Source organism: Flavobacterium sp. N502536 (assembly GCF_025947345.1).
Lineage (GTDB): Bacteria > Bacteroidota > Bacteroidia > Flavobacteriales > Flavobacteriaceae > Flavobacterium.
Window position 1 is genome coordinate 3,690,973 of sequence record NZ_CP110011.1, and the last position, 57,671, is coordinate 3,748,643.

Sequence of the window (57,671 nt, forward strand, 5' to 3'; positions counted from 1 at the left end):
TTCAGGAAAATCTGGTAAAATCGCATGCTTGCGGAACCGGAGAAGAAGTTCCTGCTGAAATTGTAAAGCTGATGTTGTTGCTTAAAATTCAGTCTTTGAGCTACGGACATTCCGGAATTCAATTGCAGACCGTAGAGCGTTTAGTCGATTTTTACAATAATGATATTCTTCCTGTAATCTATACTCAGGGATCCTTGGGAGCTTCAGGAGATTTAGCGCCTTTAGCACATTTATCTTTGCCTTTATTAGGGGAAGGAGAGGTTTTATTTGAAGGAAAAAAAACAGCTGCTGCTGAAGTTTTAAAACATTTTGGATGGGAACCTATCGTTTTACAGTCCAAAGAAGGTTTGGCTTTGCTAAACGGAACTCAGTTTATGAGCGCTTATGGAGCACATATTTTATTAAAAGCCTATAAATATTCGTATTTGGCAGATTTAATCGGAACTATTTCATTAGAAGGTTTTGATGGAAGAATTGAGCCTTTTAACGAGTTAATTCATTTTATCCGTCCTCACAAAGGGCAAATTGTAACGGCACAACGCATTACGGAGTTTTTAGAAGGAAGCCAGATCATTGCTCAGGAGAAAAAACATGTACAGGATCCGTATTCTTTCCGTTGTATGCCACAAGTTCATGGTGCTTCAAAAGATGCCATTGATTATGTTAGAAAAGTATTTAAAACCGAGATCAATTCGGTTACAGACAATCCAAATATTTTTATAGAAGCCGATCAGATCATTTCAGGAGGAAATTTCCACGGACAACCTTTGGCTTTGGCATTGGATTTCATGGCAATTGCTTTGGCTGAATTGGGAAGTATTTCTGAAAGAAGAACGTATCAGTTGATTTCAGGACTGCGTAATCTTCCTGCGTTTTTAGTAGATAATCCGGGATTGAATTCAGGATTTATGATTCCGCAATATACTGCTGCCAGTATCGCAAGTCAGAACAAACAATTGGCAACTCCGTCAAGTATCGACAGTATCGTTTCAAGTAACGGACAGGAAGATCATGTGAGTATGGGAGCCAACGGAGCTACAAAAGCATTGCGTGTTATGGATAATCTGGAACGTATTTTGGCAATCGAATTGTTGAATGCTTCTCAGGCGATTGCTTACAGAGCACCTTTAAAATCAAGCGATTTCATCGAAATGTTTTTGAACAGTTACAGAGAGGTCGTGCCGTTGGTTAAAGAAGACAGAATTCTGCATTATGATATTAAAAAAACAGTTGAATTCCTTGACAGTTTCCAAATTGAAAACGATTTGTTAACAATGGCTTAACATGGCAAAATAATATTGAAGTAATTTTGCACTATCAAAAATATAAAAATGTCAATAAACAGTATTTTCCAATTTTTAGTGCCGAAAGACAAGAAATTCTTTCCACTTTTTGAAGAAGCTTCAAGCAATCTAATTGAGTTAGCTTCTAATTTACACGAAGCTGTAAACCTTCCATTAAAAGAAAGAGAAGTTCTTTTTCAAAAAATTGATGAGTTAGAGCAAAAAGGAGAAGACATTACACGTCAAACCAATCTTGAATTGAGTAGAAATTTTATCACTCCATTTGACAGAGAGGATATTCATACATTAATTACTTCAATTGATAACGTTGCCGATTACCTTCATGGTGCAGCAAGCAGAATGAAATTGTATCAGGTAGATAAGATTACAAAATCGATCAGAAAAATGACCGAAATCAACCTTGAAGCTTGTCAGAATATTGACAGCGCTGTAAAAGAGTTGAGTAACTTAAAAAACATGAACATTATTAAAGAAGCTTGTGCCAGAATTAATAAACTGGAGAATAAGTCGGATAATGTTTATAACAAAGCAGTTTTTGAAATTTTTGAAAACGAAACAGACGCTAAAAATATTATTAAATATAAAGAAGTGTTATCTGTTTTAGAATCAGCAACAGACAAATGTAAGAGTGTTGCGAACATACTGGAATCTATTTCTGTAAAACATTCTTAATTCAATTTATTTCATTCTGAAGTTATAATTTTATGACGCTACTTATAATTATTATAGTATTAGCTTTAATTTTTGATTACATCAATGGTTTTCATGATGCAGCAAATGCTATAGCTACCGTTGTTGCGACAAAGGTTTTGACGCCCTTTCAGGCCGTTCTTTGGGCAGCATTTTTTAACTTTCTGGCCTATTGGGTTTTTGGATTTGGTGTTGCCGATACTGTTGCTAAAACAGCGCACACCATGGAGATTAACCTGGTTGTAATTCTTGCCGGTGTTATTGCGGCTATTTGTTGGAACTTATTGACCTGGTGGTTAGGAATTCCTTCAAGTTCTTCGCATACTTTGATCGGTGGTTTTGCCGGAGCAGCAATTGCGCATGCGATTGCAGTGCACGGATTCTCAGGATATGTTGGTGAAGACGGAACAACGCACTACTGGTACGAAATCGTAAGCTGGTACAAAGCTGGTAAAGACGGTGGAATGCCTTCGGGAGTTCTTATTATTATTGCTTTTATTGTCTTAGCACCATTATTGGGGGCTTTGGCTTCTTACTTAATTTCGATTTGGTTGTTAAATGCTTCTCGTAAAAGTATTGGTCCAAAAATATTTACAGTGGCCTTAATGATAGCAACAATCTGGATGGTGAGCAGTTTAATGGTTCCTTATGAGGAGATTGTTAAGCATGGAAAACCACGTTTCGAATCTCATTTTTGGAGTGTAGCTTTTGATCCGCATAATATTAAATGGTTTTTAGTTGCTTTTATCATCTTAACGGTAAGTTTGTTTTGTTTGATATTCAGTAGTTTGAATCTTCATCAGGCAGACGCAGCGTTGAAAAAAATGCAATTGTTATCTTCTGCGGCTTTTAGTTTGGGTCACGGAGGGAATGATTCTCAAAAAGTAATGGGTATTATTGCAGCTGCAGTAGCAGTTTATATCAACACCAATCCGGGTGTGCATATGGATTCCTGGTTAGATGTTGTTTTACCAAACGATGATTTAGGTGTAAAAGGAGTAATGCCGGGATGGATTCCTTTGGCTTGTTATTCTGCAATTGCAGCCGGAACTTTAAGTGGTGGATGGAAAATTGTGAAAACAATGGGTTCTAAAATCACAAAAGTAAGCTCGTTTGAAGGAGTTGCAGCTGAAACTGCGGGAGCTTTGACACTTTATTTTACAGAGCACTTAAAAATTCCGGTAAGTACAACACATACCATTACAGGTTCTATTATTGGAGTTGGATTAACAAAACGTGTTTCCGCTGTTCGTTGGGGAGTTACCGTAAGTTTAATCTGGGCCTGGATACTAACGATTCCTATTTCGGCTATATTAGCTGGTTTGGTTTACTTTGTATTGAGCGTATTTATGTAATAAATGATTATTGTGAAATGTGAGAGGTAAATCACATTTTATCGAAATATTTTAAAGCCGATTTCAAATTGAAATCGGCTTTTTTGTTTGTTAAAACGGGTTATTTTGAAGTATAATGTATTTATATTTACTTAAAAATAAAGAAAGAAATACAGATTGAAAACAGACCTATTGAATCAGATAGAAAGAATAAAAAGAAAGTTGCTCCTGGCGAAAAATGCAGACAAAGGCTTAAAGGTTTTTGGGGCTGACAGCCATAAATATACCATTGGAAAAACGGTTAATGCCGATCAGATTATCCGTTTTGAAACCGAATACAATCTCGAGCTTCCGGACGATTATAAAGCCTTTTTACTGCATATTGGCAATGGTGGAATATCTTATCAGGATTCAGCTGCAGGGCCGTCTTATGGAATATTTCCTTTTGGGAAAAATCTGGAGGAATTTGTCTATAGTAATCCCGAAAATTGCTTAAAGCAGGATTGTAGAGTTTATCCAAAAATGAGTGATGAATTCTGGGTAGAACTGACACAAAATATTGAAGAGAATGAGGGTATTTCTCAAGAAGATTTTGATGCGGAACTTGGTAAATTGTTTGGCGGAATACTGCCAATCGCTAGTCAGGGCTGTTCGTATTATTACGGACTTGTTTTAAATGGAGAATTTAAAGGACGGGTTGTAAATATTGATATCGACAGACAGAAACCTTATTTTGCTTTTGAGTCTAATTTTTTAGATTGGTACGAAAGATGGCTTGATGAAATTATCCCAGAAAATACCATGACAGAGGAACCTCATTTATTTCGATATACCTTAGGCGGATTGTCAGCTTACATTTTAGAAGTATATTTTTCTACAGAGGATGATGAAATTAAGGAAGAATGTCTCAACGGAATCTTAAAAAAAGAGATATTAGATGTTGAAACTCTAAGTATTTTAGAAGAGCAGTATAAAATAAGTTCAGGGGAAATTCAAAAAACAATACTGCAGCTGCTCACGAAGTTCGATTATGAACGCGCAAAACCGTATTTAATGGACTTTGCAAAAGAGAGTCTGCTGACGGTATTTCAATTCGTATTTTGGTATGCAAAAAACAAAAGTACAGATTGGCTAGAGGTTATAAAAGCAAATGCTGATGCGATTGAAGAGGAGGAAACCTTCAGATTTTGTACGTACTTGTTAAAAGAAATGAAGCTGGATTATGGGGCTATTATCATTCCGTTTACGTCTAATAAAAGTGAGTCAATAAGAGTTAGTGCTTATTATTCGCTTGGGCAAATGAAGGATAAAAACAAGTACACCGCTGTTTTTATAGAAGGTCTTCATGATAGTTCAAACAGAGTTATTCATACCACTTTGCAAGCATTGGATGGGGTAGAGGATAAAAGGCTTTTAAAGCATTATAAAAGGATTGCTGAAAAATTCCCCGTAGAAAAAGATTATATTCTGGTAAATCTCAATCATAGACTGAAAGCATATGGTTTGACCAATAAAACGATTAAGAAAGTGAATACAGATTTTGAAACCGATAATCAGGGTGTGAAATGGTATCAATTTTGGAAATAAAAAAAGCTGGTTTCAATTGCGAAACCAGCTTTTTTGTTTGTATTGGTGTGCGGTAAATTTTATTCTTTTGTAAATAAATAGTCTTTCCCGCCTTGTTTTAGTGTCATTTCTTTTTTCTCGGAGTTGAACTCCAGAACAATTCCTGCAGCATCAAATTTAAAGGCATTTGTGGCTGTAGCTTCTAAAGGAAAAGAAGGCTGGCCTGTGGCCTGAGCAATTAGAATATTATTCTTTTGAGAAATGCTTATTTTTAACGGAATCTGTAAACTGCCATAAGTTCCGGAATAGGAATCCAGAATTGCAGGTGTAACCGCAACATTACTAAAGACCGGCATTACAAAAGGCTTGTTGAAATACGAATTCAAAGCACATAACATGATGTTATTGTTGTCGTAGCCCATTCCGTTTGAAGTTAGAGCCAACGCTAATTTTTCATTTGGGAAATAGCCTGCAACAGATCTGAAACCGTCAATTCCGCCAGTATGTCCGTAGCTTTTTCTTTCGTAATACGGAAATTCTAAAAGTCCCATTCCGAATTTGTCCTTAATGGTTTTCATCTGGTTTAAATGTTCTGTAGAAACTACTTTTCCGGCAAAAAGATTTTCATAGAAAAGATTTAAATCAGTCGGATTAGAAACTACAGCTCCGGCTCCAAGTGGAATTGATGCATCCGTTTCGCTTTCTTTATTCCATTTCCCTTCAAGCGTATAAGAATAACATTCGTTGTTGTTCAGATTGATTTTACCGCCCAGATACGTGTTTTTTAGGTGTAAAGGTTTTGTGATCTTCAGACTTAAAATTTCGCCATAAGACTTCTTGTAAAGGTCTTCCAGTATATACGACAAGAGTATGTAATTAGAATTGCTGTACTGGCCTTTTGTGTCAGGTTCAAAAACGATAGTACCGGCAGAAATGCGTTCAATCATTTTGGCTCTGGACTGGTACTGAGTGTTCCATTTTAAGTAATCGTCGTCATTGGTAAAGTCGTGTATACCGCTTCTGTGGTTCAATAAGTTGCCAATGGTGATTGTTTTGGCGTTTTTTACCGTTGGAAAATACTTGTCGATCGTTTGGTTTAAGTTGATTTTATTTTCTTCTACCGCTTTAAGAATTAAGGATGCCGTAAATGTTTTAGAGATCGAGCCAATTCTGTATTTGGTATTGAGGCTTGATTTTTTTGCGCTTGTAAGGTCATCAAAACCAATAGATTTGGTGTAAATTGTTTTCCCGTTTTCAGATATGGCAATACTTCCCATGTATTTGCTGTTTTTTTCTAAAAGCGCAAACAGGCTGTCGAGTTTTTTTGAATTGAAAGTTTGAGAAAAAGCGCTCGTCGTGATAAGAGCAATGCAGTAGCTGATGATGATTTTTTTCATGATGATGATTTTTGATTGATTGATTTTTTAAGTTTTAATAATAGGGTTATAAGTAAATAGGATAATACGGTTGATACTAGCATGACAGGAATAAACCAATTACCAAGAGCCTCGTAAGTGTGGTATTTAATTTGATCCTCGGGATTCATTATTCCTAATGTGAAAACAGAAATAGAATCTTTATTGATATGAAGACCTACCTGAGAAGGATTCAGGATTTTTGCAAAAATCAGGAATACAAAACCAAACAGGAAAAGGTATAAAATAGAGAAAAAGATGTACGAAATGCCATTGGTAATGTTTAATGCCAAAGCTTTGAAAACATGAACAGGGTTGAATGTTTTGGTGGCTTGTTCTAGTTTTTTATCGGCAATAAGGGGTTTCAGAACCTCTTCCGGAGAGCCTAGTTTTTCGATGCTGTCTAAAAGAGAATCGAGTTCGTTTGTTCCATTTCTATGTTGAATGGCTTCAAAAATATGGCTGTTAAATTCCATATAAATGTCGTCCTGATCTATTTTTGGTAGTGAAGCGGTTGTCTTTTTGATGCGCTTCATGTAGCTGTTGTAAACGCGTTGTGAAGCTTTTTGTTCGAATTTGATATCTTCTATTCTCATTGAATGATTTTTTTAATTGATTTTTCCAGATTTTCCCAGTAAATATTCATTTGGCTCAAAGTGGCGATGCCGGCTTCGGTTAAGGAATAGTATTTCCTTGGGATTCCGGTTTCCTGTTCGACCCATTTTGAATCTACCAGTTCTTCTGTTTTTAATCGGTTCATTAATGGGTATAGTGTTCCCTCTGCGATTTCTATTTCGGTATGTTTTCTTATTTGTTCGATAAGTTCATAACCATAGTACTCTTGATTTTTGAGTACATTAAGGATAATGAAAGTTAAAGTGCCTTTCTTTACCTGAGATTTCCAGTTTGTTACAAATGTTTCGTTCATTTGGCTAATGTATAACAAAATACATAGTATAACAAAGTATATAGCTAAGTTTTTTATTTTAAATATTTAATATATTGATTATTAAGTATTTAGGTATGTTGTTTTATTTTTGCAGATTCTTGCGATTGTGTTTTCGCTTGTAGTGTGTTTGTTTGAGATTCTGCTTTTCTTTTGAAATAATGCTTATAGTGCCGTCAATTTCCAGCATAGCAAGCTTAATATCGGTCAAATGTTCGAGGCCGTGCTCACGTGCCGCTTCTTTTAATTCTTCGTGTGAAATGTCTAGTCTGCTTAAAGCTTTAAAGTCCAGTTCGCCGTCATGAATCAGGATTTCGGGCTTGTCCAGTAGTAAATTGCTGAGACCTTTGTATTTGTGAGTCAGTTTCTTGATGATGTAATTGATGATGAACAATGCCAAAGCAGCAACCAAACCTCCCCAAAGACTGGTATCCGGACCAACCATTGCATTTTGAACGGAGTTGCTAATCAGTAAAATCAGAATAATATCGGCAGTGTTTAGCTGTGAAAGTTCTTTTTTGCCGAAAATTCTCAAGGCAATGGTCATGAAAAAATAAACGGAAAGACTTCTTAAAATAATATCTAAATAGGGGGATAGCATCATTTCTTTTAGTGTTTGGATTAAAAAAAAACTTTGTCAAAGCAAGACTTCAACAAAGTTCCTAAATTAATGTTTAGACATGAGGTCTAAATGAATATTTTTACTGAAAAAGAAGCGATTATAATTTAAAGTTCTTCTCGATGGCTTTAATCATTTCACCTGCAACATCTTTGTTGGTAGCGCCTTCAATTCCTTCAAGACCCGGAGAAGAGTTTACTTCAAGCAGCAAAGGTCCTTTTGACGAGCGGATAATGTCAACACCGGCTACTTTTAAATCCATAGCTTTTGCGGCTTTTATGGCGATTTTTTTCTCCTCGGCAGTCACTTTTATAACAGATGCTGTTCCACCTAAGTGAATATTGGCCCTGAATTCACCCGGCATCGCTTCACGTTGTATTGCAGCTACCACTTTACCGTCGATCACAAAACAGCGAATGTCTTTTCCGTTGGCTTCCTTAATAAATTCCTGAACAAGGATGTTAGCATTTAAGCTTTTAAAAGCATTGATTACACTCTCTGCGGCTTTTTTGGTTTCTGCTAAAACAACACCTTTTCCCTGAGTTCCTTCCAATAACTTCACGATCAAAGGCGAACCTCCAACCATTTTAATTAAATTGTCGGTATCCAGTGGTGAATTGGCAAACCCTGTAGTAGGAATGTCGATTCCGCTGTTTAAAAGCAGTTGTAACGAATAGAGTTTGTCACGCGATTGAGTGATGGCTGTTGCTGAATTTAGTACAAAAACCTTCAATGCTTCAAACTGACGCGTTAAAGCACAACCGTAAAAAGTAATGCTTGGTCGGATTCTAGGAATAATAGCATCAAACTGGTTTAGTATTTTTCCGCCGCGATAGTGAATCTCGGGAGTTTTGGCATCCAGTTTCATATAACATTCTTTGATGTTTAAAAAATGCATTTCATGTCCGCGCATTTCACCCGCTTCCATGATTCTTTTATTGCTGTACAATTCGGGATTACTGGCCAAAAGCCCAATTCTTAATCCTGAGCTTGCTTTTTCAGAGTTTTGGTACAATTCTTTTAAGGCTTCAGGGCTCGGCTGTCCTAAAAGGTATTTTTCTTCGGGATCAACCAATACACGTCCGCTCATGGCTTCACGGCCTAAAAGCATTCGGAAACCCATAGAATCCCTGTTGGTCAGGGTCATTTCGATAGGCCATTTGATGTCGCCAATTTTTAAATGGGTCTGAATCACGTAGCGGTGTTCTCTGAAACCACTTGAGCTTTTTACAATTCTTTTGTCAACCAGCGGCGCTTCACAATGAATGATGGTTTTAATATTATTCTGAATAGGATTAATATCGAATTTCACCCAATTGGCATCATTTTTTATAAAAGGAGCTATGTTTATAGCGTGCATTGCCGAAGTTTTGGCACCAGAATCCACACGAGCCTTGATTGTCGGGATTCCTAGTTCTGGAAATGAGCACCATTCTTCGCTACCTAAAATGACTTTGTTTTGAAGCATACGTTGTTTTTTATTATAGAATTTAATAGCCAAAAATAGCTATTTGCTTTTATTAAAGATAGCAAATTTTCCAAAAAAAATGCCCGTTATGTTATGAAAACGTAACGGGCATGTTATTCTTGTTATAAATTAAAACTAATTTATTGATTAGTCGGCTCTTCGGCTTTGTGGATTTCTACAGATAGTTCCTGAGAATCATCTTTCAGATCCATTAAGATTTCATCACCTGAATGTATTTTTGAAGTGATGATTTCTTCTGCTAACAAATCTTCGACATATTTCTGAATCGCTCTTTTTAGAGGTCTTGCACCAAATTGTCTGTCAAATCCTTTTTCGGCAATAAATGCTTTCGCTTTATCGGTAAGACTTAAAGTGTATCCTAATTCTGAGATTCGGCTGTACAATTTTTTAAGTTCAATTTCGATAATCAAATCAATATCAGCTTTTTCTAAGGCATTGAATACGATTACGTCATCAATTCTGTTTAAGAACTCAGGAGCAAAGGTTTTCTTCAATGCATTTTCGATAATGCTTTTTGAGTTTTCATCGGCCTGAGCTACTTTTGCAGCAGTTCCGAATCCTACGCCTTGTCCAAAATCTTTTAACTGACGCGCTCCAACATTAGAAGTCATGATGATAATCGTGTTTTTAAAGTCGATTTTGCGGCCTAAACTATCCGTTAAGTATCCATCATCTAAAACCTGAAGCATCATGTTGAATACATCCGGATGCGCTTTTTCGATCTCGTCTAACAGCACAACACAATAGGGTTTTCTGCGAACTTTTTCAGTCAGCTGTCCACCTTCTTCGTATCCTACATATCCCGGAGGCGCTCCAACTAAACGAGAGATCGCAAATTTCTCCATGTATTCACTCATGTCGATACGGATTAACGCATCTTCAGAATCGAATAATTCTTTTGCTAAAACTTTTGCCAATTGTGTTTTACCAACCCCAGTCTGACCCAGGAAGATAAACGAACCAATTGGTTTGTTTGGATCCTTAAGTCCGGCTCTGTTACGTTGAATAGAACGTGCAATTTTTAAAACAGCTTCATTTTGTCCGATTACTTTATTCTGAATCAATTCAGGTAATTGGGCCAATTTATTGCTTTCTGTTTGTGCAATACGGTTAACAGGAATTCCGGTCATCATCGAAACAACATCGGCTACGTTATCTTCTGTAACTTCAATTCTGTTGTTTTTAGAGTCTTCTTCCCATTGTTCCTGAGCGACAGCCAGGTCTTTTTCGATACGTTTTTCATCGTCGCGAAGTTTGGCAGCCTCTTCGTATTTTTGTTTCTTAACTACCATGTTTTTCATTTCGCGAACTTCTTCTAACTGACGTTCCAAGTCTAAAATTTGTTTCGGAACATCAATGTTAGTGATGTGTACGCGTGATCCTGCTTCGTCCAGTGCATCGATAGCTTTGTCCGGTAAGAAACGCTCAGACATATATCTGTTTGTTAATTTAACGCAGGCTTCAATAGCTTCCTGTGTGTAAGTAACATTGTGGTGATCTTCGTATTTGTCTTTTACATTGTTTAAGATGGCAATTGTTTCTTCAACAGAAGTTGGTTCCACAATTACTTTTTGAAAACGTCTTTCAAGAGCACCGTCTTTTTCAATATATTGTCTGTACTCGTCAAGAGTAGTAGCTCCAATACATTGAATTTCACCTCTTGCCAAAGCAGGTTTGAACATGTTCGAAGCATCAAGTGAACCTGTTGCTCCACCAGCGCCTACGATGGTGTGAATTTCGTCAATGAAAAGAATGATATCATCGTTTTTCTCCAGCTCGTTCATTACGGCTTTCATTCTTTCTTCAAACTGACCGCGGTATTTTGTTCCGGCTACTAAACTGGCCAGATCAAGTGTAACCACACGTTTGTGGAAAAGAATACGGGATACTTTTTTCTGAATAATGCGCAGAGCCAGTCCTTCCGCAATAGCAGATTTACCAACTCCAGGCTCTCCAATAAGAAGCGGGTTGTTCTTTTTTCTACGGCTTAGAATTTGAGAAACGCGTTCGATTTCTTTCTCGCGTCCTACAACCGGATCCAGTTTTCCTTCCTCTGCCATTTCTGTTAAATCTCTCCCAAAATTGTCCAGAACCGGAGTCTTGGATTTTTTGTTTGACTTATTGGCGGGATTGTTAAAACTACTTTCTTTAAGACTGTCATCTTGTCCTGAATCGTCATTATACGATTCGTTTCTTGGCAAGTTTTCTAAGAATTCTTCTTCGTTTGGAGTCATATTTAAATATTGTTCTTTAGCTATGTCATAATCTATTTTTAGTTTATTCAATAGCTTGGTTGTTGGATCGTTTTCGTTTCGTAAGATGCATAGAAGCAGGTGCGCCGTGCTAATCGACGAGCTTTGAAATACTTTTGCTTCCAGAAAGGTGGTCTTCAGGGCTCTTTCCGCCTGACGCGTGAGATGAAGGTTTTTCTTTTCGGCATTTACTTCAACGCTTTGATTGGCTGGACTAAGTATTTCTACCTTCCTGCGTAAATGATCTAAATCGACTGCAAGGTTATTAAGTATATGAATAGCTTTTCCGTTTCCATCTCTTAAAATGCCTAGCATTAGATGTTCAGTACCAATAAAGTCGTGGCCCAAACGTAAGGCTTCCTCTTTACTGTAGGTAATAACATCTTTTACTCTTGGTGAAAAATTATCATCCATAATATATAATTGGTATTGTAAATTTAGTGAATTACTGTTTGAAAAACAAAAACCGTACCCATCAGCATCTCCTGACAGCTAAGTGACAAAAAAAATAACAATAAAAGCGTTAAAATACGCTTAATTTATTAACTAAAACCTAAAATAAAGTTGTTAATAAATCATTGAAATAAGTGTAAGCAAATAGCTGAAAAAATTTCAAAAAAACGTATCTTGGCACGCTTTGAAACTAATATAATTATTTAATATAACAACTTATGTCTGAAGGAGAAAAGTTAATTCCTATTAACATAGAAGATGAAATGAAATCAGCTTACATCGATTATTCGATGTCAGTAATCGTATCGAGAGCACTTCCAGATGTTAGAGATGGCTTGAAACCAGTGCATCGAAGAGTTCTTTACGGAATGTATGACTTAGGAGTAACATCAAGATCTGCCCACAAAAAATCTGCAAGAATCGTAGGAGAGGTTCTGGGTAAGTATCACCCGCACGGAGATACCTCGGTATATGATGCGATGGTACGTATGGCTCAGGAATGGAGTATGCGATATTTATTAGTGGATGGTCAGGGTAACTTTGGTTCTGTTGATGGTGATAGCCCGGCAGCAATGCGTTATACTGAGGCCAGAATGCGTAAGATTTCTGAAGATATCATGGCAGATATCGAAAAAGAAACGGTTGACTTTCAGTTGAACTTTGACGATACTTTATATGAGCCAAAAGTAATGCCAACAAGAGTTCCTACTTTATTAGTAAACGGAGCTACAGGTATTGCCGTTGGTATGGCAACCAATATGCCACCACACAATTTAACCGAAGTAATCAACGGTACCTTGGCGTATCTTGATAATAACGATATTGAAGTTGACGAATTAATGACGCATATTAAAGCTCCGGATTTTCCAACCGGTGGTGTAATATACGGTTATGAAGGAGTTCGTGAAGCTTTTAAAACCGGTAGAGGACGTATTGTAATGCGTGCTAAAGTAGGTTTTGAAGAAGTGGATGGAAGAGAATGTATCATTGTTACCGAGATTCCATATCAGGTAAACAAAGCCGAAATGATCAAGCGTACGGCTGATTTGGTTAACGATAAAAAAATTGAAGGTATTGCGAATATTCGTGACGAGTCGGATAGAAACGGTATGCGTATCGTTTACATTCTGAAACGTGATGCTACGCCAAACGTAGTATTGAATACCTTATATAAATATACTTCATTACAATCTTCTTTTAGTGTAAACAATATTGCACTGGTAAAAGGTCGCCCACAAATGTTGAATCTGAAAGATATGATTCATTATTTTATTGAGCACCGTCACGATGTAGTAGTAAGAAGAACGCGTTTTGAATTGCGTAAAGCTGAAGAAAGAGCGCATATTTTAGAAGGTTTAATTATTGCTTCGGATAATATCGACGAAGTAATTGCGATCATCAGGGGGTCTAAAAATACCGAAGAAGCCCGTGAGAAATTAATCGAAAGATTCAATTTGTCAGACATTCAGGCCAGAGCAATTGTTGAGATGCGTTTGCGTCAGTTAACAGGTCTGGAGCAGGATAAGTTAAGAGCTGAGTTTGACGAATTAATGAAGTTAATCGAACATTTGAAAGCCTTATTGGCAGATGTCGATTTAAGAACCAATTTAATTAAAGAAGAACTGGAAGAAATCCGTGAAAAATACGGGGATGAGCGTCGTTCTACTATCGAATACTCAGGCGGAGATGTTAGTATCGAAGATTTAATTGCCGATGAAAATGTGGTGATTACAATTTCACATGCCGGTTATATCAAACGTACCAACCTTACCGAATATAAAACTCAAAACAGAGGAGGAGTTGGACAAAAAAGTGCAGGAACAAGAGATCAGGATTTCCTTGAGCATATGTTCGTGGCAACCAACCACCAATATATGATGTTCTTTACGCAAAAAGGAAAATGTTTCTGGATGCGTGTTTATGAAATTCCGGAAGGAAGTAAAACGGCAAAAGGTAGAGCAATCCAAAACCTGGTAAACATTGAAAGCGATGATAAGGTAAAAGCTTTCATTTGTACACAAGACTTAAAAGACAAAGATTATATCAACAGTCACAATCTTGTAATGGTAACCAAACAAGGACAGGTTAAGAAAACATCTTTAGAGAAATATTCTAAACCAAGGGTAAATGGTGTTGCTGCTATTACGATTAAAGAAGGTGATGAGTTATTGGAAGCTAAATTAACCAACGGAGAGAGCCAAATTATTCTGGCAGTTAAATCAGGTAAACTGGTTCGTTTTGAGGAAACTAAAACGCGTCCGATGGGAAGAACAGCTTCAGGAGTTCGTGGAATTACTTTAAAAGACGATACCGATGAAGTAATTGGAATGGTAACCATTGATAAAGAGAATGTTAACGATTCTCAGATTTTGGTGGTAACAGAAAACGGATACGGAAAACGTACTAAATTAGTTGACGACGATGGTGAGGATGTTTACAGAATTACAAATCGTGGAGGAAAAGGAGTTAAAACCCTTAATATTACCGAGAAAACAGGAAAATTAATCTCTATCAATGCGGTAACTGATGCTGATGATTTAATGATTATCAACAAGTCTGGATTAACGATTAGAATGGCTATTGAAGATTTACGTGTAATGGGTCGTGCTACTCAGGGAGTTCGATTGATTAACTTAAAAGGTAAAGATTCTATTGCTGCGGTAACAAAAGTAATGAAAGATGATGTTGCCGAAGTTGTTGTAGACGAAGACGGTAACGTGATTGAATCGGTTATTGAGAGAGTGAAACCGGACTTAGAAGTTCTTGAAGATGATGGTGTTGTTGAAGACGATGACGACGATGATGATTCAGAAGAAGAATTAGAGGATGAAGATGATTCTGAAGAAGAGGAATCTGAAGAATAGTAGAAAATAAACCACTTATAATTAAATACACAAATTGAATATTATGAAAAGTAAATATGTAATACTTGCGTCAGCATTATTGATTTCAGTAGCTACTTTTGCTCAGAAGGATCAGATTAAGAGTGCTGAAAAGGCATTAAAAAGCGGAGATGCTCAGGGAGCACTTACGATATTAAAAGATGCTGAAAATATGGTAGTAAATGCCAAAGATGTTGAACAAGCACAATACTATTTTGTAAAAGGTAATGCTTATTTAGATTTGGCAAATAAAAAAGTAGAAGAAGGGAAAAACCTTTCTCTTGCTGCTGAGACTTACAAAAAACTAATTGATGTTGAAAAAGCATCTGGAAAAGTTAAATACTCTACTCAGGCTGCAGCTTCTATTACTGAAATAAAAGGAAAATTGATTAACGCTGCAATTGCAGATTCTCAGGCAACCAAACATGCTGATGGAGCAAAAAAATTGTATGATGCTTATTTGTTAGACAAAAAAGATACAATCAATTTATACTATGCAGCTTCTACAGCAGTAAATGCTCAGGATTTTGATCTTGCTTTACCAATGTACGAAGAGTTAAAAAAATTAAACTATTCAGGAAAAGGAACAAGCTTCACGGCTGTTAATAAAATTTCTGGTAACGAAGATGGTTTTAACAATGGTAAAGAAAGAGATTTAGCGGTAAAATTAGGAACTCACGAAAAACCTAAAACAGAAGCTATTCCTTCTAAAAGAGGTGAAATTTACAAAAACCTGGCTTTAATCCTGGTTCAAAAAGGACGTAGTGAAGATGCTAAGAAAGCTATTGCAGATGCAAGAAAAGCAAATCCGGAAGATTCTTCTTTGATTTTGACAGAAGCGAATTTGTATTTAGAATCTAAAGATTACGAAACATACAAAAAGTTAGTAGGTGAGGCTTTGCAAAAAGATCCAAACAATGCTGATTTAGTTTTCAACTTAGGAGTTATCAGTGCTAATGCAAAAAATACTGCTGATGCTGAGAAATATTACCTAAAAGCCATCGAAATCAATCCAAACTATGCTAATGCTTACCTTAACCTTGCAGCATTAAAATTAGAAGCTGAAAAACCAATCATTGATGAAATGAACAAATTGGGAACTTCTGCTAAGGATATGAAACGTTACGATGTATTGAAAGCACAAAGAGAAGGTGTTTTCAAAGGAGTTATTCCTTTCCTTAAAAAAGCAAACGAGTTAGATCCTAAAAACGAGGATGTTGCTAAAACTTTATTAGGAGTTTACAAAGCGTTAGAAATGACTGCTGAAGCAAAAGCGTTGAAAGCTACAATGAATTAATAAGAGTTCATAAAACTCAATAGTTTTAAATTCCAAATCCAAATTCCAATGATACCAAGTATTGTTGGAATTTGGATTTTTTTATTGCTATGTTGAAATCTCAATAATTTAAAATTCCAAATTCCAAATCCCAAAATCCAATGATGTCAAATATTATTGGATTTTGGAATTTTAAAGTTTGGAATTTTTCTATTGGATAAAAGCTCAATACTTAAAGAAAACAAATTCCAAATCCCCAAAACCCAATGATACCAATTATTGTTGGAATTTGGGATTTTAGAGTTTGGAATTTGGATTTTAAGATTTGGAATTTATTTAAGTTTTAATCTTAAGCGACTAGTGTAACAGTTAGTGTGATAGTCGTATTCAAAAGTTTGGAAATCGGACAAATTTCTTTTGCTTTTGCTGCTGTTTTTTCGAATTCCTCTGTTGAAATACCAGGTACTTTTCCTTTTAAATCTAAATGAATCAAAGTGATGGAGCCGTCTTCAAATGTTACTGCGGCTTCTGTAGTTAAATCATCTGCTGTGTAACCGCCTTCGTTTAGTAAAAAGCTCAATTGCATCGTAAAACATCCGGAATGAGCTGCAGCAACAAGTTCCTCGGGATTTGTTCCAACGCCGTCTGCAAATCTTGTTTTAAACGATAGCTGTGCGTTGTCTAAAGTGGTGCTTTGCGTACTGATTGTTCCTTTTCCTTCCATGCCTGTTCCTTTCCAGTTGGCATTTGCTTTTCTTGTAAATTTCATTGTAATGTAATTTGAATTAATAATTAATTTGATATTTTATGGATTGTCACTGGATAATGTGACTTTCAAATATAGTTAATTTTCTTACATAATTGCATTTCGAAGTTGAATAAAACGTTAAATTTTTGTTTTATAGGCGGAAGGGATTGAAGGTTTTACCGCAAAGTGCGCAAAGATTTTTTATCAGTTACGCCTGTATAACGCAAAGTTCGCAAAGCTTTCTGTTGCTATAACTTGGTGTGTTTTGCCTGCTTTGGTGTCAATAATGCGGATGTAGTTGTGAAGTCCCTACGGGACAGTTTTATATTAGGGAGAGCTGTGTGGTTACCAATGTGCAATCTCTACGAGATTTTTTTAGGCTTCTATTGTAGTAAAGTAAAGCGTTTAGTTTCAGCCAAAGTGCTCCTTTAGGAGTTTAATGTTTAAAGCGCTCCTTTAGGAGCTTAATATTGTTAGTTTAGTTATTATGGTATTTTTCAGATACAATGCTCCTTTAGGAGCTAAATATTTATAGCGCTCCATTAGGAGCATAATATAGCTAAGCAGTCATCCCTAATAGGGAAATGTCCCGTAGGGACTACATATCGGTGGCCGGAATAATTTACGTTAAGCCGCTTTCAAAGACAGAGTAAAGTTCTGATGAAGATTTTAAAGCATAAAAAAAACTGCAGCGAATTTCTTCACTGCAGTCTTTGTATTTAAATGGTTTCAACTTTGATCGATCTGATAATTATTCCTGATTTAAGTTGCGCAATTGTTTTAGCTTTTCTTTCCAAACGTCAAGGCTTTCTTTGTGAATGGCAATGTTTTTGCGAACTTCAAGTACAATCGAATTTTCTTTTTTGGCATTTTTTGTATTGGCGAAGAACTGAATGTTGTTTTCCAATTGGAAAATTTCATTTTGAACTTCTTCAATTTTGCGCATTAAGAAAATCTTTTCATTGTCTAATTTACGTGTATCGTTACTGTCAGACAAAGAATCAATTCGGTTGGAGAAACGCATCATTTCAGTTTCCTTTTTACTCAAACTTAGTTTTTCAAAAAGAGCATCTAAAATTTTATTGAATTTCCCTTCTATATGACGTCTTGCAAAAGGCACTTTTCCGTATCCTTTCCAGATTTCGATGTGCGCTTTAATCGCATCCAGATCTGTTTTGTGATCACCCGTTAGCTGGTAAGCTCTCAGGATGTCTAAATATGCTTTTTTGTTGTCGAAAGCAGCTACTTCATCAACGTTTTCTTCTGATTTGTGCTCTTTTAATTTATCAAAATAGTGATTGCAGGCATCTTTAAATTCTTTCCAGATTTTATCAGAGTATTTTTTAGGAACGTGGCCAATTTGTTTCCACTCTTCCTGAATTTGTTTCATGATAGGGGTAGTGGCAGTAAAATCGGTGCTTTCCTGTAGTTCTTTGGCTTTTGCTACCAACGCCATCTTTTTGTTTAAATTGTCGTTTTGGTCTTTTTTAATGTCTTTGTAAAATGAATTTTTAAAAGAATTAAAGTTTCTAACGGCAGTTTTAAAAGCGGCCCAGGTTTCTTCATTTACTTCTGAAGGGACTTTTCCGGCAGCGAAAAACTCATTTCTAAGGCCTTCTACTTTTTGAATTTGTACCAGCCATTGTGAGTGAGAGTTTACTTTTTCGGTTCCTAAAACCTCAATTTTTGCAATGATCTCTTTTTTAACGTCAAGGTTATTTTGTTCGTTTGCTCTTTGGCTTTCAAACAAAACTTCTCTTTTGTCGTGAATTTTTTTAGTAAGCTCACTAAATCTGTTCCAGATCGTATCGCGGTGTTCTTTAGAAACCGGTCCGATATCTTCCTTCCAGATGCGGTGTAAGTCCTGTAGTTCACGGAATGATTTGCTAATGTCGGTTTCGTTAACCAATTCTTCAACACGAGCAATTATCTTTTGTTTTTGTTCCAGATTGTGTTTAAAATCTAAATCTCTGGCTTCACGATCTAAATGCAGATAATCATAAAAATTTTCTACATGAAAATGATAGTTGTTCCAAACATGATTGTATTTGTCTTTCGGAATTGCACCGGCATTCTTCCATCTTTCTCTTAAATCATTAAAATGTTTAAGCGTGTCTTTGATGTTTTCCTGCGGGTTGATTAGTTCTTTTAACTCTTCAACGATGGCAAGTCTGTTTTCTAAATTTGATTTCAGGTTGGTTTGTAAATGTTTAAAATGAGCATTTCTTTTCTCTCTGAAAACATTATAGTACTCGTCAAATTTAGATTTTAAAGGAGAGTGGTATTCGAATTCTTCATTCGGATCTTGTTTAGAAGCGTTGAATTCTTCTTTTTTCTCTTCTATAAGGTGGTTGTATTGTAATAAAAACGACTTCTTGATTTCTTCGATATGATCTTTTACCGACATTACTTTGTCAGTATTGATCAGTTTTTTCAATTCATCAACAAGCGCATCCAAAGAAAAAGTGTCATAATCCTGCATAGGAATTTCGTGGCGCTCTTTAAGCGTCTCGTCTTCACTTTCTTCGGCATTCGAATTTGTTATGGCATCTAATGCAGTTTGATGATTGACTTCAATAGCTTCAGCAGGGATTTCTGATTCAATTTCAGGGTCTGAAATTGTATTTTCAGTTACTGCATCGGCATCAGCCGTTTCAATTGCACTATTTTGAGTAGAATCGTTAGTGTCGATTTCTAATTTTCCGTCTGCTTCTTGCAGGTTATCATTCTTTTCTTCTAACATTTTAAATGTATAAGGTTTTTATTTTAAACAGAGCGAAAGATAGTAAAGGTGTTTCTAACTACAAAATAATTCGTTTGTTTATACGTTATTTTACGATGAAATTCTTACTAATTGGTTTAATTTAAAGATATCATGCGGGTTTTTTTGTTGATTTTTTGAAGTTAATTTAAATTATAAATTACCGGAATTTTTAGAAATGAAAAAGAAAATGATAGTATTGAGACATCTTAGTTCGTTTTATTTCGATTAGGGATAAGGAAATCGGGAAGGAATAACTGTTTTATAATATTAGGTATAAAAACAACAAACCCGACAAGTTTTTGAAAACTGTCGGGTTGAGATATTTGAAATACTGTTGTGTCTTAAACTTTTATTTGTTCCAGATTTTCCATGCTTTTTCTGCCTGAAAAATAAGCATATCGTAGCCGTTTTTTATGATGGCACCCTTTTTCTTAGCTCTTTTTAAAAACTCGGTTTCTGCCGGATTATAAATTAAGTCATAAGCGATATGTTTGTCTGTAAAAAACTCGTACGGAATATCAGGGCAAGCGTCAGTGTCAGGAATTGTTCCTACAGGCGTACAGTTGATGATGATCTGGAAATTATCAAAAGTAGTCGCATTGATTAAGTTATAATCGATGATGTTTTCTTTGGCTTCTCTCGAAACAAAAGTATAGAGTATACCTAACTCATCCAGCGCAAAAGCGACCCCTTTTGAGGCTCCACCTGTTCCCAGAATCAATGCTTTTTTATGATGCGGTTCTAATAAAGGTTCTAATGACTTTTTGAAGCCGTAATAATCGGTGTTGTATCCTTTTAATTTCCCGCTTTTGGTAAACTTAATAGTGTTGACAGCACCAATTAAGGCTGCTTTTTTGGATAGCTTGTCTAAGAATGGAATGACTTGTTCTTTATAAGGAATTGTAACATTTAAACCTTTTAAATCGGGATTGTTTTTCACTAATTCGGTGAAATAATTGATTTCAGAAATGTCGAAATTTTCGTAGCTGTTGCCGGCAAAAACTTCATCGCTAAATTTTTCTGTAAAATATCCTTTTGAAAAAGAGTAACTAATATTACGGCCTAGCAAGCCAAAACGTCTTCTTAAAATATCAATCATTATTATTTTCTGTGTTTTTCAATGTAATTTTGAACCGTTTTTTTCGACCATACTACCGGAAATAAATCTTCGATTAAAATGTAATTATCAAAGTTTAAACGCAAACCATTACTCAAATGAAATTTAGCTTTGGTAGTGTCCTGAATCATGAAATACAATCCTGCCAATCGGTATTCGATTTCGTTTTCTTCCGGGAAATATTCAGTGGCCTGCAGCAGGGTCTGAATGGCACTTTCAAATTCACCCAGAAACTGCAAAATGTCAACCCAGAATAACCAGGTGTCCAAAGCGTAATCTCCAAATTCAACCGCTTTTCGGTATCCAAATTCAGCTTCTTCAAAAAAGTTCATTTGTTTGTTGATCGTTGCATAACGTTTCCAGTACAAACGATTTTGATTGTCGATTGCAAGTGCTTTGTTGACAAAAAACAGGGCTTTTTGAAAATTTTTCTGGCGTACATGAAAGTCTGTAATGGCGATCCATCCTTTGTCTAAAAGCGGATCCTCATGTACTGTTTGATTGTAGTATTGTAACGCTTTTGCCGAATTTCCGAGTTTTTCATAGCATTTTCCAATACGCAATAAAGCATAGGAAGTGGCATCGTCAAGTTCGATAGTACGGTTGTAGCTTTCGATAGCTTCGTTGTATTTTTTTAAACGTTCGTAAGCTTTTGCTTTTTCCATGAAAGCGCCCAAAAACTCATCGTCAATCAGCGTTGCATAATCAAAAGCGCGAATGGCGTTTTCGTATTCTTTTACACCATAATGCAAACGTCCAAGCTGGTGCCAGGCAATTTCGCTATACGGGTTTTTGTTGATATAATTGTTAAGATACACAATGGCTTCCTGGTTTTGATCTAAAAATTCAAAACAATACACCACGTTGTAAAGAGCAGACTGATCTTCTAAGTCTTCTTCAAGACATTTGATGAAGCTGTCTTTTGCCATCTCGAGGTTATCCATAAAAAGATACTCCATTCCAATCAGGTTGTACACGTCGGCGTAATCATCTGTAAATTGCAGGGCAATCTTAAGCAATTCTACCGCTTTCTCGTGTTGATCTCTCTTAGAACAGATATTGGCTTTCTGGATGTAAATTTCCTCGTTATTCGGTTCAATTGCATACAACTCATTTAAGAGTTTTTCGGCGATTTCCAGTTTATCGTCGTAAACCAGCATTTCTACTTGTACTAATTTTAAGCCTGTAGATTTTGGGTGTTGGTCTAATGCAAGTTTTAAGGCCTTCTTTGCTAAATTAGCCTTACCTATGTCTAAATAATGAAGAATAATTTCTTCGAATTCTTCAGAATCAAAAAAGAGTACTTTGTTAGTTTTTAACATCGACTCAAATTTGGATAGGGATAGGTTATAATCTTCTTCTTCGTTGCTTAATTGCATACTCTCTTTATTTGAAATTAGCCTGTTATAAATTTAGGCAACCATATTATTGCTGTGGGGAAAGGAAATTAATTGTTTTGAACAATTTAATTAACAATATGGACAGAATTCCGATTCTGTTTTTAGTCATAATCTTCTGATTTATAAAAAGATTATTTGTTATTATTTTTAGATACCGATGGGAAACAAATCCCGGTTATCATGCGTTTTATTAAACTTGTTGTTTCTTTTTCAGGATTTCATCCATAACCTCTAAAATTATGGCACAGCCTTCTTTGATTTCTTCTTCAGAAATGGTTAATGGAGGTGTTATTCTTATGGCGCATCCTTCAAAAAGCAACCAGAATAATATAAGCCCTTTGTCCTGACAGTTTAAAATAACTTCATTGGTTATTTCGGCAGTTTCGGTCATCGCGGCAAGCATTAGTCCTTTTCCTCTAACTTCCTTTATCAAAGGATGTACCAAAAGCGATCTGAAGAGTTTTTCTTTTTCTAAAGCCTCCTGCATTATGTTTGTTTCAGTTAATTCCTGCAAAGTAGCCAGGCAGGCTGACGCAATGACAGGGTGGCCTCCAAAAGTGGTAATATGTCCCAGTTTCGGATTTTCGGTCAAAAGATCCATTTTTTCTGCCGAAGCTGTAAAAGCACCTACGGGCATTCCGCCTCCCATTCCTTTTCCCATCACTACAATATCCGGAACGACATCGTAATTCTGAAAGCCAAATAGTTTTCCCGTTCGGCCAAAACCAGGCTGGATTTCGTCAACGATCATCAGGGCACCAACTTCATCACAACGCTTTCTGACTTTTTGAAGAAAATTGTTGTGAGGTTCAATAAATCCGGCACCTCCCTGAATGGTTTCTAATAATATTGCAGCAGTTCTGGTCGTTATTTTTTGTAAATCTTCTTCGTTATTGAAGGTAATAAAATCAACATCCGGCAGCAGGGGTCTGAAGGCCTGTTTGCGCTCTTCAAAGCCCATAACACTCATAGATCCCATAGTATTGCCATGATAGGCATTGTGGCAGGAAATGAGCTGGCTGCGGCCTGTTGTTCGTTTGGCTAGTTTTAATGCGCCTTCAATCGCTTCTGTTCCTGAGTTAACCAAATACGTTTTGCTTAAAGATTCAGGCAGGAGCGAAGCCATTAGTTTGCAATATTGTACCGCCGGACTTTGAGAATATTCGCCATAAACCATCACATGCGAATACTTGTCGAGCTGATCCTTAATGGCCTGATTGACTCTCGGGTGCTGATGCCCAAGTGTACAGGCAGAAACACCTGCTACAAAATCTAAATATTTTTTATCGTTAGTGTCGTAAATGTACGAGCCAATGGCGTGTGAAACCTCCATTCCCAATGGGTATGGTGAAGTTTGTGCCTGGTATTTTATAAAATCTGGATTCATTTTTTTTTAAGTTTCTAAGTTGCTTAGGTTCTAAGAATCTAAGTTTTTTTAGTTTTATATGCAGGAAAAACGAATGCTTTAATCGTTCTTAATTTTTTCAAGTGTTTCAATATCCAATACATCGCTAAGTCGGTTTAGACTTTGTTTAGATAATTTTCTGAATGTAAATTCAATAAATATATATCGAATCATTAAACATTCAAGCATCGCTATTAAGATAAAAAGGATTAAAAATTTGTTGTCTTGAGAAATTGCTTGCAAAATTAGTCCTGCCAGAGGAAGACAAATGAAGAAGCTTAATAAAATTTTAAACGCTTTATTTATTTCTACATTAATAACCCCATTGTTGTCAACAATTTCGCCGCTTAATACACAAAATGCGCCTTTACCTATTTCAGATGAAATTATTGTAAATGCATTATTGTTGATTGTTCCAATAAATGATTTATCCGTTATTTTTGAAGCCAAACTTTCACTGCTTTCTGTTCTTCTTTTTAAGCGATCGAGAGATTCTGATTGTTCTCCAATGATTTTGAAAGTATAATTACTTGCTGGAAATAAGTTCATTTTTTTAAGTTTCTAGGTGACATTAGCCTCAGTTTTCAGTTAGTGAAAACTGCGACTGAAAACTGAAAACTGAAAACTATTTTTTACTCTTAGCATTAGTAGTTTTCTTCACCGCGGGTTTCTTTTTGTCGTAATCCAGCGTTTCTTTTCTGACTTTTATTGGAGTATCTTTATCTTTAGCCTCTTCGTCTTTTCCTTCCTGGACTAATTTATCGTTCATTTCATTGTCTTCAGCGGTAAAAATATCGTCTTTCGACTTTATTCGTTCGTCGCCTCGCCAACGTAAGCCTTTTAGTTTACGGGCATTTTCAGGTAAATCGGCTTCAGGATATACGTCACCGTCTACTTTGTTGAAAAAAGTAATGGTTTCAATATCATTGTTTTCTATGATCAGATTGATTTTACTGCTTACATTTTTGTTGATTCCGATTAACTCATTGTCGTCATTGCGCATGTAATAGATCACCTCAGTGTTTTTGATCACGTCGACATCGTGTAGTTTTCCTTCCTTGAATTTTCCAAACAAATTGAGTCCCTTGACCTGATTGTAGCCGGTTCCGAGGGTATCCCGTGAGACAATAAAGGTGTTGTTGAGGACTTTTAAAGAGTCCAGTTTTTGGGTATTTTTATCGCCAATAAGGTGCATTACATCTCCGGTAATCTGACTTTCTCCGTTCCAAAGAATTGGATTTCCAATCAGTTTTGTCAAAGCGGTTTTAGAATTCGAATGAATAGAATCACATTTTCCACTCATGTCTATTTTGTAAAAACGCACGTTGTTGTAAGCTCGTAAAATACGCTCGCCTTCTTTTCCGGTCACCATCAGTTTTTTTCCATGAATATAAACCGAATCTTTTTCGACCAGATTTATGGCTACCGCTCTTTTGGTCACGAACATTGAATCTTTAAGTTTGTAAATTTCGGCATAATGGCCTTTTACAATCCCCCGATTGATGGAGTCTGTGATTTTTACATTTCGGGTCGCAGAGGCAAATTCGATATTTCGATTGTAGTACAAACTATCGCCTTCTATGAGACGGTCATCGTATTTGATATAGGATTTCCGCAGAAAATGCGCCAAATTTTTCTTGGTATCATAAAAGCCTCTTTCGGTATAAATGTAATTGGCTTTACTGGTAATGGTGGAAGGACCAAGTAAATAAGAGTGTCCTGAATTGCTATAATAATCCAAATGGTTCGATTTTATAACATATTTTGGGTTGGTAATGGTAACGGCAGTTAAGAATTGAAATTTTTTCTCGGCAACATAATACCTTCCCGATTTACTAACCAGTGTATTGTCTTTGTTGATGATAGTACCTTTTGTGTTGTAGAATACCTGTTGAATATTTCGGTCAAAGTTTATGGTATCGGTGCTTAAAGTGGCATCGGGAGAACTCATTACGGCATCCCCGGTTGCAAAGGCTTTTTTTACATTTCCGCTGTATTCGGCATATTTACTGTTTAGAAACAAGGTGTCACCTTGCACTAATTGTACATTTCCAAAGGCTTTTAGATAGTTTTCTTTTTGAAAAAAATAAGCGCGATTACAGGTAAGCACAACGCCATCGTGATTTACTTTTACGTTTCCAATTAATAGTAAAGCACCCGGGATTTCGTTTTCGTTGATTTCTTGAAAATCAGCATTTTCAACAATTATTGTTTTAGGTTTTTGAGCAAAAAGGACTTGTACGCTTAAAAAAAGCAAACAATAGGATATGAAAAATAGTAATTTCTTCAATGGATTAATTTTTTGTCAAATTTATGAAAAAGGTTAGAACCTTTATGGATATTAAGATTAATTTATCAACGCCAATTTATTTTTAGAGAGGCAAGAGCGCAAGAGCCGTAAAGCCTGATGGTTTCCGTAATTTTAAGTCATTTCAAAGGCTAACCTTGTACTATTTATCCATGTAGTTTTGAATCTAATTTATCAACAAAACATCTTACTCTTACGTTGTAGTTCATAATTTTGAAGGGGTGCACTAACAAAAATGTTTTTAGTTTTCTGATGAATTTAAAAATTAGCCTAAATTTAGGAAGTGATTTCCGGAATTAGAAGTATAATTTTTAGTCAGGAAACAAATCAGATTATTAAAGTAAATATGATAAATAAGAAAATTTTTGTTGCAGGAATGTCTGCCGTCCTGTTGTTTTCAGCATGTAAAACCAAAGATCTAAAAATGAACGCAAGTAAAGAAGAGGTTGCTAAAGAGAATAAGATTGTGGTGTATCAGGTCTTCACGCGTTTGTTCGGGAATAAAAATACCACCAATAAACCCTGGGGGACTATTGAAGAGAACGGTGTTGGAAAATTTAATGATTTTACCGACAAAGCACTTCATGAAATCAAAGATTTAGGAGTAACCCATATTTGGTACACGGGTGTCCCGCATCACGCATTGGTTGGGGATTATAAAGTCTATGGGATTTCGGATGATGATCCAGAGGTGGTAAAAGGCCGTGCCGGATCTCCGTATGCGGTAAAAGATTATTACAATGTTAACCCCGATTTAGCAGTGAATCCGGCAAACCGATTGCAGGAATTTGAGGCTTTAATCAAACGTACACATCAGGTGGGATTAAAGCTGATTATTGACATTGTACCCAATCACATTGCACGGAAATACGAAGGAAAAAGCAATCCGGTCGGAGTGAAGGATTTTGGCGCTGCTGATGATGTCCATGTGGAGTACAAACGAGATAATAACTTTTACTATATCCCAAACAATCATTTTGAAATTCCGGATGGAGATATTCCGTTGAACGGAGAGAAAAATGTTCTTGTGAATGGTGTGTTTGATGAGAATCCTGCAAAATGGACGGGAAATGGCTCGCGAAAAGTAAAACCGGACCAAAATGACTGGTATGAGACGGTGAAAGTAAATTACGGAATCCGTCCTGATGGTTCAAAGGATTTTGCTGAACTGCCTGCCGGATTTGATCAAAAATCGTATCAGGAGCATTTTGCTTTTTGGAAGGACAAAGACGTTCCGGATTCCTGGAAGAAATTCAGGTCGATCGCTTTGTATTGGATCGATAAAGGAGTAGATGGTTTTCGCTATGATATGGCCGAGATGGTTCCGTACGAATTTTGGAGTTATATGAACTCGGCGATCAAAATGAAAAATCCAAATGCTTTTTTATTGGCAGAAGTATACAATCCGAATGAGTATCGCAATTACATCCGTTTAGGAAAAATGGATTATCTGTACGATAAAGTGGAGACTTATGATAAGCTGAAAGATATTATTCGCGGAAAATCGTTGCCAGATGAGTTGTCGGATATTCAAAAAAGAATGGCAGATATTGAACATCATATGCTTCATTTTTTAGACAATCATGACGAACAGCGCCTAGCGAGTCCTGAATTTGCGGGAACTCCGGAACGCGGAAAACCTTTAATGGTAGTCTCGGCAACCATTAGTACGGCGCCAACGATGATTTATTTCGGACAAGAGGTAGGAGAGGCAGCAAATGAAAATGCTGGTTTTGGAACCCGCTCCCGAACCTCAATATTTGATTATATCGGCGTACCAAATCATCAGCGCTGGATGAATAACGGAAAATTTGACGGAGGACAGCTTTCAGATTCAGAGAAAAACCTTCGCGATTTTTACAAGAGATTGTTAAACTTCTTGATTACGAGTCCAGCTTTGATGGGGGACTTTCAGGAAATTCAAAGTATAAACCGTCAGAATACGCCCCATTACGATGATTTGATTTATTCGTATGTGCGCTGGTCGGCGAATCAAAAGCTAATAATAGTGACTAATTTTTCTTCCGAAAAAACAAGTGAATTTGAGTTGAAGATTCCTTCGGATATTATTGCAAAATGGAATTTGAAGGAGGGAATCTGCGAACTTAAAGACCAGCTGTATGAAAAGAGTGTCGTGTACTTGAAAGTGAATAATGGAGAAGGAGTTGTGAAAGTTAAAATAGCGCCTTCTGAGTCATTTATTTATGAGTTGAAGTAGATTTACAAGAATTAGGTTTTGCTTCATTTAAGCGCATAAAAAAAGCTGATACTTAGTGGTATCAGCTTTTTTATGATTTATACTTTTTTGACTTTTTTCAAAGCCTCGACGTAATATTCGTTTACTTTTTCCCAGTTAATATGCTGATAAAAAGCATCAATATAACTTCCTTTTCTATTTTGGTAATCCAGATAATAAGCATGTTCCCATAGATCGATCCCTAAAATTGGCGTTCCGGGAATCAGAGCATTTTTCATCAAAGGATTGTCCTGGTTGTCTGTTGTAGTTACCTGAAGTTTTCCGGCCCTGTCGACTACCAGCCAAACCCATCCGGATCCGAACTGTTTTGTGGCCTGACCTTTAAACTGACTGGTAAGATTGCTCAAAGAGCCAAATTCCTTGTTAATCGAACCTGCCAAAGTATCTTTTGGCGTTAGTTCTTTTGGTGTCAAGATATTAAAATATAACGTATGATTGTAATAGCCACCTGCATTTTGACGAAGCTTAGCGTTGCTAAGATCCATTTTTTTAAGAATATCTTCGATAGGCATATTTTCAAACTCCGTATTCACAATTTCTTTATTAAAATTGTTGGTATAGGTCAAATAATGTTTTGAATAATGTGTCTCTAAAGTAAGTGTTCTGATTGCAGGAGCCAAAGCATCGTAGGCAAAAGGCAATTTTGTCATTTCAAACGAACCCGGGTCCGCTTTGACATCATTTGGTGATCCAATCGTAATTTTTTCTTCTTTTGTTGGTAAAGGAACTTCGACAACCTCGGTTAGCTTATTATCATTACAAGAAAATAATAGAAAAAATGAAGCTAAAATGCTGAAACGAACAATGTTATTCTTCATAATGTTAGTTATTTTGATGTTAATGCATTAATGATTGCGATATAATTTTCTTTAGCCTCATCAGCTGTCAAATGACTTATTTGCATCCAGGCATTTGTTTTGAAAGCATTTCGTAAATCAAAATTATCCGATTGATTGTACACCGCTGTTCCAAAAGTGGCCTGTTTGTAATAGGCATAAAGCCTTAACTGCACGTCTTGTGGCAGCGCGGCCTGAGTCATTTTTAAAGCGGTCTCAACAGCCTCTGAAAAACGAGTATCTAAATCTTTTTCGGTCATTAAGCTTTTGTAGCGATGATGGTTTTTCCACCAATTGCTTTTTGGTTTAATACTACATTGATTGGAGTACCTAAAGGTAAAAATAAATCTACTCTTGAACCAAATTTAATAAATCCTGCATCTGTTCCTTGTACAACCTGCATTCCTTCTTTAGCATAATTAACAATTCTGCGCGCCAAAGCACCAGCAATTTGTCTGTATAATACTTGTCCGAAAGTTTCGTTTTCAATTACAACTGTTGTTCTTTCGTTTTCTTCACTTGCTTTTGGATGCCAGGCTACCAAAAACTTTCCAGGGTGGTATTTGCTGAATTTAATAATACCGTCCATTGCGTAACGGGTTACGTGTACGTTTATTGGCGACATAAAGATGGATACTTGAAGACGTTTGTCTTTGAAATATTCCCCTTCGTAAACTTCTTCAATAACAACAACTTTTCCGTCTACCGGAGCAAGAATGTGATCGCTGTTTCTGATTGCGATTCTTTTTGGATTTCTGAAAAATTGCAAAATGATAATTAAAACCAATACACCAGCTAGCTGAACTAGTATTCTTAGCCAATTGATATCAATGAATTTCTCAGCAATTAAAAGTACAGCTACTGCGAAAACAGTGCCTAATAAAATAGATGGGCCTCCTTCTTTATGAAACATAGTATAAAATTTGATAAAATAAAAATATAATTGGTGCTACAAATATAACACTATCTAGTCGATCTAATACACCTCCGTGACCCGGCATGATGGAACCGCTGTCTTTTACTCCGGCAACTCTTTTGAATTTAGATTCAATCAAATCACCAATCGTTCCGAAGACACTAACGATTAAAGCAATAATCATCCAAATTAAAATAGATTTAGTACTAAAATCCGGTTTTGGCTGTATGTATAGTTTTGAGATTAAAAAACCGGCAAAGGCTGCAAAAACAACTCCTCCGAGAAAGCCTTCAATCGTTTTTTTAGGCGAAATACGTTCAAATAATTTATGTTTCCCCATTGATTTCCCCACTAAATAGGCAAACGTATCATTGGTCCAGATCAAAACGAATAATCCGATGATGATTTTTGGATTGTAATCTTTAATTCCGAATGAAATTTTAGTGATAAAAAGAAAAGGAAGTGTGACATATCCCAGTAAATAGATGTATTTGGACGATTTGCTGATGATTTGTGTGTCATCAAACAAAAACACAATGCATTTTACAGATACAATCAGGGTAATAATAAGCAGTACAGAAAAGAGTTTTTCGGTATCAACCGTAATTTGAATGTTCTCTTTTATGGTTTTACTAATATAATTTTCTGTTTCGGCTTTGTAAAAACTAATTAAAGCGACAGTGCTGTAGAAAAGAGAAACAAATAAAATAGAAATTATTTTATTGATTCCAACTAAATTACAGAATTCATAAGTGGCGATGATTAGAAAAATGCCAAAAAGAATAATAAAGCTTTCGGTAGAAAACAGAATAGAAGTTAATAATAAAGCGATATAAACAGCACCAGAAATGGTTCTCTTGAGTGTTTCGTTCATCTTAAAGGTCTTCTAAGAGCAATAAATACAGATTTTTGGCAACACTTCCGTATTGTGTAAAATCTTCTTCTTTCGCTTTTTCGAAATATTTTATTGTGGTAATATTAGTAGGATAGTCTCTTTCGTATTTGCGTTTGATAGCGCTAAGGCCATCACTTTTGATCGAAAGTATCTGACTTGTTGTGGCAATTATGACAATATTTGCAGGTAATTCGTTTGGTTTATCCTGTCTGATTTGTTTGGATGAAAACAAGATAGAGCCTTCATCGGCAATTAGATTCTCGCAGGTGGCCAATAAAAATTTTGGATTTCGCGGAGAGATATAAAGTAGTTTGTTTTCTTCCAATAAACTAAAAAGGGCAGGTTCATAACACAGAACCTCATTTTCGAACCAGTCGTTTTCTTCCAGGATGTTTTCAAACTGTTCTGCAACTTCTTGTTTGTTTTCACAATACAAGAATTTACCGCCATTTTTCTTGAAATTGAAAATGAATCTTTCATCAATAGATAAATGACTGTCCGGAGCTTGATTCCCCCCGTATTCACTTTCATGTTCCTCGTCAGAAGCAGCGTCGCTGGAACCAAATATTTTTTTGAAAAAATTCATTTTATATGAAATACTTTACATGTTAATTGAAAACGTTCAAAGATAAAAAAATCTTAATTCAAAAGGCTATTTTGAATTAAGATTTTAAAAAATATTACATATTTAGTGAATTCTTTAGGAAACGACTTCTTCTAAATTTTTATCAAAACTACGTTTTCCGAAAATTGTTTCTAAGTCATCTTTAAAAATAACTTCTTTTTCAATTAATATGTCAGCCAATTGATTTAGCTTGTCTTTGTTTTCTTCAAGAATATGAATGGCTCTTTGGTATTGGCCTTCAATTAATTCTGAGATTTCTTTGTCAATGATTTTGGCAGTTTCGTCAGAATATGGTTTTGAAAAATTGTATTCACTCTGACCGCTTGAGTCATAATAAGTAACGTTTCCAATTTTATCATTCAATCCATAAATGGTTACCATAGCACGAGCCTGACGTGTAACTTTTTCAAGATCACTTAATGCTCCTGTTGAAATTCGGTCGAAAGTTACTTTTTCAGCAGCTCTTCCACCCATAGTAGCACACATTTCGTCTAACATTTGATCTGTTCTAACGATTTGTCTTTCTTCCGGAAGGTACCAGGCAGCTCCTAAACTCTGTCCACGAGGAACAATAGTTACTTTGATTAACGGTGCAGCATGCTCTAACATCCAGCTTACCGTTGCGTGACCGGCTTCGTGAATTGCGATTGCTCTTTTCTCTTCCGGTGTAATGATTTTATTTTTCTTTTCAAGTCCGCCAATGATTCTGTCAACAGCATCAAGGAAATCTTGTCTGTCTACTGCAGTTTTGTTGTTACGGGCAGCAATTAAGGCTGCTTCGTTACAAACATTTGCGATGTCAGCACCAGAGAATCCCGGAGTTTGTTTGGCTAAGAAATCAAGGTCAAGACCTTCTACTTTTTTAATAGGCGCTAAGTGAACTGCAAAAATTTCAGCTCTTTCGCGAATGTCCGGTAAGTCAACAAAAATTTGTCTGTCAAAACGACCTGCACGCATTAACGCTTTGTCAAGAACATCAGCTCTGTTGGTAGCCGCCAGAACAATTACGTTAGAGTTTGTACCAAAACCATCCATTTCGGTTAGCAATTGGTTCAAAGTATTTTCTCTTTCGTCATTTCCGCCTGACATATTGCTTTTTCCTCTCGCTCTACCAACTGCATCAATTTCGTCGATGAAGATAATAGCAGGAGATTTTTCTTTTGCTTGTTTGAATAAGTCACGAACACGTGAAGCACCAACTCCTACGAACATCTCTACGAAATCAGATCCTGATAAAGAGAAGAACGGAACCTGAGCTTCGCCCGCAACCGCTTTTGCAAGTAAGGTTTTACCAGTTCCCGGAGGCCCTACTAATAAGGCTCCTTTTGGAATTTTACCTCCCAGATTAGTGTATTTTTCAGGGTTTTTAAGAATTCTACAATTTCTTGTATTTCTTCTTTTGCACCTTCTAAACCAGCAACATCTTTGAAAGTAGTTTTAATGTCGGTTTTCTCATCAAATAATTTAGCTTTCGATTTCCCAATGTTGAAAATTTGTCCGCCACCGCCACCGGCACCACCTGACATTTTACGCATGATGAAAATCCATACACCAATAATGATGATGATTGGAAGCAGACTGATTAAAATGTCGCTCCAGTTGTTTTTCTGTAAGAAGTTGTAGTCTTTCAGTTTGTGTTCAACAACTGCTTTTTCCAGCTTCGTTTGAAAAATTTGATCGTTACCAATTTCTAAAGTATAGTGAGGACCTTTGTTAGGTCTGTCAAAAATATCTTTAGCTACTTTTTTATTAGCCGCGTCTTTAAGGGCCGCAGCGTTTAAATATACTTCAGCTTCAGCTTTATTATAAACGATTACTTTTTCAATTTGTCCTTTTTCTAATAAAGTATTGAATTTAGAAGAAGTCAATTGAGCAGGCTCGCTTAAGTTTGATCCACCGGTTGCAAAACTTATAAATAAAAAAACCAGAAGTATTGCAGTGTATATTAACCAGGGACTTATTTTAAATTTACTCGGATTTGGATTATTATCTTTAGCCATTAGAAGAAATTTTCTTTAGTATTTGTTTTCGATTGTAGTTATTTTGGCGTCACCCCAAAGGCTCTCGATATTATAGTATTCTCGGATATGTTTCTGGAAAACGTGTACTACGATATGCACATAATCCATCAGAACCCATTCAGCATTATCGGTTCCTTCTACGTGCCACGGTTTATCTTTTAAGTCTTTAGATACAGTTTTTTGAATTGAATTTACAATGGCATTAACTTGGGTATTTGAACTTCCGTTGCAAATGACAAAATAGTCACAAACTGCCGTGTCTATTTCTCTTAAGTCAAGAATATCGATATCATTTCCTTTTACTTCTTCAATCCCTTTGATTATGTTCGCCAATAGAACATCATTATTAACAGTCTTTTTCGCCATGAATTATTTTATATGAATTTGTAAAGTTACCAAATTTTGTTATTATTTTTGAACCTTAACAAAATATTAAATTAAGTTATTTAAATTACTTGAATGAAACTAATCAAACTCGATGCCATAGATTCTACAAATGATTTCCTAAAATCATTGTCAAGTCACGATGAGCCCGATAATTTTACCGTGGTAACGGCTGAAAATCAGACAAAAGGCAAGGGGCAGATGGGGGCAAAGTGGCAGTCTGAAGCGGGTAAAAACTTAATTATGAGTGTTTTGGTAAAAGATTTTGTCTTTAATAATGAACAGGTTTTTAACCTCAGCGTTATCGTTTCTTTGAGTGTACTTGAAGCCTTAAAATCGTTAAATATTCCTGATTTAAGTATAAAATGGCCAAACGACATTATGTCATACAATAAGAAAATTGGTGGCATACTTATCGAAAATACCCTTAAAAGCGATGGCAGAATCGTGTCAGTTGTTGGATTAGGGTTAAATGTCAATCAAACTAATTTTGACGAACTGCCAAATGCTTCTTCACTGGCAGTCCTTTCCAGGCATAGTTTTGATAAAGATATTTTGCCTCACTTAATTGTTGAAAAAATTAAGGAGAAAATAAACCTATGGGAAGTCAATTCCAAAGATTTATGGGCCACTTATTTCAATTCACTATTCCGAAAAGGAGTTCCTATGCCATTTAAGAATCTCAAGAATCAAAATTTCATGGGAATCATTCAGGGTGTATCTCCTGTAGGTAAAATTCAAATTTTACTGGAAGACGACTCTGTCTCGGAGTTTGATATTAAAGAGATTCAGATGCTTTATTAAAGGTTCTGAGGTTCTGAGTTGCTAAGGTGCTAAGGTTTTGACTGCATTGTGCTAGAATGGTTGTAAAATCTGCTGAATCGGTTTGGAGTACTATTTAAACCTTTACTGCTTTAACTGTTTTTGGAGCTATTTTTTTATTCCAGTACAGTATATAGAACGTTCCGAGGATAGAAGGTGCCATCCACGCGATTATATTTCCAAGTCCTATTCCGGCAACAATAAAAGCGGTTATCGATGCAATGAGTGCTCCGATCATTTTTCCGATATGCTTGGACAGCCAATTATTGGTTTTGGATACGTTTTTAAAGAAGATAAAATCTTTCACTGTCATATAAAGGCCAAATCCGCCAAAGAAAGTAAATAAAATACCGTTCTGAACAGAATTCAATTGACAGTTGATTCCGATTGCAATCATGATTACCGAGAAAAACAGCATACTTCCTGAAATCAGTTTGTCGTAAAAATCAGCTTTTGTTTTGTGTTTAAAATTAAGAACCCTGTTTCCTGAAATTACCAGATAGATGGTGAATAGTCCAATTAGAAACAGAAAGATATTCTGATGCTTGGGCATCCAGCAAATAGGGAGGGAGAGGAGCGAACTAATAATCATTCCTATAGAGAATAAGTTGCCCATTCTTTTGTGAAGCACACTTCCTTTTTTGACTAAAACGCTCGCTATTCCGGTAATAAGTCCGATTCCTCCAAAGAAGGCATGAATGTAAATTAAAATTTTGATCGTTGGTTCCATTTTTTTGTTTTTGCTTGGTTAATGGATCAAACTTCGATTAATAATTCAGGATGTAATAATTTATAGTGCTGAAGTGTTGTTTTTTGAGTCTGAAGTGTTTTTTGAGACTTTCAAAGCAACAAAGGCTCAAAGAGGCAAAGGTTCAAAGGCTTTGGGGATTAATCGTATCGCGTGTCATTTCGACGTGAGGAGAAATCTTCGCGAGAAAATCGACAAAGATTGATGATTTATATAGTAAAGACTTTTATTTCCACGAGCCAGGAATAATGGTGCAAAAAAAAAGCCCGATCGTTAAATCGGGCTTCTGTTATAATTTGCAACTAATAATTTAAAATTAATAATTCACAATTAATAATTATTAAAGCTTGGTCATATTGTTTGCTAAAGTTTCGATAAATTTGCTGATTGGTCCTTTAATCATCATGGCCATCATCGCATTAAATTCTCCTTCGAAGAATAGTTGAACGGCACTTTCTGAATCAGAAACACTATCAATATTCGAAGTTAAGGTAAACGGAAGTTTGTCACTTGCAGCTCCCAAAACAATTTTGTTCGGTGCTGTTTTTTCTTTCATTTTAAGTTTTATTTCCGGCATACCTTTCAATCCAAAAATAAAAGCGTCTTCGCCGATTACTTCGAATTTTGCGATATTATCAGGCATTAATTTTTCAAAATTCTTTACATCAGTCAATAAATCAAATAAATCCTGAGCTGATTTCTGAACTGTAACTTTTGGACTTTCTAAGTTCATATATTTTTTGTTTTTTATTTTAACCGCAAAGGGCGCAAGGTTTTTTGTATTTCTTTTTCTTTATAAACGCAAAGTTCGAAAAGCTGGATTTGATATTAAATTCAAAAAAGAGCGAAGCTATTTTTTGAAAATCTAAAATCTGCAATCTAAAATTACTCCTCTTCCTGTCCCCAGGTTGATGGACTCACGTTCCATTCTTGTAAAGTAGACTGTTGTTCTTCGCTAATGTATTGTTTTTGAACCGCTAAATCCAATAGGTTTTCGTAGTTACTTAAGGTATACAAATCGATATTGGCATTTTTAAAGTTTTCTTCGGCCACATTAAAACCATAAGTAAAAATGGCAGCCATTCCTTTAATATTGGCTCCTTCATTGCGTAAAGCTTCTACTGCCATCAAACTGCTGTTTCCGGTGCTGATTAAATCTTCAACAACCACAACATTTTGACCTTTTTGCAGAAAACCTTCTACCTGATTTTGTCTTCCGTGTTTTTTAGCTTCAGGACGCACATATACGAAGGGAAGTCCAAGGCTTTCGGCTACAAGGATTCCAACACCAATAGCTCCGGTAGCAACTCCGGCAATGACATCTGGTTTTCCAAATTGTTTTTCTATATTTTTCGCAAACTCATCACGAACATAATTTCGGATGCTTGGAAATGAAAGAATTAACCTATTATCACAATAAATAGGCGATTTCCAACCTGAAGCCCATGTAAAAGGATTTTCGGGATTCAATTTAATTGCATTTATTTGCAAAAGCAATTCGGCTGTTTTTTCGGCAGTATCTTTATTAAAAATCATAGTACAAATGTATAAAGTTTTTGTGAACGACAAACCACTTTTTTTGACAAATGAAATCTCAAGAGAGACTAATTTTCAATTATTCTTGTTAGAGAGCATTGATATCGAGCAGCTTATAGTGAAAATCTTTCAAAATAAAATTCAAAAGGCTTATCTGTATCATCCTGATGAAAAGGAGATTATGAAGACTTTAAAAGCTAAAATTCCTGTAAATAAAGCAGGTGGAGGCTTCGTGTACAATAAAAAAGGCGAAGTTTTATTTATCTTCAGGAATGGAAAGTGGGATCTGCCAAAAGGCGGAATCGAGAAAGGAGAGGAGATTGAAGCTACAGCCATTCGTGAGGTCGAAGAAGAAACCGGGGTTAACCAACTTCGTATTACCAACAAACTTCAAAAAACGTATCACATTTTCAAACGTAACGGAAAGTACAAACTCAAAATCACACATTGGTTTGAAATGCATACCGATTTTGAAGGCACTCCGCAAGGTCAACTGGAAGAGGGAATTGAAAAAGTGGCCTGGTTAAATCCGGAACAAATTAAAGAAGCACTGAAAAACTCCTATGAAAACATCAAATTGTTGTTTGAAGAAGAGAATCAATTGAAGGAATAAGTTTAAAAGCATAAAAGGCTAAATAAGCCAGTGGTATTCTGTCCGCTGGCTTTTTTGTTTTAGTTCTGTTAAGGGTTTAAGTAGTAGATTTATTGGTGATTAGCGAAGAAGGAATGGAGTGTAAGTAATGATGATAAATGAATATAAACTACAATAAACAAAATTAAAGTTTAATTTGTATTTTCGTTTATTGTAAGATTAATCAACTAACCCCATATTTTATGTCATTTCAAGCGTATTTAAAAACAATCAAAGAAAAGACTGGCAATGGTCCGGCTGAATTTAGAGCTTTAGCAGAACAAAAAGCATTTACACAAGAGGGAAAACTCAAACCAGAAGTAAAAGCCGGAGATATTGTAAACTGGCTTAAGGCAGATTATGAATTAGGGCAGGGGCATGCCATGGCCATTTATGCATTGTTAAAAGGAATAAAAGACGAGAATAGCCAGTAAAAAGGTTCTAAAAATCAGCTTTGATTTTTAGCCAAAGGATGAAAGTTTTGCTCGTGAAGATATTTGAATTGTAAGGATTTGAAATTGATTCTGAATAGGCTCACGAGCAGGATTTTTAGTTGTTTTTCTTAAATTGATCAAGTGTGTCATCGATCAGATGTTCGATCGCTAAGAAGTTATGGGAAAGTTTTAGGATTTCTTCCTGAATGTTTTCTAAATCAAGTTGTAACCAGCCCTCCATCAAAGTTAATGGGCCATGTTTTGTTGTTACATTAGGCCACTTATCTTCATAAGTTTTGAATGATTTTCTGAATATTTCTGCAAATTTTCGGCTTTCTATGGTGTAAACTTTGAATTTTCTAAGTTTTAAAGCATGGATGTTGTACATTATCCTTTGTTTTTCTATGTCTGAAGCACTAACCCAAACCGAAAAGAAAATTCGGGATTCGGAAGTTAAGGCTTCATCAGTATTAGTGGACCAGGTTTTTTTATATAGCTTTATAAAAACGGAATCTAAGTAAATTCCAACAGCAACTTCAATTGATTTTTCGTTTAGAATTTTTTGATCGAGACGATCCGCTGCTTTTTGAAAATTTTCAAGATAAAAAGAGGTATTCATTTTGGTTTTTGGTTTAAAATGGTTTAGTGGTTTGGTTATAGTTTTAACAAATATAAATTAACTTCTTGAAAATCTTTGTTGTTTTTAGGTCGGTGTAAATCAAAAAAAAACATTTTTTAACTTTTAATTTAGTTTAGGCACCAATCAACAAGCAATATCTGCTTTAGAGAACAGAGAAACGATAGACGATGAAAAACTTGCTGCTGTTGCAAAAGCTTTGGGAGTAAGTGTTGAAGCGCTTAAGAATTTTTCAGACGAAGCCGCGATTAATTATTTTAATAGTTTCACAGATAATAGTGGCCGGGACTTTTAACAACCATTGTACTTTTAATCCACTGGATAAATTAATGGAATCTATAGAAGAGAATGAAAAACTTTATAAGCGTTTGGTTCAGGCTGAAAAAGAAAAAGTTGAGTTTTTAGAGAAGATATGGAAGGATAAGTGTTTTTTTGTTCTTTTTGGAATTAAAAAAAGCCTAATAAAAATTGTTTTGATTAGGCTTTTTGATTTTATTTATTGCTAAGGAAGGCGTTTCGGTCGTGTTTTTTACGGATTAGTTTATTATAGATTCTGTTAAGTCAATTCTGTTTATGAAGTGACTTAAATCTAGACTACCTCCATTTCTTGCTCTTTCTATATTTTCAAAAATATCTAAAAATTTTTCTGGATCATTTTTATTTATTATTGATTCAATTAATAAAGTGTTTTTTCCGACTTGAGAATCATATTTATATATATTATTCATTCTACTAGAAGGTTTGATTAGGTTTGAATAAAATAGTACCAAATATGCTTCAAGCCATGTTAACGATCTTTCTGTATCTTCATCAAGTTTGTTTTTTATAATTGCATAAAACTTTTCTTGTAGTTCTGAAATTGATAATGTTTTAGATTTAATATTATAATAATAATCTTCACTAAGAACTTTTATATATACGAGAAAAAGAAAAACTTCCGGAATTAAATACATGTTTTCTCCAAATGCTCTCATCGCTAAACGACTATGGGCAAATATTTTTTCTTGTTGACGAAGTGTTACAGAATCATTTGCAAATAAAATAGTTGAAAATTGTAAAAAAGATCTTTTGTCATATGCTAATTCTGAATGTCTTTTTCTTGAATCATTTTCTAAAAAATCATCAAAGTTAAAATAAGAATAAAGATATTTATAAAAAACATCTTTCTCGGGCTCTGGAATTGAATATTCAATGTCAATGAAACGTTTTAAATATTCATTAGAATCTATTCTGTCACTTCCATAAACTCCGCGAACTGCATTCCCTAATTGTTCTTTATCAATTGATAATATAAATACAATATCAGGAATTGAAAAGAAATGCTTTATTTGTTCTAAGATAGAAACCGAATAATTTGGTCTACATCTGTCTAGTTCGTCAATTATAAATATTAATGGTTTTCCATTAGTTGTATTAGCTATGTAATGTGATAATTCAGTTCTAAATTCTTGAATACTTTTCTTTTTATTAGAATATTCATTTACGTCATTTTCAAATAAATCAGCAACACCTTTAGATGCTTCTACAAAAGCATCTTTAATTCCTTTGGTATCAATGTATTTATCAACAACTGATTGTGCTACAATAGGGATAACATGTTTTGATAAAATAGAAACTTTTTTTAATATTTTTTGAAACGCAGGATCTGTAGGTTTATTTGTCAAAGCTTTTAATTCTCCCATTAAAGCTACTAACGGATTGTTTTCGAAGTCATTTTCCCAAGCGTTAAAATATACTGTTTGAAAACCATTATTTTTTAAGTCTTGTTCCCACATTCTTATAAACGTTGTTTTACCAGTTCCCCATTTATTGTTTATTGCAAGAACAAAACCTTCGGAATAGGCCTCAATAATTCCAGTTAAAACTTCTGAATATTTTTTTCTATCCAATTTACAATTTGCAAATGGGTTTTGAGGTTCAATAATTATCTCTTTGTGTTTAATATTCATTTCTACCTATGTTTGTTAAGGTTACTTTGTAAATTAATATTTCAAATATAAAATTTTAGAAATCAGAATCATTATGGAAAACCATAATATATAGAACTTTATCAAGTTTCAAACTTTGACAAAGTTCTAAACGTACAGCTTTGCGTTCTTAGCGTTTTTCAACTCATTCAAAATCAAAAAAACTTTGCGCTCTTTGCGGTTAAAAAAACTTTACAGAACCCTATAAACAGGATACTGCAAATGCGCCTTTTCGTAATAGGCAGAATGTTTGTAAATCCAATCGAGTTGTGCGTCAGGATTTTTAGCAAATTCGGTATCGGTTTGTTTTTTGCTTTCTAACTCGGCTTTTAAAGTTGGATTTTCTTTGAGCAGTTTTGCGGCTGTATCTTCAAAAATATATCCGGAGTAATGTTCTTTTTGCTGTAAAACGGTGTCAAAGAAATTCCAGTTAAAAAACGAATCAACACCTTCAGGTTCAAACGCTTCAATCAGGTATTTTACCCCTTTTTGGTTTGTTGGAACAAGATAATCTCCTTTGGCAAAAGCCATTTTTACAGTTTTAGAATTTACGGTAGTATTGTAATGTAGATAATGTCCTTCGTAAGCATTGGAGACAGTCTTAAAATTGGCAATTTTATAGCTTTCAACCTCAATAATAGTGTCGTTTTTAAGTTGTGTAAACGAAATAGCATTGTTCTTCAAAAGGTCAATAATATTCCAATAACCACGCGGAATGATATAAGCAAAAGGGATAACCACGTCTTTTATTGATTTGAATTCTTTGATATAAGGCACCTCTTTTTTATACGGTTTGCTTCGGTCGTAATACAATCTGTTTCCTGTTGTAGCTTCGCTTTTTTTATAACCGGCTTCATAACCTGAAAACAAAAACGTAGTGGCTTTTGTGCTGTCCAGTGCCCATTTTAAGGTATAGTTTTTTCTAGGTTGGTATTGTTCCAGATTTTTTACACGAAGTTCTTTGATCTTTAGGTAATTGGCATCGGTAAAATTCAAAGTCGATTTGGTGTACTCGTAAGTCATTTTTACACGTTCGGCATATTTTTTCAGCATATGTGTTTCCACTACAAATCCGATGGTATTGAAGAGCGAAGTATAACCCGTAGTATATCTCGGACTGTCTACAAACTGTCCAAAACCTTTATCGGGAGTGTCTTTAAAAGAATCTACATAAGGTGTTGTTTCGATTTTCTTTTGTTGTAGGTCTTTGACCAAAGCAGGCATCATTTCGGTATTCATATAGTCTCCCAGAACCGTTCCTAACTTATTGTGCTGTGTCATGATGTAAGTGAGTTTGTACTGGTAATCGGAGCCGTTGCTTACGTGATTATCAATAAAAACATCAGGGTTTATTTGCTGAAAAATTTCGACAAAACTCTTTGTATTTCGGGTATCCGATTTCATTAAATCGCGATTCAGGTCGTAATTGCGGGCATTTCCTCTAAAACCGTAAATTTCCGGCCCATCCTGATTGGCTCTTGTGGTTGAGTTTCGATTCAACGCACCACCGATATTGTAAACCGGAATACAAACCAGAACCGTATTTTTGGGTGCTTTCAGTTTTCCGGTTGCCAAATCTCTGTAGAATTGCATGGTAGCATCAATTCCGTCAGGTTCTCCGGCATGTATTCCATTATTGATAAAAAGTACCGCTTTGTTCTTTTGGATTTTCTCAAAGTCAAACTCTTTTTCGGGATTGTAAGTGATCGTGTGTAATGGTTCACCTGAATCTGTTAATCCCATTTCTTTCACCTGAAGGGTTGGGAAATCATGAGCCAGCATTTTATAATAAGCAATAGTTTCCTGATACGAAGCTGATTGATTTCCGTTTCCTTTTTCAAAATAGGTGTCGTATTTTTTATTGTTCTGAGCGAAAAGGGTAATGGAGAAAAGTGAAAGGATAAGGGTAAAAAGTTTCATGGTTTGGTTTTTTATAGCAAGAATCAAATATAATTAAATTTAGTTTCAAGTTTTGTTTGTTTCAAGTTTCAAGTTTTATTTGTTTCAAGTTGTGAGTTGTGGAACTTTAGTTCTGGTAGAACTTACTTTTTTCAACAGGAAACCTGAAACCTGAAACTTGAAAGCAATAATCTATCTATTTACAACAACTTAGCAAGTTCGATTATGCCGTCTTCGATTTGTTTTTCGGTTAGGGAGGCATAGCCAAGTCTGAATCCGGATATGGGTTGGTCAAAACTATATTTTTCAGGAGTCATTATCTTTATTCCTTTTAGCAGCAGCTGATTGGCAATTTCAAAAATATTGACAGCTGAATTGGGAACTATCCAAAAAGCGAGGCCGCCATCGGGTTTGATAAAGGTGGTTTTGTCTTTAAGGTATTTGTTGCAAATGGCTTCAAAATAATCGCGTTTTGTTTTATAGATAAGGGTCGTTCTTTTTAGATGTCTTTTTATTTCGCCTTCGTTTATGAGTTGTAAAACCGCCTCTTCCATAATGTTATCTCCTTGTACATCAATTATTTTTCGATGTTTACCCACTTTTAAAATAGTTACCCGGTTACTTACCAGATAGCCGATTCGTAATGCCGGTGCGACAATTTTGCTCAGGGTTCCAATGTACACCGTATTTTTAGCATTACTGTAACTTGAAATGGGCAGAATCGGGCGTTGTCCAAAATGAAATTCATTGTCGTAATCGTCTTCAATAATCGTAAAATCGTATTGGTTGGACAGTTCGATGAGTTTTAATCTTCGCTTCAGACTTAAGGTAACTGTTGTTGGAAATTGATGATGCGGTGTTACATAGATTGCTTTTATGCTATCGAATTGCTTCAAATAGGCTTCGACCTCATCGATCAATAAACCATCTTTGTCAACATTTACAGGAAGCAGTTTAGCACCGCTGTTTTTAAATGTCTCCCAGGCGGGCTGATACCCCGGATTTTCGACCATTACATAATCGTCTTTAGAAAGTAAATGGTTGGCGGTTAAATACATGGCCATCTGACTTCCGCGTGTAATACAAATTTCATCTGGAGTGATATTCATGCCTCTTTTAAAATTGAGCATCTGCACAATGGCTTTTCTAAATTCTAAATTTCCATACTCGGTGCTGTATCCCATGATTTGCCAGCGTGATTTTCGGTTAAAAATCTGTCTGTACGCTCTGGCGAGTTCATTCATCGGGGCAATTCGGCTGTCGGGGATTCCATCATCAAAAACAATTAAGGGCTGTATTTCTTCTACAGTAGAATTTGTTTTTTGCTTTTGACTGGTGCTTTCGGAAGTTATGGGCAGAATATCGGCTACGAAAGTCCCTTTTCTTTCGAGTGTAACCAGCCAACCTTCAGCAATTAAAACGTCTAAAGCTTCAATTACAGTGTTTCGGTTGACTTTTAGCAATCCTGCGAGCTGTCGGCTTCCGGGCAGCGCATTTCCGCTATTGAGCATTCCTGTTTTGATTGCTTCAATTATAGCATCGGCGATTTGCAGATAAATTGCTTTTGCCGCATTTGTGTTTAGCTGAATTTCTAATTGCCAAGGTCTTAACATCTGGACTATTTATTTATGTGTAAACTGTGTCAGTTGGGTAGTCCAAAGTTAGGATAATTTTGTGGAGCAATACTGCAAAAAATAATAATTATTAAACTTATGGAAACTAAAAAACAATTTTCATCAAAAGACTTTCACGAAACCTTTGCCAGACCCACTTTTGTGATGCCTGAAAAATTAATTCACAGAAATGTAGAACAGGCCGGAGTTCACAATCAATTTTCTACAGAGCGAAAACACCCCGTTTTCTTTGTGGATCTTCCGAGTAAAAATGTAAGCATGACGATTGGCGGTTTATTGCCGGATCAATTAACGAACAGACACCGCCATACTTATGAAACGGTTATTTACGTAATTGAAGGCCATGGGTATACCGAAATTGAAGATGCAAAAGTAGAGTGGAAAGCAGGTGACGCTGTTTATATTCCGAGCTGGGCGTGGCACAGACATCAGAATTTAAGCAGTGAAGCATCGGCAAAATACATCGCCTGCGAGAATGCACCTCAGCTTCAGAATTTAGGTGTGGCATTGAGAGAAGAAGAAGGAAGGGATCTTTAAATTAAAATAGAAATAAAATGAAAAACGACCTATTTAAAGGCATTATTGCTTATCCGATTACCCCATTCGATAAAGACGAAAAAGTGGATATCAGCTTGTATAAAAAATTACTGGAACGTTTAATTGTTTCCGGTTGTCATGCCGTTGCTCCGCTGGGAAGCACCGGGGTAATGCCTTATTTGTCAGACGAAGAGAAAGAAGCGATTACTGTTGCAACAATCGAGCAGGTTAAGGGCAGAGTTCCGGTTTTGGTAGGAGTATCAAATCTGACTACAGAGAAAACCATTTACCATGCTAAATTTGCTGAGAAAGCAGGTGCAGCTGCGGTAATGATTATCCCGATGAGTTATTGGAAACTTACAGATGACGAAATTGTACAGCATTTTGACGCGGTTGCCAAACAAATTTCAATTCCGGTAATGGCTTACAATAATCCTGCAACGGGAGGAGTAGATATGTCTCCTGCTTTGTTAAAAAGGCTTCTTGAGATTGCCAATGTGACGATGATTAAAGAAAGTACCGGAGACGTTCAGAGAATGCATTATTTAAAGCGGGAATTGGGTGATGATGTAGCCTTCTTTAATGGTTCAAATCCTCTGGCACTGGCTGCATTTTCTGCAGGTGCAACCGGTTGGTGTACGGCTGCACCAAATTTAATTCCGAAACTGAATCTGGAATTGTACGACGCAATTCAGAAAAATGATTTGCAGAGCGCTCAAAAAGCATTTTACAGGCAATTGAATCTTTTGAAGTTTATTGTGAACAAAGGTTTGCCGAGAGCCATTAAAGCAGGTTTGGAAATTCAGGGAATCGAAGGAGGTTTTTTAAGAAGTCCGTTGAAACCGTTGACAGAAGCTGAAATTGCAGAGTTTAGGTTGATTTTGAAGGAAGTAGAATAGCAATGTATTGAGGTTTTACCGCAAAGTACGCTAAGTTTTTTCTAAGCTTGGTTTTATAAAAGCGCAAGGAACGCAAAGCTTTGCGTTCCTTGCGCTTATCAACGTTTCTATTTTTTTTTTAATCTTAGCGTGCTTTGCAGTTAAATTTTTAGGGAGTCTGGATTTAAAACCTGAAACAAACAAAACCTGAAACAAAAAACTATTTTGATTACTTTTGCAAAATGAATAAAAAACACCATTCCAATAACATACTTTCAAATTTAGGAATTGAAAGCCTGAATGAAATGCAAGAGGTAGCACAAGATGCTATTTTGAACGATACTAATGTTTTATTACTTTCTCCAACAGGATCAGGAAAAACATTAGCCTTTTTACTGCCGGTTTTAGAATTGTTACAGCCTGAAATTCTTTCGGTTCAATGTTTAATTTTAGTGCCTTCGCGCGAATTAGGTTTGCAGATTGAGCAGGTTTGGAAAAAAATGGGAACTCCCTACAAAGTAAATATTTGTTACGGAGGTCACTCTATTGATACTGAAATCAAGAATTTAAGCAACCCGCCAGCAGTTCTTATCGGAACTCCGGGAAGAATTGCCGATCATATTGACAGGGATACTTTCCGCACGGATAAAATTCAGACCTTGATTCTGGACGAATTTGATAAGTCTTTGCAACTGGGTTTTCATGAGCAGATGTCTTATATCATTGGGAAATTGACAAAACTGAACAAACGCGTTTTAGTTTCAGCGACTTCTGATATTGAGATTCCAAGATATACGAGAGTGGTAAATCCAACGGTTTTGGATTTTATACCGGAAGAGGAAGAGAAAACCAATCTTTCGATGAAAATGGTGGTTTCGCCAGCCAAGGATAAACTGGATAGTTTATTCAATTTGATTTGTTCGCTGAAATCACAGTCGGCGATTATTTTTTGTAATCATCGTGATGCGGCAGAACGTATTAGTGATACTTTAAACGAAAAAGGAATTTACGCGACCTATTATCATGGCGGAATGGATCAGGAAGAGCGTGAACGCGCCTTGATTCAGTTTAGAAATGGCAGTATGAGTTACCTGATTACTACAGATCTGGCTGCCCGTGGATTGGATATTCCGGAAATGAAGCACGTAATTCATTACCATTTGCCTTTAAAAGAAGACGAATTTACGCATCGTAACGGTCGTACTGCACGTATGCAGGCTTCGGGAACGGCTTATATTATTGTTCACGAAAGTGAAAAAAAGCTGGACTATATTGATTACGGAATGGAGGTTTTAAAGGTCGAAAGCACGACAACTTTACCGAAACCACCGGAGTTTCAAACGATTTATATTAGCGGCGGAAAGAAAACAAAACTGAATAAAATTGATATCGTTGGTTTCTTTTCTCAAAAAGGAAAACTCGAAAAAGGAGATTTAGGTTTGATCGAAGTGAAGGATTTTATATCGTTTGCTGCCGTGAAGTACAACAAGGTAAAAGAGCTGCTTAAGAATATTAAAGATGAAAAGATGAAGGGCAAGAAATTCAAGATCGAAGTTGCCCGTAAAGTGGTGAAGAAAGAGGAGGAGCGTTAGTCTTTTTGTTTTCGGTTTTCTCTATTTGATGTTTTTCGCAGATAACTTTTTCGGAGACTGGAATTCTCACAAAGTTTTAAGGGGTGATTTGTAGTAAAATATCACGAATTGGAGGCTGTTTTTGAGTTCTTTTGTTCCCAAAACAGACTATTTTTTACGGTTGATTTCTGTGTTTGGTTGTTTTAATTTATTGAATATTAGTGTGTTGGTTTGGAGTTTTATTACGCTTTGATCACGTTGAAACAGGGGACTAAAAGGATTGATAAAAAATTAAAGCTTAAGTCTTTAATTTATCATATTTTCTGCGTTTCTTGTGCCCGTAAATAATAAACCCCAAATTAATTATGAAAAGAATTATTACGATTGCTATTTTGTTGTTTAGTGTTGTGTCTTTTGCACAAATTAAAGTTATTGAAACTGTACCGGTTGAAAAATTAGGAAAAGTAAATAACAACTACATTCAGAAAATTGGAGATGAGTACACTGTATATTATACAAGTATTCAAAACGATGACGAGTCGTCAAGCTTGAGAAAATTTACATTTAAAAATGTTAATAACGACTACGCAAGTCTTTACAACATTATCATGAATGGTTTCACAGCAAGCCCTTTGTATGATATTAAATTAGAATTACCGAATAACTATATTTGGTTGCACTACACAGGAAGTGTTGTTCCGGAAAAAGCTACGGTTCAGTTTATGGTTTCATCAAAAGAGGCTTCTGCTGCAACAAGCAGTGTTTCTGAGCCATTTGTAAAAGATCAGATCAATAAATTATTCCAAAAATAATTTGCTTAAAGTATAAAACCAGAAAAGGCTATTCAGATTTTGAATAGCCTTTTTTTTTGTTTCAGGTTTCAGGTTGTTTTTGTTTCAAGTTTCAGGTTTCAAGTTTTGCAAATAAAAGAAAAACCTTAGAACCTTAGCGCCTCAGAACCTTAGAACCTCAAAAGAAACCTATATTTTCTTCACGTATTGTGTGATAATCACGATTTGCTGACCGTCAACTTTTCCTTCGATGTACTCGGCGTTTTCGTGGTCTAAACGGATGTTGCGTACGGCAGTTCCTTGTTTGGCAACCATGCTTGATCCTTTTACTTTAAGATCTTTGATTAAAACTACAGAATCTCCGTGCTCTAAAATTACTCCGTTACTATCGCGGTGAATGATTTTGTTTTCGTCGTCTTCACCTTCTCCAGTTGCTTGTGCCCATGCTAAGGTATCTTCATCCAAATACATCATATCAAGCAATTCCTGTGGCCAGCCTGCTGCTCGCATTCGGCTTAACATTCTCCAGGCTACAACCTGTACGGCAACGTTTTCATTCCACATGCTGTCGTTAAGACATCTCCAGTGGTTTAAATCAACATTGTCCGGATTTTCTATTTGGTCGATACAGGTAGTACAGGCTAGAATGCTTTCGTCCAGACCGCCTTTTTGGGTTGGTAATACCTGATATACTTTAAGGTTTTCTTCGGCGCCACAAAGTTCGCATTTAGATCCGCTGCGTTTGTTTAATTCTCTTTCAATGCTCATTATTTTGTTTTTATTTGAAAAGGCGAAATTACTTATAATTTGATTTGTTGACAAATTTATAATGATTTGAAATCTTTAGTAATTTTTTAAAAACAGTTCGTTTCGTAATCTTTGATAAAATCTATTAGAATTTGTTCATCTTTAATTTTAGATCTCATCATTTTTAATCTTTTTATATGAGACTTTACAATCCTCAATTCTAGGTAACATAGCATTCTTGGTAATTAAAATGTATACTTTTTACTTCTTAACCCTAACTGCATCCGGAACCAACATTTCGTATTCTCCGCCATGACGCAGTACATCACGAACAATGCTTGAAGAAATAAACGAAGTACTGGCAGCTGTTAATAGAAATACGGTTTCGATTTTAGACAATTTCCTGTTGGTGTGGGCAATGGCTTTTTCGAATTCAAAATCGGCAGGATTGCGCAGACCTCTTAGGATGAAATTGGCTTTTTGTTTTTTTGCCAAATCGATGGTTAGTCCTTCATAGGTAATAACCGAAACGTTGGGCTCGTCTTTGAAGGTTTCTTCGATGAAACGTTTTCTTTCTTTGAGTGAAAACATATACTTTTTTTCGGCATTAACACCAATAGCGATTACAATTTCATCAAATAAAGGAATTCCTCTTTTGATAATGTCTTCATGTCCAAGTGTTATGGGATCAAATGACCCTGGGAATATAGCTTTTCGCATCTTTTTTGAGGTTCTGAGGTTCTAAGGAGCTAAGTTTCTGAGTTTTTTTGCTACTTAAAAAAGTTAGTTTTTGTTCTCTTTTACCGAAATGGCAATATTGTGTTGAGTATAAAAAAGGTTCTGAGGTTCTGAGGGGCTAAGGTTTTTGAGGACTTCGACTTCGCTCCGTCTGACCATGGTTGAAATAAAAAAAGGTTCTGAGATCTTAGTACCTTAGAATCTCAGAACCTTAGTCCCTTTTTTAAGCAAGTGCCAACTCAATAGCATTGGTAAATAAATCTTCCAGAGATATTCCCGCTGCGTGTGCTTGCTGCGGAATCAGACTTTCGGTTGTTAAACCGGGAATGGTGTTCATCTCCAGCATGTAGGGTTCGTTGTCTACGATAATGAATTCGCTTCTCGAGAAACCTTTCATTTTTAAGACTTCGTAAGCGCGTTTTGCTACTTCGCTTACTTTTTGTGTGAGTTCGTCTGAAATTCTGGCAGGTGTAATTTCCTGTGATTTTCCTTCGTATTTGGCTTCGTAATCGAAGAAATCATTGTCGGATACAATTTCGGTAATTGGTAAAACCTTAATTTCACCCTGATAGTTAATTACCCCTACAGAAACTTCGGTTCCGTCAAGGAAGCTTTCGATGATAATTTCGTTGTCTTCTTTGTACGCTACTTCAATGGCAATTGGAAGTTCGGCTTCTGTTTTTACTTTTGAGATTCCGAAGCTTGAACCGGCTTTGTTTGGTTTTACGAAACACGGTAAACCTACTTTTTTAACGATTTCGGCGGTATGGATTACATCCCCTTTATTAAGGTAATAAGAGATTGCTGTTTTGATTCCGTAAGGCTTTAAAACCGATAACAAATCACGTTTGTTAAAGGTTAATGCCGCCTGATAGTAATCGCAAGAGGATTGCGGAATGCCTAACAACTCAAAATAAGCCTGCATTAATCCGTCTTCACCCGGAGTTCCGTGAATGGCATTGAAAACACAGTCAAAAGTAATTTTTTGATCGTTTACGGTTACCGAAAAATCATTTTTATCGATCGTAAATTCGGCGTTGTTTTCGTCTACATAAACCCATTTTTCTTTGAAAATATGAATACGGAATCCGTTGTATTTTGTTTTGTCAAGATATTGGTGTACCACGTTTCCGCTAATGAGCGAAATTTTATATTCGCTTGAATATCCGCCCATGATAATGGCTATGTTTTTCATTTTATGATGTTTATATGTTTAACCGTTTGTTTGTTTAATCGTTTATTTGTTTCAGGTTTCAAGTTTCAAGTTTCAGGTTTTGGGTTTTCTTTGTCAATTTGGTTGGAGCTTCTTTATTGCTTAGTGTGACAATAGTTCCGAAAATGTTTTGTGAAACCTAAAACCCTAGCCCTGATGGGAGCGGCATCCTTTTGTGTCCGCGAGAGCGGGCGCAAAAGATACAGCGGACAGCAGGAATTGGCTGCTGAAAATTAAAATTCCAAGGACCTTTGTTTTTAATACGAATGGCAATCGCGTGACTTTCTTGTCTAAAACAAAATTATCATTTTTTTTGAAACGAAATAGCTTTATCTTTGCGACTAATAAAAATAAATTTATGAGTTTACGTAAGTATTTAACGAGCCGGGTATTTTTTGTGCAAGTATTAAGTGCGGCTGCTATAATTGCCGTTTTAGGTTATTTGTTTATGCATTGGTTGACTTTTACAACTGATCATGGTAATGAAGTTACTGTTCCAAATTTAGCTAAACTGACGGAAGAGCAGGTAGAGTCAAAACTGGACGAACTGGACCTGGATTATGTGCTTTTGGATAGCGTTGATTACCGAAGTGAATTCCCAAAATACAGTGTTGTTGAGCAGGATCCGCTGCCGGGAACGAAAGTAAAAGTGGGAAGAAAAATATATATTAAAATTAATGCATCGGGATTCTCTTCTGTTAGAATTCCTGATTTAATTGAGAAAACGTATCGTGAAGCAGTTCCTACCCTGAAAGCGTTAGGACTTGAGCCAGGCACGATTACTTATATTCCAAACCTTGGAAAAGACATGGTTTTGGAGATGCGTTATAAAGGAAGAAACTTAAAAGTAGGAGATCGTGTGTTGAAAGCTTCTAAAATCGACTTGGTTTTAGGAGACGGAAAAGCAACTTATGAAGATGAAGGGCAGGCTGTAGACAGTGTAGCTGCGCCAACTACTGAAACCCCAAAAGATGAGCAATAATATTGAAAATTTAGATCTGGAAGACGAATTATTCGAACATTTTAGATTTGATGTCCCTAAAGGTCAGGCGCTTTTGCGTATTGACAAATATTTAATGAATTTGATTCAGAATGCGACGCGAAATAAAATTCAGAACGCCGCTACTGAAGGAAACATTTTTGTAAATGATATTCCGGTAAAATCAAATTATAAAGTTAAACCGTTTGATGTTGTAACGGTGATGTTATCGCATCCTCCGTTTGAAAACCATATTCTTCCGGAAGATCTTCCGCTGAATATTGTGTATGAAGACGATGCTTTGTTGTTGATTAACAAAGAGCCGGGAATGGTGGTGCATCCGGGGCACGGAAATTATAGCGGGACTCTGGTAAATGCATTGGCACATCATTTTGATAATTTACCGATGAACAGCAGCGAGCGACCAGGTTTGGTACACCGAATTGATAAGGATACGTCCGGACTTTTAGTGGTAGCCAAAACGGAAGCAGCAATGACCCATTTGGCCAAACAGTTTGAAGCCAAAACCTCAGAACGCGAGTATATTGCCCTTGTTTGGGGGAATGTTGCCGAAGAAGCGGGAACGATTGAAGGAAACCTTGCCAGACACCTGAAAGACCGTATGCAAATGGCCGTTTTTGCCGATCCTGAAATTGGAAAACCTGCTATTACGCATTATAAAGTGTTGGAACGTTTTGGTTATGTGACTTTGATTTCCTGTAAATTGGAAACCGGAAGAACACACCAGATTCGTGCGCATATGAAACATATCGGACATCCGTTGTTTAATGATGAACGTTACGGAGGTCATTTGATTTTGAAAGGAACTACGTTTACAAAATACAAGCAGTTTATCGAAAATTGTTTTAAAGCATTACCACGTCAGGCGCTACATGCTAAAACGCTTGGTTTTGTGCATCCTGTAACGGGTGAAATGATGCGTTTTGATACCGAACTGCCTCAGGATTTTCAGGATTGTATCGACAAGTGGCGCAATTATGTGAAGTCGCATAATGTGGAAGAAGAGGAAAGTTAATTAGAAAATTAGATAATTTGTTATATAAAAAAAAAGCTCCTGATGGAGCTTTTTTTATGGAATTGTTTTAATGGTTAGCTGGGTTATTTTGGCTTGTCCGTTGGTTATAAACCCTAGTTGTCCTTGTTGATTTAGATTGTTTTTTTCGATGGAACATTCTAAGAAAGTTTGATTGTTGACAGCAAAGTACAACTGATTGTTGGCAACTCTGATTTTCACCGCATACCATTTGTTGTTTCCCAATGGCATTGGTTTTTTAAATAGGGTTGGCCCGCCACGTTTCGAGTATTCATCACTGTTTTTATTGTAAGCACCTCTTCCAATCACGATATTCTGATCGATCGTGTATAAGTAAGTTCGAATGTACTTTTCCTGATCGATATGAAGCATGATTTCAAACAAAGATTCTTTGACGATGTTTATTTTAAAGTCGATTTCGTAATTTTTTGGAAGCTTCTTTTTTGACTCGATTACGCCCCAATGCATTGGCCCTCCGGTTCCGGTTAAGGTATCGTTTTGGAGCCTCCATTCGTTGGGATTAAAATACCAATCGGATTTTAGGGCAGTTGTTTTTGCAATCTGGTATTCTCTTTTTACAGTTGAAAGGGTTCCTGAACAGGAAATGAATCCGAATGCGGATAGTAGGAATGTGATATATTTAATTTTCATTTTTGTCTTTTAGTTGAGCTCTGAGTGGTATTTGATTTTACCAATGGATCCTGTTGAAGTTGGCAGAAGTTCGAATACCGAGGTAGGAGCGAGGCCATTTTCGATGCGGTGTGATACGTACAGGATACTAACATTGGTTTCTTGTTTGATGGTATTGATCAATTGAATGACCAAATCGACATTTTCATCGTCAAGACCTTCTACAGGTTCGTCCAGAATCAATAATGGGGGATGTTTTAAAACGGCACGAACAATTAGCGCGACTCTTTGCTGGCCAATTGAAAGATCTATAAAACGTTTTTTTCGTAAATGACTCATTTCAATCACTTCGAGCCATTGTGTTACGGTTTGTTTTTGTAAAGTAGTAGGTTCGATATACAGTCCGATAGAATCAAAAAAACCGGAAAGTATCATTTCTTCCAGGCTGTGTCCTTTTTGAAACAGATCGGTCATAGAGGTGGTGAAAATTCCAATTTGTTTTTTGATGTCCCAGACACTTTCTCCGCTTCCTTTTTTTCTTCCGAACAGATACAAATCCTGACCAAATCCTTTTGGATTATCACCGGTGATTAAAGACAGGAGGGTGCTTTTTCCTGAACCATTCGGACCAACGAGTTGCCAGAATTCGCCTTGTTTGATGGTCCATGAAATGTTATCGACAATTTTACGCTCCTCATAACTTACAGAAACTTTGTCCATTTTGATTAATACACTTTCGTGAAAGGAATGAGGTTCAATTGCTTTTGGAATTGCTGCCGTGTTTAACGTTTTAAAATGGTTTTCGTTTTTTGAAATCGGATGTAATTCAAAGGAATTGTCTTTAATCAGGGCCTTATTCGGAACAAAATCGAGTACATCAACGACGCGATTGACCAATTGAATGATAGCAATAGTATCGGTTAACTTTTCGAGAGATTTTGCCAAGGCTGCCCGGGAAGCCTGATCTAGATGATCGAAAGGATTATCGAAAATAATAAAATCAGGACTTTGATTGATGCAGTATTTCAGGAATTCTTTTTTGCGTTCGCCGGATGAAAAAGTTCTCAGTTGTCGGTGTGATTCGGGTGCGGCTTCGACAGTATCGTACTGGTATTCTTTTTCTATGAATTTCTCGATGGCAATGTCCGAGAACAAAATGCCTTTCTGCTGGTTAAAAACAGTGAGGTCTCCTTTGGCTTCTCCCAAAAGCAAAGTGTCTATAAAAGCCTTTTTATTGACTTGATTTGACAAAAGTATATCCCAATGCTGCATTTTAAAATATATTTAGTGATGATTTTTTCTGCTACAGATTCAAAAAGACTAATCGTTGTAGTCTGTGAGATCTGTGGCAAAAAAAGTTTATTCGGCTTGTTTCGTAGCCATTTCACGATCGTTGCGTGACCATTCGCTCCACGAGCCTACATATAGTTTTGGAATGGGTATCCCGGCATAATCCATGGCCAACAAAGTATGGCAGGCAGTAACTCCTGAACCACAATGTACAATTATATCCTCGGCCTTTTTGTCGCCAATGATGCGGGAATATTTTTCTTTTAACAATTGAGGCGACTGGTAAAAACCGTTGTCGTCTAAATTTTCGCTAAACGGTACATTAATGGCGCCCGGAATATGTCCTGCAATCAAATCCAGTGGCTCTGTTAAACCATCGAATCGGTTTTTGTCTCTTACGTCGATTACCGTATTTTGGGTGTTATTTCGTGCCTTTTCGACCTCGTCGATAGCAGCGGTGTGAAGTTTCCATTGAGAAACCGGATACTGATCAGCGGCTTCAAAAATCTCCGTTTCGGAGCTTATCGGGTAACCACTTTCTATCGCTGCGGACAGTCCTCCGTTTAAAACCTGAACTTTTTCGTGTCCTACTGCCCGAAGCATCCACCAAAAACGGGCGGCTGCATTTGATCCGTTTTTATCATCATAAATTATGATATGGTTTTCAGGAGAAATTCCGGTTTTAGAAAGCACCACGGAGAATTTTTCTAAGGATGGTAAAGGATGTCTTCCACCATTAGCCGGATCGGTTTCTACTGTTGCGAGATCTTTGTTCAAATCAATGTAACGGGCTCCTTTCAGGTGTTCGTTCTGGTAGTTTTGTGCGGCATTTGCTCCCGCTCTGGCATCAATGAGAATGATTTCAGCTGAATTAGAGAGTTGCACTAATTCTTTAGGGTTTATTATCGGAGAAAGTTTAGCTGCCATTTTGAGATAGTTTATTTTTTATGAATTCGCATATAAAAGCAGGGCATTTAATCGGCGAAAGCCTGAGAATAAAATAATATAAAAGTATGGTTTGTTTTGTCGTATCTAAAACAATCCCAATTGCTGTATACAGAGCTTGTTGCAATACAAAGCGTATGTGCTAAGTTTGTTTTTGAAACATTTTTTGCAAAAGTGCCGTGATCTAACACGAAATCTTCGTCTTTTGAGATATCCGTAATTTTAAGATTGGAAGATTCTAAGTAAGTGCTGGTGCTTTTTTCAAGATAATCTTTGTTGTAAATTAAATAGTCATAGGCAAATTGATAATCGGATGTACCAAACGAATAGTTGCCGGAATCTTCATCTTTTACGCCATTGACCACTTTTATGTCCTCGTATAATTTAGCATATTTAGAAGTTATTCCGTTATAAAGTACAATCGAAATTCGAACCTTCTTTTTGTCATAAACGATAAAAGCAAAGTCATTGCTGCTTTCTTCAAACAAACTTCCTTTTGCTATAGAAAGTAATTCGTAATCAGGATTGGTGCGGAAGAAAGATTGTTGTTCTTGGGGTAGTTTTTGAAGCAGTTTGGTATGAATGTCTAGAAACACTTTCTTTTCTGAAAGTTCCTTTAAGCTTTCTTTATGCTCACGTAGCCGATCGGCAATTTTAGGATCGTCGTAGGCAGATATTTCGTAATCAACAGCGATTTTTTCACTCTTTTTTTCGGAAGCTTTTGCTGCTGGTGTTTCTTTTTGGGTAGAGGTTGTTTTAGTATCCTGTTGTTTGGAGTTGCAGGCGTATAAAACGGTTAAAAGGACTGGAATAAGTATTTTTTTCACAGGGAACAGGGGTTAAAAGAGGGTAAATAATGGTTATTTACCCTTATGGATGGTTTGATAAAAAGTTAGCCCGGGATTTTTTCGATCAGGATTTCGTTTTCGTCTTTGTCAAAATAAGTACAGGTCATTTCGATTATATCAACTCTCCATTTGGCTATTCCGCAATGGGCAGCGTGATTGCAAAAAGTAAGATAATCGGTTTGACCGTCCTGGTGCATTACCAAAAATTCAATAAAACGTTCTTTGTTAGGCGATGGCGCTACTTGTATTTCGTCATATTTTTCATCAGAGGTTACATGGTAATTGTTTACACCAAAGTACTCGACATGTCCGTCATGTACAAAAGTATCGTAACCTTTTACCCCCAGAATGATTAAATCCTGAATGTAATTTGGGAAGTCAGCACCGCTTTGTACTTTGGCATGTGCTTCTTTGATTTGCTCTATTGTAAACATATATTTTAGTTTTAAATGATGTGAAATTAAAAAGAATAATTATACTAATTTTTTTAGGTGTTTCCCTGAGTTATGTATTACCTAATCTTTGTTTTCTTTTTCGAAAACGCATAAAAAAAGTGCTTAACAACTGATTTGGTTCTTTTGGGTTAGTAATTCAAAAATACAATTATGATTTTAAAATTGAATTGAAAATGCAATAAATAATAGAATAACAGGGGACAGAATTTTCATATATTTTTGAAATATTGTATTTTAACGAGTATTTTATCACTTCATGGGTTTTCTTTTTTAACGCATCGTTTTGTCAGTAATTTAGTAAAAGAATATTGCTCCTAAATTTGACATCATGAAAAGAATACTACTTTTGTTTCTGATTACTTCTCCTGTATTTGCACAGGAAATGAACACATTTGATTTTGCGGTCATCAATTCGACTGTTATTTCACCAAATATTGATCTGGACAAGGGGCGAAGTGTGGTTTCGGCCAACAAAGATCAGTATTCTGCTTATTTTCAGTACGCGCTTACCCTGTGTGAAGATGATATTATTTTTGGAGCAGGTATTAATAAAACGGAATCAGACCGGACCTATACTGGGTATATTGGTAAGATGTGTGATAAGTTTCGGGCAACCATCTCTGTAGGTTATGCAGAATCCCGAAGCGGATATGACGGAACTTATACAGGCTTTAGTGTATCCTGGCATTTTAGTGAGAATACTTTCATTGGAGGAAGTTTAGCAAACTTGCATTCCTCCAGTATCCATAATGGCACCGATGAAGGGTTTAATTATTACAACAAAC

Annotated in this window: 51 protein-coding genes and 2 pseudogenes (2 of these 53 only partly in view); 18 read left to right on the forward strand and 35 right to left on the reverse strand. The window is 36.0% G+C overall.

What is annotated here, in order from left to right; all coding sequences use genetic code 11:
* From hutH to OLM61_RS15585, 4 genes are all read left to right on the forward strand, one after another.
* On the forward strand, window positions 1-1,283 hold the 3' portion of the coding sequence (hutH, locus tag OLM61_RS15570) for a histidine ammonia-lyase (RefSeq protein ID WP_264523544.1). The gene continues 232 nt to the left of window position 1, outside the view; only the last 1,283 of its 1,515 coding nucleotides appear in the window; its start codon lies off the left edge, out of view; it ends in the stop codon at window positions 1,281-1,283.
* A gap of 48 nt (window positions 1,284-1,331) precedes the next feature.
* Window positions 1,332-1,976 (forward strand): DUF47 domain-containing protein, encoded by a 645-nt coding sequence (locus OLM61_RS15575; RefSeq protein ID WP_017496503.1) that lies wholly within the window; start codon window positions 1,332-1,334, stop codon window positions 1,974-1,976.
* A 32-nt stretch (window positions 1,977-2,008) separates the two neighbouring features.
* On the forward strand, window positions 2,009-3,349 hold the full coding sequence (locus OLM61_RS15580; RefSeq protein WP_264523545.1) for an inorganic phosphate transporter: 1,341 nt from the start codon (window positions 2,009-2,011) through the stop codon (window positions 3,347-3,349).
* A gap of 156 nt (window positions 3,350-3,505) precedes the next feature.
* Window positions 3,506-4,915: an SMI1/KNR4 family protein gene (locus OLM61_RS15585; RefSeq protein ID WP_264523546.1), complete on the forward strand. Its 1,410-nt coding sequence runs from the start codon at window positions 3,506-3,508 to the stop codon at window positions 4,913-4,915.
* Between the two features lie 59 nt (window positions 4,916-4,974).
* Here OLM61_RS15585 and OLM61_RS15590 read toward each other — a convergent pair whose 3' ends face one another.
* The 6 genes from OLM61_RS15590 to OLM61_RS15615 all read right to left on the reverse strand — a co-directional run bounded on the left by OLM61_RS15590 (window position 4,975) and on the right by OLM61_RS15615 (window position 12,029).
* On the reverse strand, window positions 4,975-6,291 hold the full coding sequence (locus OLM61_RS15590; protein WP_264523547.1) for a serine hydrolase domain-containing protein: 1,317 nt from the start codon (window positions 6,289-6,291) through the stop codon (window positions 4,975-4,977).
* Window positions 6,288-6,905 carry a DUF1700 domain-containing protein gene (locus OLM61_RS15595; protein ID WP_264523548.1) on the reverse strand — a complete coding sequence of 206 codons (618 nt, stop codon included), beginning with the start codon at window positions 6,903-6,905 and terminating at the stop codon, window positions 6,288-6,290. Before OLM61_RS15595 ends, OLM61_RS15590 begins: the two co-directional genes overlap by 4 nt.
* Window positions 6,902-7,237 carry a PadR family transcriptional regulator gene (locus OLM61_RS15600; RefSeq protein ID WP_173966663.1) on the reverse strand — a complete coding sequence of 112 codons (336 nt, stop codon included), beginning with the start codon at window positions 7,235-7,237 and terminating at the stop codon, window positions 6,902-6,904. Before OLM61_RS15600 ends, OLM61_RS15595 begins: the two co-directional genes overlap by 4 nt.
* A gap of 103 nt (window positions 7,238-7,340) precedes the next feature.
* The gene (locus OLM61_RS15605; RefSeq protein WP_264526392.1) at window positions 7,341-7,856 is read right to left on the reverse strand and encodes a DUF421 domain-containing protein; all 516 of its coding nucleotides are present in this window, start codon (window positions 7,854-7,856) and stop codon (window positions 7,341-7,343) included.
* Between the two features lie 118 nt (window positions 7,857-7,974).
* Window positions 7,975-9,342 carry a 30S ribosomal protein S6--L-glutamate ligase gene (gene rimK / locus OLM61_RS15610; protein WP_264523549.1) on the reverse strand — a complete coding sequence of 456 codons (1,368 nt, stop codon included), beginning with the start codon at window positions 9,340-9,342 and terminating at the stop codon, window positions 7,975-7,977.
* A gap of 140 nt (window positions 9,343-9,482) precedes the next feature.
* A complete protein-coding gene (locus OLM61_RS15615) occupies window positions 9,483-12,029 on the reverse strand; it encodes an ATP-dependent Clp protease ATP-binding subunit (protein WP_264523550.1) in 2,547 nt (848 codons plus the stop codon).
* Window positions 12,030-12,286: 257 nt separating this feature from the next.
* Here OLM61_RS15615 and gyrA point away from each other — a divergent pair, with 257 nt between their 5' ends.
* Window positions 12,287-14,932: a DNA gyrase subunit A gene (gyrA, locus tag OLM61_RS15620; protein WP_264523551.1), complete on the forward strand. Its 2,646-nt coding sequence runs from the start codon at window positions 12,287-12,289 to the stop codon at window positions 14,930-14,932.
* A 43-nt stretch (window positions 14,933-14,975) separates the two neighbouring features.
* A complete protein-coding gene (locus OLM61_RS15625) occupies window positions 14,976-16,247 on the forward strand; it encodes a tetratricopeptide repeat protein (RefSeq protein ID WP_264523552.1) in 1,272 nt (423 codons plus the stop codon).
* A 328-nt stretch (window positions 16,248-16,575) separates the two neighbouring features.
* Here OLM61_RS15625 and OLM61_RS15630 read toward each other — a convergent pair whose 3' ends face one another.
* From OLM61_RS15630 to OLM61_RS15660, 7 genes are all read right to left on the reverse strand, one after another.
* Entirely contained in the window at window positions 16,576-16,995 is a 420-nt protein-coding gene (locus tag OLM61_RS15630; protein WP_264523553.1) for an OsmC family peroxiredoxin, read from the reverse strand.
* 730 nt (window positions 16,996-17,725) lie between these two features.
* Window positions 17,726-19,717, reverse strand: coding sequence for a DUF349 domain-containing protein (locus OLM61_RS15635; protein ID WP_264523554.1), 1,992 nt, complete (start codon window positions 19,715-19,717; stop codon window positions 17,726-17,728).
* Between the two features lie 370 nt (window positions 19,718-20,087).
* Window positions 20,088-20,837 carry a shikimate dehydrogenase family protein gene (locus OLM61_RS15640; protein WP_264523555.1) on the reverse strand — a complete coding sequence of 250 codons (750 nt, stop codon included), beginning with the start codon at window positions 20,835-20,837 and terminating at the stop codon, window positions 20,088-20,090.
* A gap of 2 nt (window positions 20,838-20,839) precedes the next feature.
* Entirely contained in the window at window positions 20,840-22,234 is a 1,395-nt protein-coding gene (locus OLM61_RS15645) for a tetratricopeptide repeat protein (protein WP_173966655.1), read from the reverse strand.
* Between the two features lie 211 nt (window positions 22,235-22,445).
* On the reverse strand, window positions 22,446-23,642 hold the full coding sequence (locus OLM61_RS15650) for an aspartate aminotransferase family protein (protein WP_264523556.1): 1,197 nt from the start codon (window positions 23,640-23,642) through the stop codon (window positions 22,446-22,448).
* A gap of 78 nt (window positions 23,643-23,720) precedes the next feature.
* On the reverse strand, window positions 23,721-24,209 hold the full coding sequence (locus OLM61_RS15655; RefSeq protein ID WP_264523557.1) for a hypothetical protein: 489 nt from the start codon (window positions 24,207-24,209) through the stop codon (window positions 23,721-23,723).
* A 76-nt stretch (window positions 24,210-24,285) separates the two neighbouring features.
* Window positions 24,286-25,950, reverse strand: a complete 1,665-nt coding sequence (locus OLM61_RS15660; protein ID WP_413614361.1) for an OstA-like protein — start codon at window positions 25,948-25,950, stop codon at window positions 24,286-24,288.
* A 364-nt stretch (window positions 25,951-26,314) separates the two neighbouring features.
* Between OLM61_RS15660 and OLM61_RS15665 the strand changes: the two genes are divergently transcribed.
* Complete coding sequence (locus tag OLM61_RS15665) at window positions 26,315-28,186, forward strand: alpha-amylase family protein (RefSeq protein WP_264523558.1); 1,872 nt, start codon at window positions 26,315-26,317, stop codon at window positions 28,184-28,186.
* 77 nt (window positions 28,187-28,263) lie between these two features.
* On the opposite strand, the gene OLM61_RS15670 is transcribed toward OLM61_RS15665, so the two are convergent.
* The 7 genes and pseudogenes from OLM61_RS15670 to rsfS all read right to left on the reverse strand — a co-directional run bounded on the left by OLM61_RS15670 (window position 28,264) and on the right by rsfS (window position 33,884).
* Window positions 28,264-29,043, reverse strand: a complete 780-nt coding sequence (locus tag OLM61_RS15670) for a superoxide dismutase (protein ID WP_264523559.1) — start codon at window positions 29,041-29,043, stop codon at window positions 28,264-28,266.
* 8 nt (window positions 29,044-29,051) lie between these two features.
* Window positions 29,052-29,321 carry an acyl-CoA-binding protein gene (locus OLM61_RS15675; RefSeq protein WP_264523560.1) on the reverse strand — a complete coding sequence of 90 codons (270 nt, stop codon included), beginning with the start codon at window positions 29,319-29,321 and terminating at the stop codon, window positions 29,052-29,054.
* Window positions 29,321-29,974 (reverse strand): phosphatidylserine decarboxylase family protein, encoded by a 654-nt coding sequence (locus OLM61_RS15680; RefSeq protein WP_173966650.1) that lies wholly within the window; start codon window positions 29,972-29,974, stop codon window positions 29,321-29,323. Before OLM61_RS15680 ends, OLM61_RS15675 begins: the two co-directional genes overlap by 1 nt.
* A complete protein-coding gene (locus tag OLM61_RS15685) occupies window positions 29,964-30,851 on the reverse strand; it encodes a phosphatidate cytidylyltransferase (RefSeq protein WP_264523561.1) in 888 nt (295 codons plus the stop codon). Before OLM61_RS15685 ends, OLM61_RS15680 begins: the two co-directional genes overlap by 11 nt.
* 1 nt (window position 30,852) lies before the next feature.
* The gene (locus OLM61_RS15690; RefSeq protein WP_173966648.1) at window positions 30,853-31,458 is read right to left on the reverse strand and encodes a lactate utilization protein B/C; all 606 of its coding nucleotides are present in this window, start codon (window positions 31,456-31,458) and stop codon (window positions 30,853-30,855) included.
* Window positions 31,459-31,572: 114 nt separating this feature from the next.
* A pseudogene (gene ftsH / locus OLM61_RS15695) lies at window positions 31,573-33,497 on the reverse strand (ATP-dependent zinc metalloprotease FtsH).
* Window positions 33,498-33,512: 15 nt separating this feature from the next.
* Window positions 33,513-33,884 (reverse strand): ribosome silencing factor, encoded by a 372-nt coding sequence (gene rsfS, locus OLM61_RS15700; RefSeq protein WP_017496527.1) that lies wholly within the window; start codon window positions 33,882-33,884, stop codon window positions 33,513-33,515.
* A gap of 93 nt (window positions 33,885-33,977) precedes the next feature.
* Here rsfS and OLM61_RS15705 point away from each other — a divergent pair, with 93 nt between their 5' ends.
* The gene (locus OLM61_RS15705; protein WP_264523562.1) at window positions 33,978-34,706 is read left to right on the forward strand and encodes a biotin--[acetyl-CoA-carboxylase] ligase; all 729 of its coding nucleotides are present in this window, start codon (window positions 33,978-33,980) and stop codon (window positions 34,704-34,706) included.
* A 94-nt stretch (window positions 34,707-34,800) separates the two neighbouring features.
* On the opposite strand, the gene OLM61_RS15710 is transcribed toward OLM61_RS15705, so the two are convergent.
* The 3 genes from OLM61_RS15710 to pyrE all read right to left on the reverse strand — a co-directional run bounded on the left by OLM61_RS15710 (window position 34,801) and on the right by pyrE (window position 37,008).
* Window positions 34,801-35,454, reverse strand: a complete 654-nt coding sequence (locus OLM61_RS15710; RefSeq protein ID WP_264523563.1) for a hypothetical protein — start codon at window positions 35,452-35,454, stop codon at window positions 34,801-34,803.
* Between the two features lie 358 nt (window positions 35,455-35,812).
* Complete coding sequence (locus tag OLM61_RS15715; protein ID WP_264523564.1) at window positions 35,813-36,205, reverse strand: SRPBCC family protein; 393 nt, start codon at window positions 36,203-36,205, stop codon at window positions 35,813-35,815.
* A 152-nt stretch (window positions 36,206-36,357) separates the two neighbouring features.
* Complete coding sequence (pyrE, locus tag OLM61_RS15720; protein ID WP_173966806.1) at window positions 36,358-37,008, reverse strand: orotate phosphoribosyltransferase; 651 nt, start codon at window positions 37,006-37,008, stop codon at window positions 36,358-36,360.
* A 7-nt stretch (window positions 37,009-37,015) separates the two neighbouring features.
* Here pyrE and OLM61_RS15725 point away from each other — a divergent pair, with 7 nt between their 5' ends.
* Both OLM61_RS15725 and OLM61_RS15730 read left to right on the forward strand, forming a co-directional pair.
* Complete coding sequence (locus OLM61_RS15725) at window positions 37,016-37,621, forward strand: NUDIX hydrolase (protein WP_264523565.1); 606 nt, start codon at window positions 37,016-37,018, stop codon at window positions 37,619-37,621.
* Window positions 37,622-37,842: 221 nt separating this feature from the next.
* A complete protein-coding gene (locus tag OLM61_RS15730) occupies window positions 37,843-38,073 on the forward strand; it encodes a DUF4287 domain-containing protein (RefSeq protein WP_264523566.1) in 231 nt (76 codons plus the stop codon).
* A gap of 115 nt (window positions 38,074-38,188) precedes the next feature.
* Here the strand turns inward: OLM61_RS15730 and OLM61_RS15735 are convergent, their stop codons facing one another.
* Entirely contained in the window at window positions 38,189-38,692 is a 504-nt protein-coding gene (locus OLM61_RS15735) for a hypothetical protein (protein ID WP_264523567.1), read from the reverse strand.
* A 130-nt stretch (window positions 38,693-38,822) separates the two neighbouring features.
* Between OLM61_RS15735 and OLM61_RS15740 the strand changes: the two are divergent.
* Window positions 38,823-39,135: pseudogene (locus tag OLM61_RS15740) on the forward strand (helix-turn-helix domain-containing protein); the annotation flags it as partial.
* Between the two features lie 111 nt (window positions 39,136-39,246).
* Here the strand turns inward: OLM61_RS15740 and OLM61_RS15745 are convergent.
* From OLM61_RS15745 to OLM61_RS15755, 3 genes are all read right to left on the reverse strand, one after another.
* Window positions 39,247-40,659, reverse strand: coding sequence for a KAP family NTPase (locus OLM61_RS15745; protein WP_264523568.1), 1,413 nt, complete (start codon window positions 40,657-40,659; stop codon window positions 39,247-39,249).
* Window positions 40,660-40,869: 210 nt separating this feature from the next.
* Window positions 40,870-42,597, reverse strand: coding sequence for a M14 family metallopeptidase (locus OLM61_RS15750; RefSeq protein WP_264523569.1), 1,728 nt, complete (start codon window positions 42,595-42,597; stop codon window positions 40,870-40,872).
* 179 nt (window positions 42,598-42,776) lie between these two features.
* Window positions 42,777-44,189: a PLP-dependent aminotransferase family protein gene (locus tag OLM61_RS15755; protein WP_264523570.1), complete on the reverse strand. Its 1,413-nt coding sequence runs from the start codon at window positions 44,187-44,189 to the stop codon at window positions 42,777-42,779.
* A 99-nt stretch (window positions 44,190-44,288) separates the two neighbouring features.
* Between OLM61_RS15755 and OLM61_RS15760 the strand changes: the two genes are divergently transcribed.
* From OLM61_RS15760 to OLM61_RS15775, 4 genes are all read left to right on the forward strand, one after another.
* Window positions 44,289-44,747, forward strand: coding sequence for a cupin domain-containing protein (locus OLM61_RS15760; protein ID WP_264523571.1), 459 nt, complete (start codon window positions 44,289-44,291; stop codon window positions 44,745-44,747).
* Window positions 44,748-44,764: 17 nt separating this feature from the next.
* Entirely contained in the window at window positions 44,765-45,646 is an 882-nt protein-coding gene (locus OLM61_RS15765; RefSeq protein WP_264523572.1) for a dihydrodipicolinate synthase family protein, read from the forward strand.
* 221 nt (window positions 45,647-45,867) lie between these two features.
* Entirely contained in the window at window positions 45,868-47,217 is a 1,350-nt protein-coding gene (locus tag OLM61_RS15770; protein WP_264523573.1) for a DEAD/DEAH box helicase, read from the forward strand.
* A 344-nt stretch (window positions 47,218-47,561) separates the two neighbouring features.
* Window positions 47,562-48,008 (forward strand): hypothetical protein, encoded by a 447-nt coding sequence (locus tag OLM61_RS15775; RefSeq protein ID WP_264523574.1) that lies wholly within the window; start codon window positions 47,562-47,564, stop codon window positions 48,006-48,008.
* Between the two features lie 168 nt (window positions 48,009-48,176).
* On the opposite strand, the gene OLM61_RS15780 is transcribed toward OLM61_RS15775, so the two are convergent.
* From OLM61_RS15780 to OLM61_RS15790, 3 genes are all read right to left on the reverse strand, one after another.
* Complete coding sequence (locus OLM61_RS15780) at window positions 48,177-48,755, reverse strand: PhnA domain-containing protein (protein ID WP_264523575.1); 579 nt, start codon at window positions 48,753-48,755, stop codon at window positions 48,177-48,179.
* A gap of 240 nt (window positions 48,756-48,995) precedes the next feature.
* Window positions 48,996-49,454: a pantetheine-phosphate adenylyltransferase gene (gene coaD, locus OLM61_RS15785; RefSeq protein WP_264523576.1), complete on the reverse strand. Its 459-nt coding sequence runs from the start codon at window positions 49,452-49,454 to the stop codon at window positions 48,996-48,998.
* Between the two features lie 241 nt (window positions 49,455-49,695).
* Window positions 49,696-50,667: a D-alanine--D-alanine ligase gene (locus tag OLM61_RS15790; protein WP_264523577.1), complete on the reverse strand. Its 972-nt coding sequence runs from the start codon at window positions 50,665-50,667 to the stop codon at window positions 49,696-49,698.
* A gap of 376 nt (window positions 50,668-51,043) precedes the next feature.
* Here OLM61_RS15790 and OLM61_RS15795 point away from each other — a divergent pair, with 376 nt between their 5' ends.
* A complete protein-coding gene (locus OLM61_RS15795) occupies window positions 51,044-51,667 on the forward strand; it encodes a PASTA domain-containing protein (protein ID WP_264523578.1) in 624 nt (207 codons plus the stop codon).
* On the forward strand, window positions 51,657-52,700 hold the full coding sequence (locus tag OLM61_RS15800; RefSeq protein WP_264523579.1) for an RluA family pseudouridine synthase: 1,044 nt from the start codon (window positions 51,657-51,659) through the stop codon (window positions 52,698-52,700). Before OLM61_RS15795 ends, OLM61_RS15800 begins: the two co-directional genes overlap by 11 nt.
* 54 nt (window positions 52,701-52,754) lie before the next feature.
* Here OLM61_RS15800 and OLM61_RS15805 read toward each other — a convergent pair whose 3' ends face one another.
* The 5 genes from OLM61_RS15805 to OLM61_RS15825 all read right to left on the reverse strand — a co-directional run bounded on the left by OLM61_RS15805 (window position 52,755) and on the right by OLM61_RS15825 (window position 56,865).
* Window positions 52,755-53,369: a hypothetical protein gene (locus OLM61_RS15805; RefSeq protein ID WP_264523580.1), complete on the reverse strand. Its 615-nt coding sequence runs from the start codon at window positions 53,367-53,369 to the stop codon at window positions 52,755-52,757.
* A gap of 9 nt (window positions 53,370-53,378) precedes the next feature.
* On the reverse strand, window positions 53,379-54,620 hold the full coding sequence (locus OLM61_RS15810) for an ATP-binding cassette domain-containing protein (protein WP_264523581.1): 1,242 nt from the start codon (window positions 54,618-54,620) through the stop codon (window positions 53,379-53,381).
* Window positions 54,621-54,707: 87 nt separating this feature from the next.
* On the reverse strand, window positions 54,708-55,565 hold the full coding sequence (locus OLM61_RS15815; RefSeq protein ID WP_264523582.1) for a sulfurtransferase: 858 nt from the start codon (window positions 55,563-55,565) through the stop codon (window positions 54,708-54,710).
* 47 nt (window positions 55,566-55,612) lie between these two features.
* On the reverse strand, window positions 55,613-56,410 hold the full coding sequence (locus OLM61_RS15820; RefSeq protein ID WP_264523583.1) for a hypothetical protein: 798 nt from the start codon (window positions 56,408-56,410) through the stop codon (window positions 55,613-55,615).
* 65 nt (window positions 56,411-56,475) lie between these two features.
* Window positions 56,476-56,865: a DUF1398 domain-containing protein gene (locus OLM61_RS15825; RefSeq protein ID WP_264523584.1), complete on the reverse strand. Its 390-nt coding sequence runs from the start codon at window positions 56,863-56,865 to the stop codon at window positions 56,476-56,478.
* Between the two features lie 349 nt (window positions 56,866-57,214).
* On the opposite strand from OLM61_RS15825, the gene OLM61_RS15830 reads away from it, so the two are divergent.
* Window positions 57,215-57,671 carry the 5' portion of a hypothetical protein gene (locus OLM61_RS15830; RefSeq protein ID WP_264523585.1) on the forward strand. 236 nt of this gene lie beyond the right edge of the window, so only the first 457 of its 693 coding nucleotides appear in the window; it begins with the start codon at window positions 57,215-57,217; its stop codon lies beyond the right edge, outside the window.

What these genes read in the sequence shown, in the direction of transcription:
- OLM61_RS15800 (WP_264523579.1), top strand. Translation starts at nt 51,657, where the DNA reads ATGAGCAATAATATTGAAAATTTAGATCTGGAAGACGAATTATTCGAA.
- OLM61_RS15690 (WP_173966648.1), bottom strand. Translation starts at nt 31,458, where the DNA reads ATGAATTTTTTCAAAAAAATATTTGGTTCCAGCGACGCTGCTTCTGAC.
- OLM61_RS15755 (WP_264523570.1), bottom strand. Translation starts at nt 44,189, where the DNA reads ATGTTAAGACCTTGGCAATTAGAAATTCAGCTAAACACAAATGCGGCA.
- OLM61_RS15805 (WP_264523580.1), bottom strand. Translation starts at nt 53,369, where the DNA reads ATGAAAATTAAATATATCACATTCCTACTATCCGCATTCGGATTCATT.
- OLM61_RS15825 (WP_264523584.1), bottom strand. Translation starts at nt 56,865, where the DNA reads ATGTTTACAATAGAGCAAATCAAAGAAGCACATGCCAAAGTACAAAGC.
- OLM61_RS15685 (WP_264523561.1), bottom strand. Translation starts at nt 30,851, where the DNA reads ATGAACGAAACACTCAAGAGAACCATTTCTGGTGCTGTTTATATCGCT.
- pyrE (WP_173966806.1), bottom strand. Translation starts at nt 37,008, where the DNA reads ATGATTTTTAATAAAGATACTGCCGAAAAAACAGCCGAATTGCTTTTG.
- OLM61_RS15625 (WP_264523552.1), top strand. Translation starts at nt 14,976, where the DNA reads ATGAAAAGTAAATATGTAATACTTGCGTCAGCATTATTGATTTCAGTA.
- rimK (WP_264523549.1), bottom strand. Translation starts at nt 9,342, where the DNA reads ATGCTTCAAAACAAAGTCATTTTAGGTAGCGAAGAATGGTGCTCATTT.
- OLM61_RS15665 (WP_264523558.1), top strand. Translation starts at nt 26,315, where the DNA reads ATGATAAATAAGAAAATTTTTGTTGCAGGAATGTCTGCCGTCCTGTTG.
- OLM61_RS15770 (WP_264523573.1), top strand. Translation starts at nt 45,868, where the DNA reads ATGAATAAAAAACACCATTCCAATAACATACTTTCAAATTTAGGAATT.
- OLM61_RS15710 (WP_264523563.1), bottom strand. Translation starts at nt 35,454, where the DNA reads ATGGAACCAACGATCAAAATTTTAATTTACATTCATGCCTTCTTTGGA.
- OLM61_RS15580 (WP_264523545.1), top strand. Translation starts at nt 2,009, where the DNA reads ATGACGCTACTTATAATTATTATAGTATTAGCTTTAATTTTTGATTAC.
- OLM61_RS15760 (WP_264523571.1), top strand. Translation starts at nt 44,289, where the DNA reads ATGGAAACTAAAAAACAATTTTCATCAAAAGACTTTCACGAAACCTTT.
- OLM61_RS15815 (WP_264523582.1), bottom strand. Translation starts at nt 55,565, where the DNA reads ATGGCAGCTAAACTTTCTCCGATAATAAACCCTAAAGAATTAGTGCAA.
- OLM61_RS15655 (WP_264523557.1), bottom strand. Translation starts at nt 24,209, where the DNA reads ATGAACTTATTTCCAGCAAGTAATTATACTTTCAAAATCATTGGAGAA.
- OLM61_RS15780 (WP_264523575.1), bottom strand. Translation starts at nt 48,755, where the DNA reads ATGAGCATTGAAAGAGAATTAAACAAACGCAGCGGATCTAAATGCGAA.
- OLM61_RS15810 (WP_264523581.1), bottom strand. Translation starts at nt 54,620, where the DNA reads ATGCAGCATTGGGATATACTTTTGTCAAATCAAGTCAATAAAAAGGCT.
- OLM61_RS15595 (WP_264523548.1), bottom strand. Translation starts at nt 6,905, where the DNA reads ATGAGAATAGAAGATATCAAATTCGAACAAAAAGCTTCACAACGCGTT.
- OLM61_RS15790 (WP_264523577.1), bottom strand. Translation starts at nt 50,667, where the DNA reads ATGAAAAACATAGCCATTATCATGGGCGGATATTCAAGCGAATATAAA.
- OLM61_RS15705 (WP_264523562.1), top strand. Translation starts at nt 33,978, where the DNA reads ATGAAACTAATCAAACTCGATGCCATAGATTCTACAAATGATTTCCTA.
- OLM61_RS15600 (WP_173966663.1), bottom strand. Translation starts at nt 7,237, where the DNA reads ATGAACGAAACATTTGTAACAAACTGGAAATCTCAGGTAAAGAAAGGC.
- OLM61_RS15590 (WP_264523547.1), bottom strand. Translation starts at nt 6,291, where the DNA reads ATGAAAAAAATCATCATCAGCTACTGCATTGCTCTTATCACGACGAGC.
- gyrA (WP_264523551.1), top strand. Translation starts at nt 12,287, where the DNA reads ATGTCTGAAGGAGAAAAGTTAATTCCTATTAACATAGAAGATGAAATG.
- OLM61_RS15795 (WP_264523578.1), top strand. Translation starts at nt 51,044, where the DNA reads ATGAGTTTACGTAAGTATTTAACGAGCCGGGTATTTTTTGTGCAAGTA.
- OLM61_RS15605 (WP_264526392.1), bottom strand. Translation starts at nt 7,856, where the DNA reads ATGCTATCCCCCTATTTAGATATTATTTTAAGAAGTCTTTCCGTTTAT.
- OLM61_RS15640 (WP_264523555.1), bottom strand. Translation starts at nt 20,837, where the DNA reads ATGATTGATATTTTAAGAAGACGTTTTGGCTTGCTAGGCCGTAATATT.
- coaD (WP_264523576.1), bottom strand. Translation starts at nt 49,454, where the DNA reads ATGCGAAAAGCTATATTCCCAGGGTCATTTGATCCCATAACACTTGGA.
- OLM61_RS15650 (WP_264523556.1), bottom strand. Translation starts at nt 23,642, where the DNA reads ATGAATCCAGATTTTATAAAATACCAGGCACAAACTTCACCATACCCA.
- OLM61_RS15630 (WP_264523553.1), bottom strand. Translation starts at nt 16,995, where the DNA reads ATGAAATTTACAAGAAAAGCAAATGCCAACTGGAAAGGAACAGGCATG.
- OLM61_RS15715 (WP_264523564.1), bottom strand. Translation starts at nt 36,205, where the DNA reads ATGAACTTAGAAAGTCCAAAAGTTACAGTTCAGAAATCAGCTCAGGAT.
- OLM61_RS15730 (WP_264523566.1), top strand. Translation starts at nt 37,843, where the DNA reads ATGTCATTTCAAGCGTATTTAAAAACAATCAAAGAAAAGACTGGCAAT.
- OLM61_RS15680 (WP_173966650.1), bottom strand. Translation starts at nt 29,974, where the DNA reads ATGTTTCATAAAGAAGGAGGCCCATCTATTTTATTAGGCACTGTTTTC.
- OLM61_RS15765 (WP_264523572.1), top strand. Translation starts at nt 44,765, where the DNA reads ATGAAAAACGACCTATTTAAAGGCATTATTGCTTATCCGATTACCCCA.
- OLM61_RS15725 (WP_264523565.1), top strand. Translation starts at nt 37,016, where the DNA reads ATGTATAAAGTTTTTGTGAACGACAAACCACTTTTTTTGACAAATGAA.
- rsfS (WP_017496527.1), bottom strand. Translation starts at nt 33,884, where the DNA reads ATGGCGAAAAAGACTGTTAATAATGATGTTCTATTGGCGAACATAATC.
- OLM61_RS15575 (WP_017496503.1), top strand. Translation starts at nt 1,332, where the DNA reads ATGTCAATAAACAGTATTTTCCAATTTTTAGTGCCGAAAGACAAGAAA.
- OLM61_RS15670 (WP_264523559.1), bottom strand. Translation starts at nt 29,043, where the DNA reads ATGAAGAATAACATTGTTCGTTTCAGCATTTTAGCTTCATTTTTTCTA.
- OLM61_RS15750 (WP_264523569.1), bottom strand. Translation starts at nt 42,597, where the DNA reads ATGAAACTTTTTACCCTTATCCTTTCACTTTTCTCCATTACCCTTTTC.
- OLM61_RS15615 (WP_264523550.1), bottom strand. Translation starts at nt 12,029, where the DNA reads ATGGATGATAATTTTTCACCAAGAGTAAAAGATGTTATTACCTACAGT.
- OLM61_RS15675 (WP_264523560.1), bottom strand. Translation starts at nt 29,321, where the DNA reads ATGACCGAAAAAGATTTAGATACTCGTTTTTCAGAGGCTGTTGAGACC.
- OLM61_RS15745 (WP_264523568.1), bottom strand. Translation starts at nt 40,659, where the DNA reads ATGAATATTAAACACAAAGAGATAATTATTGAACCTCAAAACCCATTT.
- OLM61_RS15635 (WP_264523554.1), bottom strand. Translation starts at nt 19,717, where the DNA reads ATGTTAGAAGAAAAGAATGATAACCTGCAAGAAGCAGACGGAAAATTA.
- OLM61_RS15645 (WP_173966655.1), bottom strand. Translation starts at nt 22,234, where the DNA reads ATGCAATTAAGCAACGAAGAAGAAGATTATAACCTATCCCTATCCAAA.
- OLM61_RS15775 (WP_264523574.1), top strand. Translation starts at nt 47,562, where the DNA reads ATGAAAAGAATTATTACGATTGCTATTTTGTTGTTTAGTGTTGTGTCT.
- OLM61_RS15735 (WP_264523567.1), bottom strand. Translation starts at nt 38,692, where the DNA reads ATGAATACCTCTTTTTATCTTGAAAATTTTCAAAAAGCAGCGGATCGT.